56 protein-coding genes (1 of these 56 cut by a window edge) are annotated in these 55,852 nt (G+C 64.0%); 23 read left to right on the forward strand and 33 right to left on the reverse strand.

Annotated elements, in window-relative coordinates:
* The 4 genes from AC1DW9_RS28725 to AC1DW9_RS28740 form a co-directional block, all read left to right on the forward strand.
* On the forward strand, positions 1 to 268 hold a 268-nt coding region (locus tag AC1DW9_RS28725; RefSeq protein WP_476855248.1), incomplete at its 5' end, for a hypothetical protein.
* Positions 265 to 720, forward strand: a complete 456-nt coding sequence (locus AC1DW9_RS28730) for a hypothetical protein (RefSeq protein WP_476855249.1) — start codon at positions 265 to 267, stop codon at positions 718 to 720. The genes AC1DW9_RS28725 and AC1DW9_RS28730, both read left to right, overlap by 4 nt.
* 15 nt (positions 721 to 735) lie before the next feature.
* A complete protein-coding gene (locus tag AC1DW9_RS28735) occupies positions 736 to 1,626 on the forward strand; it encodes a DUF2950 domain-containing protein (protein WP_476776644.1) in 891 nt (296 codons plus the stop codon).
* Positions 1,627 to 1,806: 180 nt separating this feature from the next.
* Positions 1,807 to 2,124, forward strand: a complete 318-nt coding sequence (locus tag AC1DW9_RS28740; RefSeq protein ID WP_441491078.1) for a hypothetical protein — start codon at positions 1,807 to 1,809, stop codon at positions 2,122 to 2,124.
* Between the two features lie 189 nt (positions 2,125 to 2,313).
* On the opposite strand, the gene AC1DW9_RS28745 is transcribed toward AC1DW9_RS28740, so the two are convergent.
* Positions 2,314 to 2,982, reverse strand: a complete 669-nt coding sequence (locus AC1DW9_RS28745; protein ID WP_476855250.1) for a hypothetical protein — start codon at positions 2,980 to 2,982, stop codon at positions 2,314 to 2,316.
* 236 nt (positions 2,983 to 3,218) lie between these two features.
* Here AC1DW9_RS28745 and AC1DW9_RS28750 point away from each other — a divergent pair, with 236 nt between their 5' ends.
* Both AC1DW9_RS28750 and AC1DW9_RS28755 read left to right on the forward strand, forming a co-directional pair.
* Complete coding sequence (locus tag AC1DW9_RS28750) at positions 3,219 to 3,728, forward strand: hypothetical protein (protein WP_476776642.1); 510 nt, start codon at positions 3,219 to 3,221, stop codon at positions 3,726 to 3,728.
* Positions 3,729 to 4,313 (forward strand): helix-turn-helix transcriptional regulator, encoded by a 585-nt coding sequence (locus AC1DW9_RS28755; protein ID WP_476776641.1) that lies wholly within the window; start codon positions 3,729 to 3,731, stop codon positions 4,311 to 4,313. It begins immediately after the preceding gene.
* Positions 4,314 to 4,517: 204 nt separating this feature from the next.
* Here the strand turns inward: AC1DW9_RS28755 and AC1DW9_RS28760 are convergent, their stop codons facing one another.
* Complete coding sequence (locus AC1DW9_RS28760) at positions 4,518 to 5,846, reverse strand: MFS transporter (RefSeq protein ID WP_476776640.1); 1,329 nt, start codon at positions 5,844 to 5,846, stop codon at positions 4,518 to 4,520.
* Positions 5,847 to 5,897: 51 nt separating this feature from the next.
* Positions 5,898 to 6,560: a flavin reductase family protein gene (locus AC1DW9_RS28765; RefSeq protein ID WP_441508687.1), complete on the reverse strand. Its 663-nt coding sequence runs from the start codon at positions 6,558 to 6,560 to the stop codon at positions 5,898 to 5,900.
* Positions 6,561 to 6,713: 153 nt separating this feature from the next.
* On the opposite strand from AC1DW9_RS28765, the gene AC1DW9_RS28770 reads away from it, so the two are divergent.
* Entirely contained in the window at positions 6,714 to 7,355 is a 642-nt protein-coding gene (locus tag AC1DW9_RS28770) for a GntR family transcriptional regulator (protein WP_476776639.1), read from the forward strand.
* Positions 7,356 to 7,526: 171 nt separating this feature from the next.
* Here AC1DW9_RS28770 and AC1DW9_RS28775 read toward each other — a convergent pair whose 3' ends face one another.
* The 4 genes from AC1DW9_RS28775 to AC1DW9_RS28790 all read right to left on the reverse strand — a co-directional run bounded on the left by AC1DW9_RS28775 (position 7,527) and on the right by AC1DW9_RS28790 (position 10,624).
* Positions 7,527 to 7,856: a hypothetical protein gene (locus tag AC1DW9_RS28775; RefSeq protein WP_441493100.1), complete on the reverse strand. Its 330-nt coding sequence runs from the start codon at positions 7,854 to 7,856 to the stop codon at positions 7,527 to 7,529.
* Positions 7,857 to 8,087: 231 nt separating this feature from the next.
* A complete protein-coding gene (locus tag AC1DW9_RS28780; protein ID WP_441493101.1) occupies positions 8,088 to 9,251 on the reverse strand; it encodes a helix-turn-helix transcriptional regulator in 1,164 nt (387 codons plus the stop codon).
* An 848-nt stretch (positions 9,252 to 10,099) separates the two neighbouring features.
* Positions 10,100 to 10,231, reverse strand: coding sequence for a hypothetical protein (locus AC1DW9_RS28785; protein ID WP_441493102.1), 132 nt, complete (start codon positions 10,229 to 10,231; stop codon positions 10,100 to 10,102).
* Positions 10,232 to 10,243: 12 nt separating this feature from the next.
* Positions 10,244 to 10,624 (reverse strand): phasin family protein, encoded by a 381-nt coding sequence (locus tag AC1DW9_RS28790; protein ID WP_441493103.1) that lies wholly within the window; start codon positions 10,622 to 10,624, stop codon positions 10,244 to 10,246.
* A 944-nt stretch (positions 10,625 to 11,568) separates the two neighbouring features.
* Here AC1DW9_RS28790 and AC1DW9_RS28795 point away from each other — a divergent pair.
* Complete coding sequence (locus tag AC1DW9_RS28795; RefSeq protein WP_476770304.1) at positions 11,569 to 12,201, forward strand: DedA family protein; 633 nt, start codon at positions 11,569 to 11,571, stop codon at positions 12,199 to 12,201.
* Between the two features lie 64 nt (positions 12,202 to 12,265).
* On the opposite strand, the gene AC1DW9_RS28800 is transcribed toward AC1DW9_RS28795, so the two are convergent.
* The 7 genes from AC1DW9_RS28800 to AC1DW9_RS28830 all read right to left on the reverse strand — a co-directional run bounded on the left by AC1DW9_RS28800 (position 12,266) and on the right by AC1DW9_RS28830 (position 20,287).
* Complete coding sequence (locus AC1DW9_RS28800; protein ID WP_476776638.1) at positions 12,266 to 14,332, reverse strand: alkyl/aryl-sulfatase; 2,067 nt, start codon at positions 14,330 to 14,332, stop codon at positions 12,266 to 12,268.
* A 249-nt stretch (positions 14,333 to 14,581) separates the two neighbouring features.
* Positions 14,582 to 15,397 carry a hypothetical protein gene (locus tag AC1DW9_RS28805; RefSeq protein WP_441508699.1) on the reverse strand — a complete coding sequence of 272 codons (816 nt, stop codon included), beginning with the start codon at positions 15,395 to 15,397 and terminating at the stop codon, positions 14,582 to 14,584.
* Positions 15,398 to 15,599: 202 nt separating this feature from the next.
* Positions 15,600 to 16,598: an HAD family hydrolase gene (locus AC1DW9_RS28810; RefSeq protein ID WP_476776648.1), complete on the reverse strand. Its 999-nt coding sequence runs from the start codon at positions 16,596 to 16,598 to the stop codon at positions 15,600 to 15,602.
* A 74-nt stretch (positions 16,599 to 16,672) separates the two neighbouring features.
* Positions 16,673 to 17,068 (reverse strand): hypothetical protein, encoded by a 396-nt coding sequence (locus AC1DW9_RS28815; RefSeq protein ID WP_441493107.1) that lies wholly within the window; start codon positions 17,066 to 17,068, stop codon positions 16,673 to 16,675.
* A gap of 144 nt (positions 17,069 to 17,212) precedes the next feature.
* Entirely contained in the window at positions 17,213 to 17,434 is a 222-nt protein-coding gene (locus AC1DW9_RS28820) for a hypothetical protein (protein ID WP_441493108.1), read from the reverse strand.
* A 98-nt stretch (positions 17,435 to 17,532) separates the two neighbouring features.
* Positions 17,533 to 19,278, reverse strand: a complete 1,746-nt coding sequence (locus tag AC1DW9_RS28825; RefSeq protein ID WP_441508701.1) for an arylsulfatase — start codon at positions 19,276 to 19,278, stop codon at positions 17,533 to 17,535.
* 85 nt (positions 19,279 to 19,363) lie between these two features.
* Positions 19,364 to 20,287: a formylglycine-generating enzyme family protein gene (locus AC1DW9_RS28830; protein WP_476776637.1), complete on the reverse strand. Its 924-nt coding sequence runs from the start codon at positions 20,285 to 20,287 to the stop codon at positions 19,364 to 19,366.
* A 433-nt stretch (positions 20,288 to 20,720) separates the two neighbouring features.
* Here AC1DW9_RS28830 and AC1DW9_RS28835 point away from each other — a divergent pair, with 433 nt between their 5' ends.
* The 6 genes from AC1DW9_RS28835 (at position 20,721) to AC1DW9_RS28860 (ending at position 28,136) form a co-directional block, all read left to right on the forward strand.
* A complete protein-coding gene (locus tag AC1DW9_RS28835) occupies positions 20,721 to 22,940 on the forward strand; it encodes a sensor histidine kinase (protein ID WP_476776636.1) in 2,220 nt (739 codons plus the stop codon).
* Between the two features lie 7 nt (positions 22,941 to 22,947).
* Entirely contained in the window at positions 22,948 to 23,553 is a 606-nt protein-coding gene (locus AC1DW9_RS28840) for a response regulator transcription factor (RefSeq protein WP_441508696.1), read from the forward strand.
* Positions 23,554 to 23,653: 100 nt separating this feature from the next.
* Positions 23,654 to 24,010, forward strand: a complete 357-nt coding sequence (locus AC1DW9_RS28845) for a response regulator transcription factor (protein WP_441508697.1) — start codon at positions 23,654 to 23,656, stop codon at positions 24,008 to 24,010.
* Between the two features lie 40 nt (positions 24,011 to 24,050).
* Positions 24,051 to 25,829 carry an ABC transporter ATP-binding protein gene (locus AC1DW9_RS28850; RefSeq protein ID WP_476776635.1) on the forward strand — a complete coding sequence of 593 codons (1,779 nt, stop codon included), beginning with the start codon at positions 24,051 to 24,053 and terminating at the stop codon, positions 25,827 to 25,829.
* A 42-nt stretch (positions 25,830 to 25,871) separates the two neighbouring features.
* Complete coding sequence (locus tag AC1DW9_RS28855) at positions 25,872 to 26,864, forward strand: phospholipase D-like domain-containing protein (protein ID WP_441493114.1); 993 nt, start codon at positions 25,872 to 25,874, stop codon at positions 26,862 to 26,864.
* Between the two features lie 432 nt (positions 26,865 to 27,296).
* Positions 27,297 to 28,136, forward strand: coding sequence for a hypothetical protein (locus AC1DW9_RS28860; RefSeq protein ID WP_476776634.1), 840 nt, complete (start codon positions 27,297 to 27,299; stop codon positions 28,134 to 28,136).
* Between the two features lie 202 nt (positions 28,137 to 28,338).
* On the opposite strand, the gene AC1DW9_RS28865 is transcribed toward AC1DW9_RS28860, so the two are convergent.
* The 14 genes from AC1DW9_RS28865 to AC1DW9_RS28930 form a co-directional block, all read right to left on the reverse strand.
* Positions 28,339 to 29,151, reverse strand: coding sequence for a c-type cytochrome (locus AC1DW9_RS28865; protein WP_476776633.1), 813 nt, complete (start codon positions 29,149 to 29,151; stop codon positions 28,339 to 28,341).
* The gene (locus AC1DW9_RS28870; RefSeq protein ID WP_476776632.1) at positions 29,148 to 30,767 is read right to left on the reverse strand and encodes a cbb3-type cytochrome c oxidase subunit I; all 1,620 of its coding nucleotides are present in this window, start codon (positions 30,765 to 30,767) and stop codon (positions 29,148 to 29,150) included. The genes AC1DW9_RS28865 and AC1DW9_RS28870 overlap by 4 nt, the downstream gene beginning before the upstream one ends.
* The gene (locus AC1DW9_RS28875) at positions 30,757 to 31,293 is read right to left on the reverse strand and encodes a cupredoxin domain-containing protein (protein WP_441493118.1); all 537 of its coding nucleotides are present in this window, start codon (positions 31,291 to 31,293) and stop codon (positions 30,757 to 30,759) included. Before AC1DW9_RS28875 ends, AC1DW9_RS28870 begins: the two co-directional genes overlap by 11 nt.
* On the reverse strand, positions 31,286 to 31,510 hold the full coding sequence (locus tag AC1DW9_RS28880) for a hypothetical protein (protein ID WP_441493119.1): 225 nt from the start codon (positions 31,508 to 31,510) through the stop codon (positions 31,286 to 31,288). Before AC1DW9_RS28880 ends, AC1DW9_RS28875 begins: the two co-directional genes overlap by 8 nt.
* A gap of 4 nt (positions 31,511 to 31,514) precedes the next feature.
* Entirely contained in the window at positions 31,515 to 33,746 is a 2,232-nt protein-coding gene (locus AC1DW9_RS28885) for a xanthine dehydrogenase family protein molybdopterin-binding subunit (RefSeq protein ID WP_476776631.1), read from the reverse strand.
* A complete protein-coding gene (locus tag AC1DW9_RS28890) occupies positions 33,743 to 34,213 on the reverse strand; it encodes a (2Fe-2S)-binding protein (protein ID WP_441493121.1) in 471 nt (156 codons plus the stop codon). The genes AC1DW9_RS28885 and AC1DW9_RS28890 overlap by 4 nt, the downstream gene beginning before the upstream one ends.
* A gap of 51 nt (positions 34,214 to 34,264) precedes the next feature.
* Positions 34,265 to 34,477 (reverse strand): twin-arginine translocation signal domain-containing protein, encoded by a 213-nt coding sequence (locus AC1DW9_RS28895; protein WP_476768651.1) that lies wholly within the window; start codon positions 34,475 to 34,477, stop codon positions 34,265 to 34,267.
* On the reverse strand, positions 34,474 to 35,631 hold the full coding sequence (locus AC1DW9_RS28900) for a hypothetical protein (RefSeq protein ID WP_476768652.1): 1,158 nt from the start codon (positions 35,629 to 35,631) through the stop codon (positions 34,474 to 34,476). The genes AC1DW9_RS28895 and AC1DW9_RS28900 overlap by 4 nt, the downstream gene beginning before the upstream one ends.
* A 10-nt stretch (positions 35,632 to 35,641) precedes the next feature.
* The gene (locus tag AC1DW9_RS28905; RefSeq protein ID WP_476776630.1) at positions 35,642 to 37,141 is read right to left on the reverse strand and encodes a DUF4331 family protein; all 1,500 of its coding nucleotides are present in this window, start codon (positions 37,139 to 37,141) and stop codon (positions 35,642 to 35,644) included.
* 79 nt (positions 37,142 to 37,220) lie between these two features.
* Positions 37,221 to 38,981, reverse strand: coding sequence for a di-heme-cytochrome C peroxidase (locus AC1DW9_RS28910; protein WP_441508427.1), 1,761 nt, complete (start codon positions 38,979 to 38,981; stop codon positions 37,221 to 37,223).
* 62 nt (positions 38,982 to 39,043) lie between these two features.
* Positions 39,044 to 39,595, reverse strand: coding sequence for a HupE/UreJ family protein (locus AC1DW9_RS28915; protein WP_476776647.1), 552 nt, complete (start codon positions 39,593 to 39,595; stop codon positions 39,044 to 39,046).
* Between the two features lie 225 nt (positions 39,596 to 39,820).
* A complete protein-coding gene (locus AC1DW9_RS28920) occupies positions 39,821 to 40,885 on the reverse strand; it encodes an extracellular catalytic domain type 1 short-chain-length polyhydroxyalkanoate depolymerase (RefSeq protein ID WP_441508426.1) in 1,065 nt (354 codons plus the stop codon).
* Between the two features lie 50 nt (positions 40,886 to 40,935).
* A complete protein-coding gene (locus tag AC1DW9_RS28925; protein ID WP_441508425.1) occupies positions 40,936 to 41,328 on the reverse strand; it encodes a CopG family transcriptional regulator in 393 nt (130 codons plus the stop codon).
* Between the two features lie 143 nt (positions 41,329 to 41,471).
* Positions 41,472 to 41,975 (reverse strand): YciE/YciF ferroxidase family protein, encoded by a 504-nt coding sequence (locus AC1DW9_RS28930; protein WP_441493127.1) that lies wholly within the window; start codon positions 41,973 to 41,975, stop codon positions 41,472 to 41,474.
* Between the two features lie 156 nt (positions 41,976 to 42,131).
* Between AC1DW9_RS28930 and AC1DW9_RS28935 the strand changes: the two genes are divergently transcribed.
* From AC1DW9_RS28935 to AC1DW9_RS28945, 3 genes are all read left to right on the forward strand, one after another.
* Positions 42,132 to 42,431: a PepSY domain-containing protein gene (locus AC1DW9_RS28935; protein ID WP_441493128.1), complete on the forward strand. Its 300-nt coding sequence runs from the start codon at positions 42,132 to 42,134 to the stop codon at positions 42,429 to 42,431.
* An 89-nt stretch (positions 42,432 to 42,520) separates the two neighbouring features.
* Positions 42,521 to 43,057, forward strand: coding sequence for a hypothetical protein (locus tag AC1DW9_RS28940; protein WP_441493129.1), 537 nt, complete (start codon positions 42,521 to 42,523; stop codon positions 43,055 to 43,057).
* Positions 43,058 to 43,180: 123 nt separating this feature from the next.
* On the forward strand, positions 43,181 to 43,666 hold the full coding sequence (locus tag AC1DW9_RS28945; RefSeq protein WP_441508424.1) for a pyridoxamine 5'-phosphate oxidase family protein: 486 nt from the start codon (positions 43,181 to 43,183) through the stop codon (positions 43,664 to 43,666).
* A 120-nt stretch (positions 43,667 to 43,786) separates the two neighbouring features.
* Here AC1DW9_RS28945 and AC1DW9_RS28950 read toward each other — a convergent pair whose 3' ends face one another.
* From AC1DW9_RS28950 to AC1DW9_RS28960, 3 genes are all read right to left on the reverse strand, one after another.
* A complete protein-coding gene (locus AC1DW9_RS28950) occupies positions 43,787 to 45,223 on the reverse strand; it encodes an NAD(P)/FAD-dependent oxidoreductase (protein WP_441508423.1) in 1,437 nt (478 codons plus the stop codon).
* A gap of 85 nt (positions 45,224 to 45,308) precedes the next feature.
* Positions 45,309 to 45,653, reverse strand: a complete 345-nt coding sequence (locus tag AC1DW9_RS28955; protein ID WP_069881941.1) for a RidA family protein — start codon at positions 45,651 to 45,653, stop codon at positions 45,309 to 45,311.
* Between the two features lie 67 nt (positions 45,654 to 45,720).
* Complete coding sequence (locus AC1DW9_RS28960; RefSeq protein ID WP_441508422.1) at positions 45,721 to 46,341, reverse strand: helix-turn-helix domain-containing protein; 621 nt, start codon at positions 46,339 to 46,341, stop codon at positions 45,721 to 45,723.
* 303 nt (positions 46,342 to 46,644) lie between these two features.
* On the opposite strand from AC1DW9_RS28960, the gene AC1DW9_RS28965 reads away from it, so the two are divergent.
* The 3 genes from AC1DW9_RS28965 (at position 46,645) to AC1DW9_RS28975 (ending at position 50,285) form a co-directional block, all read left to right on the forward strand.
* Positions 46,645 to 48,330, forward strand: coding sequence for a peptide ABC transporter substrate-binding protein (locus tag AC1DW9_RS28965; protein WP_441508421.1), 1,686 nt, complete (start codon positions 46,645 to 46,647; stop codon positions 48,328 to 48,330).
* An 88-nt stretch (positions 48,331 to 48,418) separates the two neighbouring features.
* Positions 48,419 to 49,372, forward strand: coding sequence for an ABC transporter permease (locus AC1DW9_RS28970; protein WP_441493134.1), 954 nt, complete (start codon positions 48,419 to 48,421; stop codon positions 49,370 to 49,372).
* Between the two features lie 37 nt (positions 49,373 to 49,409).
* Positions 49,410 to 50,285: an ABC transporter permease gene (locus tag AC1DW9_RS28975; RefSeq protein WP_441508420.1), complete on the forward strand. Its 876-nt coding sequence runs from the start codon at positions 49,410 to 49,412 to the stop codon at positions 50,283 to 50,285.
* Positions 50,286 to 50,532: 247 nt separating this feature from the next.
* On the opposite strand, the gene AC1DW9_RS28980 is transcribed toward AC1DW9_RS28975, so the two are convergent.
* Together AC1DW9_RS28980 and AC1DW9_RS28985 are read right to left on the reverse strand one after the other, a co-directional pair.
* On the reverse strand, positions 50,533 to 51,189 hold the full coding sequence (locus tag AC1DW9_RS28980) for a MarC family protein (RefSeq protein WP_441493136.1): 657 nt from the start codon (positions 51,187 to 51,189) through the stop codon (positions 50,533 to 50,535).
* A gap of 135 nt (positions 51,190 to 51,324) precedes the next feature.
* The gene (locus tag AC1DW9_RS28985; RefSeq protein ID WP_441493137.1) at positions 51,325 to 52,218 is read right to left on the reverse strand and encodes a hypothetical protein; all 894 of its coding nucleotides are present in this window, start codon (positions 52,216 to 52,218) and stop codon (positions 51,325 to 51,327) included.
* A 625-nt stretch (positions 52,219 to 52,843) separates the two neighbouring features.
* Between AC1DW9_RS28985 and AC1DW9_RS28990 the strand changes: the two genes are divergently transcribed.
* From AC1DW9_RS28990 to AC1DW9_RS29000, 3 genes are all read left to right on the forward strand, one after another.
* A complete protein-coding gene (locus AC1DW9_RS28990) occupies positions 52,844 to 54,106 on the forward strand; it encodes an ABC transporter substrate-binding protein (RefSeq protein WP_441508418.1) in 1,263 nt (420 codons plus the stop codon).
* A gap of 69 nt (positions 54,107 to 54,175) precedes the next feature.
* Positions 54,176 to 55,144, forward strand: coding sequence for a YVTN family beta-propeller repeat protein (locus AC1DW9_RS28995; protein ID WP_476776629.1), 969 nt, complete (start codon positions 54,176 to 54,178; stop codon positions 55,142 to 55,144).
* Between the two features lie 139 nt (positions 55,145 to 55,283).
* Positions 55,284 to 55,852, forward strand: the 5' portion of a protein-coding gene (locus AC1DW9_RS29000; protein WP_441508435.1) for an ABC transporter ATP-binding protein. 184 nt of this gene lie beyond the right edge of the window; only the first 569 of its 753 coding nucleotides appear in the window; it begins with the start codon at positions 55,284 to 55,286; the stop codon falls past the right edge of the window.

Genomic DNA, 55,852 nt, shown 5'->3' on the forward strand with positions numbered 1-55,852 from the left:
CCAGGCCGCCCAGGCGGTGTTGGCGGACCGGGAGGCCCAGGCGGCGTTGGCCGGCCAGGCGCCCCGGGTGGCGTTGGCGGCATTGGCGGCCCCGGGCCGGCTGGTGGCGTCGGCGGTCCCGGAGGGCCCGGCGGCATCGGTGGCGTCGGCGGTCCAGGGGGCCCAGGCGGCGTTGGCGGCATCGGTGGCCCAGGAGGCCCGGGCGGCGTCGGTGGAGCATTGGGCGGTGCGGCGGCAGGCGCGATCGGCGGCGCGGCGGCTGGGATGATCGGCCAGCGTCCGTCCCAGCAACCCGCCCGTCCCGATGCGCGGCCCGGCCAGGATCGCCCCCAGGGCGGGGCCGGACAGGGGCGACCGCAGGCCGACGCAGGCCGACCCGCGACGCGACCATCGGGCCCCGAGCGGCCCTCGGCCCGGCCTCCGACGGCACAGGCGCGCCCTGCGGCGCCGCAGGGCGCGAGACCTCGCCCGACACCAAGCCGGACCGCCTTTGACGGCATCGATTCCGGACGCGGCGCGGCGGCCTATGGCAATCGCGGCGCAGCCAGCCGCGGGCAGATCAGCATGCCGGCGGGCCGCGGCGGTGGAGGCGGACAGATCGGCGGCGGAGGTCGCGGCGGCGGCGCTCACATCGGCGGCGGCGGCCGTGGCGGCGGTGGACATATCGGCGGCGGCGGTGGCCGCGGGGGCGGTGGTGGCGGTCGCGGTGGACGGCGCTGATTGGGGGACATGATCATGGCACATCACGCTCGGTTTTCAGTCCCGGTCTCGCTCGCTGTCCTGATGATGGCGGGCCCTGCCGCAGCCCAGCAGAGCTTCCCCTCACCCGATGCGGCGTCCGCTGCGCTGGTCGAGGCGGCGCGGGCGCGCGAGCCTGGCGTGCTCGATCGGATCTTCGGGCCGGGGGCCCGCGACGTGCTGAGCACGGGCGATGCCACGCTGGACCGCGAGCGACTCGACCGGTTCAACGAAGCTGCGGCGGAATCCGTCACGCTGACACCGCGCGGCGACGCCGCTCGGATCTTGACGCTAGGGAAGCGAAAATTCGAGTTCCCGATCCCGATCGTGCGGCGCGGCGAGGCCTGGATGTTCGATGTCGCGGCCGGTCGGGACGAGATCCTCAACCGCACCATCGGCGAGAACGAACTGCGCGCCATCGAGGCCTGCCAAGCCTATATCGGCGCCCAGCGCGAGTATTTCCGCACGGACCATGATGGCGACCAGGTGCGCGCATATGCCCAGAACCTGATCTCGACGCCCGGCACGCAGAACGGGCTGTACTGGCCGAGAACCGGGCAGGCCGATGTCAGCCCACTCGAGGGCGCCCTGAGCGAGGCCCTGCTGGATCGCGGAAACCGGACCTATGCCGGCTATCGCTTTCGCATCCTCAAGGCACAAGGACCCTGGGCACCTGGCGGCGCGCATTCCTATGTCGTCAACGGCAACATGATCGCTGGCTTCGGCCTCGTGGCCTGGCCGGCCGAATGGGGCAAGACCGGCGTCATGACCTTCATCTGCGGACATAACGGGGTCGTGCTGCAGAAAAATCTCGGCCCGAAGACCAGCGCGATGGCGGAACGCCTGCTGCGCTACGACCCCGACAGCAGCTGGGCCCCGGTCGAATAGGCGGGGGTGCGCCGGCAGCATGGCCGATATTGGCGAACGAACCAGCCGCGGCCGGTGGCCGCTGCATCGTCTCGACAACTCCAAGTAACCGGGGAGAAAGTGAGGGCCTGTTCCGCTGCTGTAACGATGAAGCCCCCGTGGTTCGCACCGGCCTCGCGCCGCGCACATCCAGGATTCGTCATGCATCGCTCGGTTGAACTGCCTGCCTTGATCCTGGCCGTGGCCTGGCTGGTCGTCCTCATTCGATCGCGAGGGCTCGCGCTGGCCGTCCAGCTGCTGATTGGCCTGATTTACCCGTTCCTGTGGTTCGCCTATGGGCTGATCGACGCGCCCCTGCCCATTCTCGTGCCATACGTCCTTGCGGCAGGGGCGGTGGTCTACACGCTTCGGGGCGATAGGGGCCCGCTCGTCTTGAAGTCGTCCTACGTGATGTCTGCGACACTCGGGGTGCTCACGGTCGCTCTCCTCGAATACTGGCAGCACCTGCCAGCAGGCTAGTGGACGTCACCGCGAGACGACTTGCGGTAGCGCCTGCGCCTTTGGCCCCCGAGTGGATTGCGCGCGCTGGAGCGGTTCCCGCGAGCCATGGAGTTCCCGTTCTGCCACCGGTGCCGTGGCCCCGAGAATGAACAGCCTGGTGCCGAGGTTCCGATCCCTCCTGCCGTGCCGTCGTTCCCGGGCACCGGATCAACTGGAGAGACGAGGGCGCCCCTTGAAATTGGCGATCAGCTCGGCGAGCGGGATCAGCCGATGCGAAACCATACCGCCAACTGGGGCGGAAGGGCTCGTGAATATCGCAAAGCCAGTGGCCTGAACAACCGGGGCAAGCTCCGGCAGCGAGAAGGCCATCTTCATCAGCTCGAACGTCTCGCCGGCATCGGCGACGCGCCCAATATGCAGCCGCACGGCTTCCGCCGTCTCTTGGGGCGATGCGCGAAGCAATTGCCCAAAGGCATCCGCCGCGGCCCAGACAGCGGCGTAGAATGCCAGCGTGTTGTCGAACATGCGGCGGGCATCGCCATGACCAGACGCGGCGCTGATTTCAGCGGCGGAGTGGAGCATGCTGATGAAGGCTTCCAGCCGGCCAGCAATCTTGGTCGCCTTCGACCGACGGGAAAACTCGTTGAACATCGTCGCGTCCATCGTTTGGGCTGAGGACGCGATCATCCGCGCAGGCGAAATCGGACAGACCGCAGCGTAAATTTTCATTGTCGAAGCTGCGCTAACACAGCGCTTCGCGCTGCAATTTGCGCCTTCACGCCAATAAATTGCTATTCTCGGCCAAGTGCCGACAGCGCTTGCCCACCAGCATCGCAAGGTCAGCCGCAAGCGTTCTGCCCGCGAACCTGCAGGCATGTCCGGCGGCCATGCGAATACCTGAATCAGCAGAGTCCCTTACGCGCGATATCTCAACGTCCACAATAAGGTGAGAACCGCTCTCGCGACCAAATTATGGGTCTTCCCTGCCAAGGTTTCGTCCTGTCGGGCCGCGATCTGTCTGACCATCATCTGCGTCCACAACAGGTCTCGGCCAAGACGATTGAGGAATGGCCCGCACTGTTCCACTCTCGTTGACGGGGGGATGGGCGGCGATGCTGGATGCGAACGAATTTGGGGATGCGGTCGCCATGCTCTACGAGGCCGCCGCCGTTCCGGAGGTCTGGCCGACGGCGATCGCGCGGTTGGCGGAGATCGCCGGCTGTACCGGGGGGCTACTCTGCGTGCATTCCCGACAGGGCACGAAATGGGTCGCGTCGAGGGAGTTTTCGCCGGTCCTCCAGCGCTTCCTGGATCAGGGCTGGATGGACCGGAACGCCCGCATGGCCGGTCTTCTGGCGCATGGCGGGACCGGGTTCGTGACCGATCACGACCTCTTCACAGAAGACGAGCTGGCCGAGACCGCGCTCTACCGCGATTTCCTGCGGCCCGAGGGCTATGGCTGGGGCACGGCAACGAATGTGCGTTCGTCCTCGGGCGAGACCATCGTCTTCACACTGGAGCGCAAATTCGAGCTGGGTCCGGTCTCCCGTCGCGAGACAGAACTGCTCGACAGCGTCCGCCCGCACCTCGCGCGGGCCGCGGTTCTGGCCTCGAAGCTGTAGATGCAACGCGCTCAGGTCAGCCTCGATTCCTTCGGGAAGGCCGGTTCTCCGGCTGCCCTGGTCGGCACCGGCGGCGCGCTCTGCGCGGCCAATCCGGGCTTCGAGGCGCTGATCGGGCAGATCGTCGTCAGGGCAAGGGACAAGATCGCGCTTGAGGATCCCCGTGCGAACGCGCTGCTGCAAAAGGCGCTGGCCGATCTCGGGCAGGACCGGGTTGGCGATACCCGCTCGATCCCGGTGCCCTGCCGGGGGGATCGCCCCGCGTTCATCGTCCATGTGCTGCCGGTTCGCCGCCAGGCGCGGGATATCTTCTCGCGCGCCCAGGCCCTGCTCGTCATCACGACAACGGCCCGAAGCCTGCGGATCGAAGCCTTGCTGCTGTGTGAGCTCTACGATCTGACCCGGGCGGAGGCAGCCATCGCCGGCGGGCTCCTGGAGGGCAGCACGGTCGAGCAGCTCGCACTGTCGCGCGGGGTCGGCCGGGAGACGGTTCGCGGCCAGGTCAAGGCAGTGCTCGCGAAAACCGGCAGCCGCTCGCGGGCCGACTTCATCAGGCGGCTGGCTCCGTTGACGCTGTCGGCCTGAGCAGCGGGCCAAGGCGGGCATCACCAAGCCGGGCGGCGCCGGGCTTTCGGTCGGGCCGCCCTGCCCCCGCCTCCTGAGTTGGGAGTGAGCAACAGCCTGTCGGAGGCCGGGATGGCTTGGTCGGAGACGGTGCAGAGGGCCGCGCGATCGGCGGCCCTCCTCTTGTTCACCTTGAGCTTCCGGCCAGGGCCGATATCCCCGGGATCATTCTCGCGGGCTGTTGGCCAGGCGTCCGGTGTCCGGCCGGTCCAGATCGAGATGCCGGGTTTCCGGGATCAGGAAGCCGGTCAGCAAGGTGATCGCGGACACGACCATGAGATAGACGAGGAACAGCGAATGCTGGCCCTGCTGGGCGAGATAGGTGTTCACATAGGGCGCGGTGCCGCCAAAGATCGCGGTCGCCAATGAGAGCGGCCCGCTCACCCCGGTCGCCCGGATCTCGGTGGGAAACACCTCGGCCCAGACCGCCGTGTTCACCCCGAACAGGCAGGCCAGGATCAGCAGCGCCGCGATCATCGCCGAGAGCAGTCCGCTGAACTGGTTGGTGATCATGCCGTCCAGGGTGAAGGTCAGGGCGATGAAGCCAAGCCCGAACAGGATGATGAAGGGCCGCCGTCCGAACCGGTCGGCGAGCCAGCCGACCAGCGGGATCGCGGCGAAGAAGACCGCTTGCGCGATGAGGCTCGCCGTCAGTGCAGACTTTGCGTCGAGGCCACGGCTGATCTGGGCGAAGGTCGGGCTGTAGATCAGCCAGGTGTAGAACATGATCGAGCCGCCGGCGGAGAGGCCGAAGACCACGGCGACGCCGCGCCAGTTCCGTGCAAGCGGGGCCAGGCCCGTCGTCTTGGCGGCCTGCTTCTGCTTCTTCTCGAAGCTGGCCGTTTCCGTGAGCTTGCGCCTGAGGTACAGGCCGTAGAGCCCGAGCAGCCCCCCCATCGCGAAGGGGATGCGCCAGCCCCAGCCTTCCAGGGCCGCCCGTTCGAGATTGGCATTGAGCAGGAGACCGGTGCAGGTCGCGATCATCGTGCCGAGCACGACGCTCATCCACGACGTGCTGCCATAGAGCGCGCGCCGGTGCGACGGTGCGCGCTCGACGAGATAGGTCACCGATGTGCCCATCTCGCCGCCATGGGCGATGCCCTGGGCGAGGCGTGCAACCAGCAGGACGACGGAGGCAAACAGGCCGGCCGAGGCATAAGTCGGGGCGCAGGCGATGACCACGCTGCCGCCGGCCGTCACCAGCATGGCGAGCGTCAGGCTGCGCTTGCGGCCGACGCGGTCGGCGTAGAGCCCGAAGATCAGGCCACCCAGCGGCCTGGTCAGGAAACCGGCCGCGAATACGGCCAGAGCCGCCAGCAACGCGGCCGATTTATCGTTCGACGGAAAGAACTGAAGCGCGAAATAGGGAGCGAAGATCGTATAGATCGCCCAATCGAACCATTCCAGCGTATTTCCGAAATTGACTGCGATCAGATCCTTGATGCGACGTGAAGTCGGGGCGCGATCCGCCAGGGATAGCTCGGCCGTTGACATGGAATTCCCCTCTTATTGCTTGGTTCTTCGGTTCAAAAATCGGTGAAACCGTCAGCGCAAGGTGGAGCGCCCTTCCAGCCCTTGCCGCGCGTCTCCGTCCGCGCCCGGAACCCGCATCTCGAAGATGTCCTTGACCACCGTGTAGTCAAAATAGCCGAGGCGAGCGATCGGCTTGATCTTCTCGATGTCGAGCTTTCCGCTCGGCAAGATGACGGCGTCATCGATATGGATCTTCTCGACCTGGGCGAAGACGATATCGATGGAGCCGACGGGAGAATTGCCTTTGATCCGGTGAGTGCTGACATATCTGCACTCGAACTTGACCGGGCTTTCCCTGACCATCGGAATGCGGGCGTTATCGGCGTATTCCCGGGTGACGTTCAGGCGATCGAATTCGCTCTCATGCGCGGGCAAGGCCATCGCGCTGATGTTCACGGCCTCGCGCAGGTCGAAGGTCGCCATGTTCCAGACGAACCAGCCCGTCTCCTCGGCATTGAGGACCGTGTCCTTGCGGCGACCGTCTGGATACTGGTTCGCCGAGAACATCACCATCGGCGGGTCGAAGGTGAGGTTCTGCCACTGGCTGTAGGGCGCGATGTTCTCGACGCCGGCTGCGCTGACGCTCGACAGCCAGCCGATCGGCCGCGGCACCGTGCAGCTCTTGAAGGGCGAAAACGGCAAGGGACTGGGCTCGAGATGGGGGGCGTATTTCAAGGATCATTCCTCCGGCGGCGTCATTGAACATCGATAATATGCAACCGATATATCGGATGAATAATGGTTTGGAAAGCCGGCGCGGATGAGGTAGGCGGAATCGAACGCCGCTGCGGATCTGCGCAGCGAGACAGCACGGCGCGGAAGGGTGAGATGAACCAGTCGGAAGAAGCCGTCGCCGTGCTGCAACGCCTGATCGTCCGGGGCGAATTGAAGCCCGGCTCGATGGTCTCGGAACGTCATCTGATGGAGTTGACCGGGCTCGGCCGGACGCCGGTGCGGGAGGCGATCCAGCGCCTCGCCCTCAGCTACATGGTGCGGATCCACCCCAACAAAGGCATCGAAATCCCCGGCATCTCGATCGAGGATCAACTCAGCGGCCTGGAGGTGCGGCGCGCCAACGAGCTGCTCGCGGTGGAGCTTGCCTGCGCCCGCGCAACGCAGAAGGACATTGCTGCGATTGAAAAGCTGGCGGCCGTGCTTGATGGCGAATTCACGCTGCACGACTATTCAGAAACGGTCGGGCAGACTCACGCGCTGATCATCGAGGCGGCGCATAATCCCTATCTCGCGGCCCTGATGACGCCGCTGCAGTCCCTGTCGCGGCGCTTCTGGGTCATGCATGTGCGCGACGAGCAGCAGGAGATCGCGCGCGGCAAGCGGCTCCACCAGCAGATCCTCAAGGGCATCGCCAGCAGGGATGTGGCCGCAGCCAGCGCGGCGTCGCTGACGCTCAACGCCTACCTCGTGGAATTCGCCCTGGCCGTCGTCGGACGGATGGCAACGCCACGATAGGCCCGGCGAACCAAGGGAAGGCCGGCGAGGGTCAAGACGGTCATGGCCAGACAGAATGTCCGTGCGCCGCGCTCCACCGTCCGCGCGGAGCGAGAGCGTGAATTCCCAACTCGGCTTACGGCGTTGGCGTCCATACGCCGGTTCGGTGCAGTCGGGATGAGGAGCGGAGTTCTAGCGCTTTGCCGTCGTGATCGGTCCCAGTGCGAGAATGCTGTCATAGAGCGCGAGCGCTTCGTCGACGCGACCGGCATAGCAGACCGAGCGCGCGCGGAGCTGCGTCTCAGCTGCGTCATGCAGCCGCTCCGACGGCAGGATCGCGGCCTCGCCATGATCCTCGATCAGGGTGATGGTCGTGATCTCCTTCGCGGCGCATTCGCGGGCAAACCCTGGCTGGCCCTGCGCCATTGCACCCGGCACCATCACCAGGTGGACGCCCAGGACAGATGCGGCAAAGACACGGCAAATTCCGGTGATCGGGCCAGCGGCTCTCGAAGCAGCCATCACGTCTCTCCTCGTCCTGCGTGCAGGGAGCAACCATCCGAAGCTGTGGGAGGCTGCCAACTCCGGCCCGGTTTCGGACCGATGCACAATGCTAGGCAAACGCTTCGCATCCGCATCATCGAAACCGATGAGGCCAGCGACCGGATCATGGCCGAGAGCGGATAGGGCTCATATTCCTGTCCCCGCACCGAAGTGCGGGCCGAGGAGGCGTACAAGCCCGCCCGAACGTGTTCAGGCTCTTAGAGCAGGCCCCTGCGAGGCACGAACCGGCGGCGTCGAGTTGTGCAGCAACTGCAGGAGCTTGCCCTGTCGGGAGGTGCCGGTCTTGGCGAAGATATGCTGCAGATGGGTGCGAAGGGTCGGCTCGCTTATGCCCAACATATCGGCCGCTTCCTTGCCGCCCAATCCCTCGGCCAGCGCCAGCAGCACGCGCAGTTCGCCACCGGTGAGCCCATGCAGCCTGGCAAAGGCCTCGCCCGGCATCAGCGGCGCCTGGGCAGGGTCCTGCATGAACACGGCGCAGGATGCGGCAAAGGGGGCAACCGTGCTGCGGCGCTGCCCGGACGCGACTGGAAGGAAGGTTGCGACATAGCCGGTGCCCCCGGCATCCGGCAGGGCCAGCGAATGCGTGTTCGTGTCAATCGCGATGTCGTCGCGCCCGGCCTGGTCGATGGCCCGCGAGAGGCTGGCGCGCGCCGCCGGATCCGTGGGGGAAAGCCGGTTGTTCACGAGCCGGATCGAGCCACCGGTTCTGACCTGGCGCTCGGCGGCCGCATTCATATAGACGACGCGGCCATCGCGGGCGGTGAGGTAAACACCTGCAGCAAGCGCATCGAGCGTCCGTTCCAGCATCTCCGATTTCAGCACCCTGATATCCAGCGCATCGGAGATGGCGAGCGCGCGGCAGACATGCGGCGCGAGCAGCTTGAAGAGGTCGATATCAAACTTCTGATAATACTCGATCTTTTCGCCGCGAGAGGCGTGCAGCGAGGCCATGCGGCCACCGGTCCGCAGGGCCGGAAACCAGATGATGTCCTGCACGCCGAAGGGCTTCAGCACATCGCTGAAGAACCTGCTCTCGACCAGTTCGGAGTGATTCATCGAGAGCGCGCTGACATCGCCGAGATTCGCGACGACATCGGCAGCGGCCATAGGACTTTTCGCATAATGCGTTCCGAGCTGCACCAGGAACTCCGGCGGATACCCGAAGACGAAGAGCTGGTCGTTCAGCACCTGCCGGAGATCGTGGACGCAGATTCCACCTGCCGTGCTTTCGCAGAGGGCGGCAATGCTTCGGCAGGTGTCGGGCCAATGTTGGGGGTCGAGCGCACAATCATAGATTCTACCGATTGTGTCGGATAACGCCTGGGCCGAGGCTCCGTCGAGATCAGCCATGTGCAATCCCCAGCCCGTCAGTTGCCGCGAGTACCTGCTGTTATTGTCGTCAGTGGGAAAATGCTGCACCACACTGAAGAATGACGCAACCGGATTGACTCGAAATACTCGATCCCTGTGCTTTCTTCCAAGTAATATGACGCAAGGTTAATCATCGCTTCCGTCGCTCGTTCCTGTCGCTCCAGCGCGCGGAATGAAAGTTCGCAGTTTCGGCGAAACCCTGCACCAGCACTCAGGATCCGACGCGCGGCGCGAGATCCAATGCGGTGTCAGACCGTTTCATGCTAGCGCGCCCGGATGAGGTCAGCGGCAGGCGGAGCAGCAAGCAGGCTCATTGGTTCCGACGATGTGCCAGCTTCAGTCGGATGCGTAGCATCGCGCCTCACCACGCTCCGACATCGCCACTCCAGGAGGCTACCATGCTCGCTTCGGCTCCTGCGCTCCCGCTGGCTACAGACTGCCCCCTCGAAATCCCCCGGCTGCAGCCTGTCCCGCCGCCGGTCCACCAGCCTTCTGACCTCTGCGGCACTGCGGCAACCACGAAGGCGGGGCCTGCCGCGGCCCCGCTGCAGGTCACGCCGGAGCTCATGGAATTCTACCGGAACCGCGCTCATGATCTACGGGCCGAGGCGATCCGGAACGCGGAAAGCAGTGTCTGGTCCTTCCTCACGAGGATCGTTGGGCCGCGCTGACGGCACGTGGCGATGAGGTCCGGGATCCATCGCGAGCCGATGGGCCGCCCCTTGCGGCCCTCCGGGGAGCCGGAACCTGTCCGCTGCAGACCTGGCTCGCGAGCGTGGCGGCACCCCCTGCCCTAGATTGGCGCCGCCTTCGGCGGCGGAACATGATCACGCCCTGCGCCAGGCGAGCCACGCGCTCCAGAGCAGGCTCGAGAAGAAGCCTTCGGGCCGCTCGAAGCCGGCGCGATCGAGCAGTTCATGACAATCGGCCCTTGGCTCACCGCATGCGAAATCGCGCATCGGGCACCCTGCTCACGCAGCCTTGCGCGAGACTCTGCCCTGCAGGGACAGCGGCTGCGATGATGGGCCGATGACGTCTTCGGTCAGCCTGCCGCATTCCACCATGATCCCCTCGCCGAGATCGGCGAGCGCCATGCTGTCGTCGATCAGCTTTTCGGACAGGCTCATCGCGGCCTCGATCTGGCCGGCCTGGAACGCCATGAGGCCGTCCGCGTCCTTGATCTCGGCGGCTGCGCTCAGCCGCGCGAAGCCCAGGTCCATGCAGCTCCGCAGCATCCTCATCTGCAGCACGCCAAGCTTCTGGGCGGCGTCCAGGGCGAGCCTGTTCGTCTCGACTGCGACAGTCAGAGAATTTTGCAATGGGTCCATCAGGGTGTTCGAGAGCTCAGGCATGGTCGCGTCTCCCTTGCTGTGATGGTGGGACGACAGCGCCTGGAAGGTGGCCGCGCTCGGGCCGCTTTCGGGCCGTCTTAGCCAAGATCGGATCGTCCCATCGCGGCGACCGTGAACAGCGCGGCCGATATCCGCGAACGAACCAACCGCGGCCCGCCGCAGTCTGGGATGAGGCTGCGCCGCATGCCGGGATGATGCCCGCGTTGTGCTCGTGGATGATGGCGGTTTCCTGACGGGAGAGTTCGTCGCCCCGCGCAAGCCGCGGGACCGCGTTGCCCGTTGACGAAGTCGTGACCCCGGCCAGGAGCCCGGCAGCCTCAACGCCGCTTGCGCCGCGCAGGGGCAGGTTCAAGATGAGATAGAGGCTTGGCTGGCTCCGTCACCGGAATGCAGGTCCGCGACGGGTTCGCTACGTGAGTTCCGTCGTTGTGTCTGAGGGAGCGTCGCATGCTTGTGAGACATCACGTCAGGGCTGTCTGGCTGCGTATCGGGGTCGTGCTGGCACTCGCTGCACTCTTTGTCGCCCCGATGGCGTTCAAATAGCAGCGCGAGACGGCGCCGAGCCGGGGAGCGGGATCCGGCCGCCCGGTTTGCGCCCGCGACAGCCGGCGGCTCAAGTCACACGCTCGCAGGGCAGGCTAAAACGTGAGTCCGCCGAAGAGCTTGCGCGCAATGACTCAACGTCCACAATAAGATGAAGAGGGCCCCGCGACCGGACTGCGAACAGTCCTGGCCCGGCGACCGGCCAGGCAATCATGTGCTCCGGGCAGCCTGGCGCCCGACGATCCATGGGAGGGTTTCGCGCCGGTCGACCGTGGAGCCTTCCGCCGCGACCAGTCGATTTACAGGCCGGGCGCTCCGCCCATAATCACCGCAGATGTGCCGATCTGTCTTCGGGCAGGATACGATATCGGCTCCGATGATCCAGCGAGGCGACGCGCGGAATGGAACATCTGTTTTCGGCCGTCGAGCCCTATATTCACGAATATGGCGCTGTCGCCATCTTCGTGATCCTGTTTCTGGAGTCGCTCGGGGCACCTTTGCCGGGAGAATCCGCGCTGATCTTCGCCGGCGTACTCGCGTCCCGCGGCGAGCTGTCCTTGTCCGCCGTCCTCTTCAACGCCTGGGTGGGAGCTGTCCTCGGCGACAATGTCGGCTACCTGATCGGCCGGACCTTCGGCCGAGCCGTCATCCTCAAGCATGGATCGCGGATCGGATTGACACCTGAGCGCTTCAATCACGTCGAAGCGGTCTTTGCACGTTATGGTCCAGCGACGGTGGCCGCGGCGCGGTTCGTCAACATCCTTCGGCAGCTCAATGGCATCGCCGCCGGCACGACCGGAATGGATTGGCGGCGCTTCCTGCTTTTCAACGCGCTCGGCGGCGCGCTGTGGGTTGCCGTCTGGGGTGCCGGCGCCTTCTATTTCGGCACGCATATGTCCGGGATCGCGACCTACATCCCGCGATGGGGTCATGTTGGGATAAGGGTGCTCCCGCTCGTCCTGGCAGCCATCGGCGCGATCGTGCTCCTCGTCTGGCTTTGGCGCAGCCGCAAGCAACAAGGCTCGCCGCAATAGAGGTCCGAAAAGAAAACCGAGGAGCTTTCGCGCTCCGGGATGACTGAGCCCTTCCTTGGTTTAGTCAGGGCCCCTCGTAATAGGTCGCGTCGTCCTGCAGGATTTCGGGCCTTGGCGAAGTTCCGGTCTCCTTCTTCGTGCCCGGCAGGACTTCGAACCAATTGTCGAACTTGACCATTGTCGAACCGAGCTGCGCGAGCACGGCGGGATTTCCTGCCATCCTGGCCCTTCCGGCCGAGACCTTGTCGGCCAGCTTCGCCGTGCCGATCATCACGTCCTCCAGCTCGCGGCGGTCGATCGTGATCGTCAGATCTGCATCCGCGGCCTGATAGCCGGCGATCGTCGTCAGCGTCGCATTGCTCATCTCGACCACAAACCGCTCGCCATTGTCCGGCGTCGAGATATTGATCTTGAACTTCATGCCGTCGGCCTTGCGGCTGTCCATCTGGACCCCGAGGTAATTCAGGAACAGCTCGGTGGTGGTGCCGCGTACGAAGTCGGGGCTGCCCGCCTTTGCCGCCTTCACCGCGATGACGCCATCGCGCAGTTCCTTGGCGCCGGACAGGAAGCTGTTCCGCAGGCTCGGGCTCTCGAACTGGTAGCCCATCTGCTCGAACGTGTCGGCGAGGAGGTTCTTTGCGTCCTGGTTGCCCGGTTCCGCGTAGACCAGCTTGTTGATAATCTCGGTTGCGTGGCGGTATTTGCCCTGGTCGTAGAGCTCGCGGCCCTTCGCCATCACCTTTGAGGCGCCGCCCATCATCTCCACGTAAAGCGGCGCGGAGTCTTCCGGCGACAGCGGGACGAGTGTTGCCGGGTTCAGATCCCAGAATCCAAGGTAACGCTGGATCACGGCTCGGCTGTTATGCAGGTAGGAGCCGTGATAGCCGCGGTCGTACCATTGCTGCAGCAGGCTTTTGGGCGGCTCATAGACATTGTGGATCTGGTTGATCGTCACCCCGGAATTCGCCAGATGCAGGACCTGGTTGTTCAGGTTTGCATACATGTCGCGTTGCCCGCGCATCACCTCGCCAATCCGCGCCTTTCCCCATCGCGGCCAGCTATGCGATGCGAACATCACCTCCGCCTGATCGCCAAACCGGTACAGCGCGTCGTTGATATATTGCGACCACGCGAGCGCATCGCGCACCGGCGCGCCCCGCAAGGTGAGGACATTGTGCTGTCCGGCGACGATGTTCTCGGCGGCCCAGAATGCCTTGAGGTCCGGAAACCAGGTGTTCATCTCCGCCGGCGCTTCCGTGCCGGGTGTGTTCTGAAAGACCATCCGCACGCCGTCGATGGTCAGTTCCTCGATGGGCAACTCAATGCTCCGGGTCGGGGGCAGGATGCCAACATCCCCGCTGGCGACACCCTTGCCGATCGATGAATCCACATGGCCGTAGGGGCTCTGGGACAGGACGTCGCCGTAGGTATAGCTCTTGCGGCGGGTCATCGCGTTGCCGGCGTAGAGATTCTCGGAGATGGCCTCGTTGATGAAGCCCTTGGGCGCAAGGATCTGGACCTTCCCTGCGGCCAGAGCGGCATCGTCCACGACACCGCGGATCCCGCCGAAATGGTCACCGTGGGAATGGGAGATGATCACCGCCACGACAGGGCGTTCGCCGAGCCTCTCGTTGATGAATTTCAGCGCGGCCCGTGACGTTTCCTTGACCGTCAGGGGGTCGATCACGATCCAGCCCGTATTCCCTCGGATGAAGGAGACGTTGGCGAGGTCGAAGCCACGGACCTGATAGATGCCAGGCACAACTTCAAACAGGCCATACTCCATGTTGAGCAGGGCCTGGCGCTGCAGTGACGGATGGATGCTGTCAAAGTCCTTCCCGTTCAGGAGGAAGTTCCAGTTATCAATGTTCCAGGCCACGTCGCCCTTGTCATTCATGATCTTGCGATAGGGCGGCGAGGCGATGAAGCCGCGCTTCGCTTCCTGGAAGTCCTGCTTGTCGGCAAGGGGCAATATCCGCCTCTGCTGTTCCTGCGCTTCGATCGTGAATCGCGAAGGCATGTTCCCCTTCGGATGGAAATGCTGCTGCTCCTGCGCGACCGAGGCATCACCAAATGCTCCCGCGACGACTGCGCCAAGCACAAGCGCCAGAATTCTCAACGAGCCGCTCATTTTCTAGCCCTTTGTATTGGCCGAATGAAGCATCAGACGCGGGGGACGAGATTTCGACGAGGCGGGTCTACGGCGTGCCGGCAGGATGAGAGCTTGCTCCTCGGCGCGGCGGCCGGATGCGGCCCGCACCTGCTTTGCCGGCATCACTTGACACGCCGGGTCGATCTCTGGCCGAGGACCGTCTCGACGCGAAGGGAACGACCCTGAGCAGTTTGCGCTTGCCCCACCGGCCCGGCGCACCACGGGGATCTAGTAGCAGGCCGGATAGGGATAGTACCCGCACTGACCATAGCCGTAGCCATATGGCCGCGTCGCAGCGAGTCCGGCAGCCGCACCCAGCGCCGCCCCACTGGCATACCAAGCGCCATTATAGACCGGCGCATGCCAGTAGGCGCCGCCAACCCGGGCTCGATCATAGGCGCCCCAGCGGTCATAACCCACACGATCATCCCCCAGTCGCGCATCGCCGCCAAACCGATCGCCTCCGCCAAAGCCACCCAAGTCGCGCCCGCCAAAATCGCCGCCTCCGAGGCGGCCGCCGAACCCGCCGCCGCCGAAGCCTCCGAAGCGGTCGATGAACAACGCCGCCGGCCCGCTCGCCCCGGTGAGGCTCCCCTCGAGGATTGAGACCTCAAAGGTCAGGTTGCCCGCATCGAGTTTCGGCGATCGCAACGTCACCACGGCATCGCTGACTTTCGAACCATCCCCGCCCAGGACCGATATGGTGGCGTTCGGCGGATCCTTGGCGAAATTGTCCTTTCCTTCGTCCCACTGCATGATGAACTGCCTGGTGGCGACATGGCCGGCGGCGCGCACGGGGCGATCAGCGAAAACGATCGAATTCGCCGAAACACCCGTCAAAGTCAGGGTGTTTCCCTCCAGCTTTGCGCCTGTCGAGTTGATGACGGCGAGCGAGGGAACTGGCCCCGTGGGTGTGGCTACACCGATCGTCTTTTGCAGGGGGATGTTCGGCCGAGGCTCGGTGCCTTGCGCCTGAGCCTCACCCCGCACCGATCCAAGCCCAGCAAGCAGAAAAATGACGCAGGTGAAGTGTTTCGTGAGCATTTGGAGCCTCCCTTGTGGGTGTGCACGCCTTCCGCCGGCGCGCGTGCAAAAAGCCCAGATCGCTCGGCGCAATGCGCTTTCACGGCGTGTCAGAATGAATGAGATGTCCCCTTTCACATTGCGTGCAGCCAGACGGAAACCCTGCACCCGTTTGGCGCCTCGGGACATGCTCCCTGCCCCGCGCGGCCGCCGAATGCCGTCCTCACTCCGCGAACGGAAAGATCTTCTTCCAGTCCCGCTTCATGTCGACCACCGTCCATTTGTTCACGGCCGCCGCGTCGAGTGCGATGTCGAGCTTTCCGAAATGCGATTGGCGGTCATAGGCATATTCTCGTTCGGCATCGGTATGGTGGACGATCAGGCCAAAGCGCGGCCCGCCCGACAGGGTCGTCCATTGCAGCATTTCGAGATCCCCGTCGGAGTTCCCGAACGCCGCAATCGGCCGGCGGCCGATCTGCTGATTGATACCCACGGGCTTGCCGGCCTTGTCGTCGATGAAGTTGATCTGAGGCAGGCGGAAGATCACCGGCCTGCCATCGCGCATCTCGAACCGCGTCTTGATCGAGGAGCCCAGGACCTGCTCCGGCGGGATGCCGTAGACCCGCTCCGTCCATGGTCGCATGAACTCCACACCGCCTCCCGACACGATATAGGTCTTGAAGCCATTGGCCCGGAGATGGGCGAGCAATTCCAGCATCGGCTGGTAGACCAGCTCGGTATAGGGGCGCTTGAAGCGCGGATGGCGCGCCGTCGCCAGCCAGTCCGTGGTTATCTTCGCAAACTCCTCCGAGGTCATGCCGGCATGGGTGGCGCCGATGAGCTGCATCAGCCCCTGTTCGCCGGTTGCCGCCAAGGCCCGCATGTCGCCAGCGAGGACCGCCTTGAACGGCTGTTTCGTCTTCCAGCCGGGGTTCTGCGGCGCCAGCGCCTTGACCCGGTCGAGCACGAAGGCGAGCTGGACATACATCGGCTGCTCCACCCACAACGTGCCGTCATTGTCGAACACCGCGATACGCTCGGCGGGCGCCACGAAATCGGCTCCGCCCTGGGTCGTAACCCGCGTGACGAAATCGATGATCGATGCCTTGGTCGGGCCCTCGTTCCAGGACGGCAACGGGTCCGTTTGGGCGGAGGCCGAAGTGACTGTGAAACTTAAGGGAATGGTGAGAGCCGGCAGAGCCGCCAGGCCGTTGAGCAACATGCGTCGGTCGATGTCGGCGGAAGAACCGATCAGCTTCATCCTTGCCTCCCTTCAATGCCGGCGAGAAACAGAACTTAGTACATGAATGGTCCCGGTCCACCCCAGGGGCCGAAATCGAAGGCGTTCTGGTTCATCACTGCCGTCATCTGCTGCTCGTTGGCCAATTTCTGCGCGAAGACCATCTGGCGGAACTGGGCGTAAGCCGCCTGGTTGCCGAAATAGACGCATTGGCAGACGATCGGATCGGCGTAGACGTAGATGATCTGTGAATTCTTGACCTGCTGGACGAATTTGTTGGGCGGCAGCTTCTTCATCGCCGCGACGCGCTCCGCCGTGTTTGCGGGCTGCGGGGTGAAGCCGGCGGCCGAGAGCAGATCCTCCTTGTGCTGCACGGTCTGGGAGGTGGACTGGCAACCGGCCAGGGCGAGCCCGGCGGAGAGCGCAAGGGCAGTGAAGGCGTAGGATGGCATGACGTCCTCCGGATAGTTTGGGGGAATGCGGGGTCGAATGGACTCGGGGTCCTTTCAACGGGGCTTCGCGGACCCAGGTGTGACGAGGGAAGGTTCAGCCGGAAAGGCTTGGGCCGGATCGGAAGACCCGGCCCAGGACGGGCCTCAGTTTCCGGCCGCAGCGCCGAGCAGATAATCCTTCTGCAATTGCCGCGTGCTTGACGGATAGAGCGTCTGGCATTCACGCCAATAGCCGGACTTGGGCGCCCGGTTGTTGGGATCGGCGCAGATCGCGGCGAGTTGCTGCGCTCGTGATTGCGAGCTCTGGCAGCCTGACAAAATCAATCCGATCGATAACGCAATGCCGGTCATGACATAGGTCTTCATGACGTCCTCCCTTGAAAGAGGTTCTGGTGCTCGCCAGCCTGATGGAAGGGAGCAGGCGCCCCCGAGCAGGACGCCTGCCTGGTTGCTTTCGCCAGCGCTCAGTCGGACCGGCCTTTCGAGTTCTTGATCTGGTCCATGACCTGATCGAGGTTGTAGCTCGCCGGGTCCTGCATCGGCGGGAAGTCCTTGTAGGAGAGGAGTTCCTTCATCCACAGCGCCTGGCCGATCGGCAACATGTTCCAATCATAGAGATAGGCGGTGGAGGGGGAGCCGATTGAGCCGCCCATACCCAGGAGCGTCTTGTATTGCGAACCGATCGTGGTCTCGAAGGGGTCGCGCTTGATATTGACGACCTGGGCCCAGTGGTAGGGCATCACGCCGGAGATGAAGCCGGCCGGCGAGTCCGAGACCATGGCAAAGTAGATCTTCCAGTTCTTGTAGCGGACCGCCGACGGGTCCTTGCCGGAATAGTAGAAGAACGTATCGCGCGCCGATTTCTCCGACCGTCCGAGCAGGTATTCGGCCTGGTCGACGCCATCGAGTTTGGTCTTGACGATGCCAGGATAGCTGCCGGCCATGATGCGCTGGTTCAGCGCATCGCCCTTGTCCCCGCCCGCGAGGTTGACGAGGGTCGGCAGCCAGTCGAGCGACGCGAAGATGTCGTTCTTGATGGTACCCGGCCGGATGCCGCCGGCCGGCCAGCGCACGAGCGCCGGCGCCCGCATGCCGCCTTCCCAGGTGCTCAGCTTGCCGCCCTTGAAGGGAGTGACGCCACCATCCGGGAAGGAGATCGTCTCTGCGCCATTATCGGTGGTGAAGACGATGATCGTGTTGTCGAGCTGGCCCATGTCCTGCAGCTTCTTCAGCACGACGCCGATATTGTCGTCCATCTGCTTCATGCCGGCTTCGTTCAAGCCCCAGTCCTTGCCACCGGGCTCGCCGATCATGGCCTCGTATTTCGGCGACAGAACCGTCGTGACATGCATGCGTGCCGGGTTGTACCAGGCGAAGAACGGCTTGTTAGTCCGGCGGGGGTCGTTGCGCTCGAGGAAGTCGACGACCTTGGCGGAGATTTCCTCGTCCACCGTCTTCGAGCGTTCCAGCGTCAGCGGCCCTTCGTCCCGGCAGGTCTGGTTGGCCGCCGTGCCGTTGGAGGATGTGCAGAACAGCACCGGACGGGGCGGCGTCAGGCAGGTCGTTACCCTTGGATCCACCGCGCCGGGAACCGGGGGAAGGCCCGGAATTGTGGTGTTGATGCATGGCGGAGCCACGGTCTGCTGGGTCGGGGTCCTGTTGATGTCGGGGAAACTCACGCCCTGCATCGCATCGAGGTGATAGAGATAGCCCCAGAATTCCTGGAAGCCATGCGCGGTCGGCAACGCGTCGGTGTGGTCGCCGAGATGGTTCTTGCCGAACTCGCCGGTGTTGTAGCCGAGATCGATCAGGAATTTCGCAAGTGCCGGGGTTCCGGGCCGAAGATAGGACGGGCTGCCCGGCAGTTGGGGCGGGATCATGCCGGTGCGCAGCGGATGCATGCCTGTGAAGAAGGCATTGCGCCCCGCCGTGCAACTCTGCTCGGCATAGTAATGCGTGAAGAGCGCACCTTCCTGGCCGATCCGGTCGATATTGGGCGTCTCCCCGACCATCAGGCCGCGGTGGTAGATGCTCGGCTGCATGATGCCGATATCGTCGCCCATGATGAACAGGATGTTCGGTCGGGACTGCGCCTGCGCGGGCGCGGGGGCCGGAGCCTGGGCAACGGCCGGCGTCACGGCGCTCGCACAAATGAGCGCGGTAGCTCCCAGGAGCGCCGTTCGCGTGGTCTCGCGCGCACTGGCAAGCATTCGATTGAGCTTCGATCGATGATCAGCGGGCTCGTTGGGCGATGGTCCGGCGAGAATGTCATGCTTCACGGCATATCCTCCTCTTTTAGATCTTCGAGACTCCGCGCCGGACGCAGCGGAAGCCGATATGGCTAGCCGAGGTGTCGACGAGCTGGGGGTGGCGTGCCGCCGGGCGGTAGCGGCGGCAGTAATTGGGCGCACACAGGTGTGAGCCGCCCTTCAGGACCTTGCGCGGGATCCTGAGTTCCGGATGGCATGGGTCGTAGCTCTGGTCCTCGCGCCCGCCGCGCGGGTTTTCCGGGATGCAGCAGGCTTTTGGCGCATCGGCGGCGTGCCTCGCCACGTAGAAATCGCTCGTCCATTCCCAGACATTGCCGATCATGTCGTAGAGGCCGTAGCCGTTGGGCGGGAAGGCGGTAACCGGCGAGGTGCGCGTAAACCCGTCCTGCGCGAGGTTCTCTCGTGGGAAGTCGCCCTGCCAGGTATTGGCCATGTGCTGGCCGCCGGGCGTGAACTCGGCCCCCCAGGCGAACTCCGCGCCGTCGAGGCCGCCGCGGGCCGCGAATTCCCATTCAGCCTCGGTCGGCAGGTCGATCCCGGCCCAGTGCGCATAGGCCAGCGCATCGGAGAATGCCACGTGCACCACGGGATGGTTGTCGAGCCCGTGAATGCTGCTCCTCGGGCCGTAGGGATGCCGCCAGTCAGCGCCCTTCAAGTAAGTCCACCACTCGCCCCAGAAGCGCAGGTCAGCGGGATGGTCGGGGGGCGAGAAGACGAGAGAACCAGCATAGAGCATCTCTGGCCGGGCCGCCGGGTAGTCCTTTGGATCCGGACACCGCTCCGCGAACGTGACGTGTCCGGTGGCGCGAACGAAGTCGCGGAACTGGCGGTTCGTGATGGGCGTCCGGTCCATCCAGAAGCTGTTCACGGTCACCCGGTGGACCGGAGCCTCTTCAGGGTAGTGGCGATCCGACCCCATGAGGAACGTGCCGCCGGGTATGACGAGCATATCTCGCGGAGGCGCAGTACCCGCACTCAACGCGCGATTCAGAGGATCGCTGGGGGCCGCGGGCGGTCGTTCCGTGATTTCAAGACTTCGCATGAAACACTCTCTGAGTGCTCGGCTCTCAGGCAGGCTGTACCGATAAATCGGGGGTCGCTCTACTGGACCATGGCCCAGTATCGAGGCTTGCCGGGCTCTCCGGCCTCCGGGATTTCCCGAGGCTCCGCGGTCAAGGTTCAACCGCGGACACCATGCCTGTGCCGAAAAGGACTGGGCGCCCACGAGCTTCGACCCCGGCAAAAATGCATCTCGACAGGGTAGAGATGACGCTGAATAATGCCGCCTTCCAGAACTTCGAGACCTTCCACGTGCCGCTGCGGTAGGAAAGATGGAAGTTCGGTTACAACTTCGAGCAGATGCAGCGCGAGGTGTTGGAGCGTTGGGCCTGCTCCTTCTGGTGCTCGCCTTCCCTTGGCTGGCTCCTGCTGCGCGGTCGCAGCGGAAACCAGCGCGCATCCTCTTTCTGCATGCGTTCAACTATACATTTCCGGCCACGGCGGCCATCAGCGAGGCCGCGCGCAATCGGTTCTCGGAACGCGCTCCTCACAAGATCGAGATCGATGCCGAGTTCCTTGACCTCGCGCGCAGCTCCGACCCCGCGCATGAGGATCGGATGGCGTCGTTCCTGCGTGACAAGTACGCGCGTTCACCCCCGGACGTCATCGTCACCCTGGGGAGCCTGGCACTGCCCTTCATCATCAAGCATCGCGCCACGATCGCGCCCGCCGTACCCGTCGTGTTTACGAGCATCTCGTCGGCAACCTATGCCGTCTCACGGCCGCCTCCCGATGTCACCGGGATCATCACGGAGTTCAATCTGGAAAAGACGCTCGCATTGGCGAAGGCGCTGCAACCCAACTCAGGGCGCGTCGTGATGATTGCTGGGAGCGCCGAAGTGGATCGCCGTTGGCAAACCCAAGCGCGGGCGACGATGCAGGCTCACGCCGAATTGGAAGCCACGTACCTATTTGGACTGCCTTTTGACACTCTCGTTGCAGAGTTGGAACGTGTTCCCGCGGACGCGATCGTTATCGTCCTGACGGTATTCGCGGACGGCACGGGCAAGAGTTTTGTTCCAGCCGAAGTCGCGAGTGCGCTGGCCGCGCTTTCTCCTGCTCCCGTCTATTCACCTTACGATACCTATCTTGGCAGTGGCACGGTTGGCGGCTTCATAGAGACGTTCGAGTCTGTCGGCATAGCCGCAGCCGACCTCGCACTTGAAATCATTGCAGGCGCTGACCCGGCCGCGCTCCCGCCACGAACAAATCCCGGACAGAGCTACCGCGTCGATGCCAGGGCGATGCAGCGTTGGAATCTGCGGGAAAGCAATCTTCCGGCCGATGCTGCGGTGTTGTTCAAGAAGCCGACGATCTGGGACCAGCATCACAATCTGGTGCTTGCGGCTCTCGGCATCTCTGCATTGCAGATGGCCGTTGCCGGTGCCCTGCTGCTCCAGAGGCGCAGAAGACAGCGTGCCGAAGCCCTGCTCAAGGAGAGCGAGGAGCGGATGACCTTCACAGCGGCGTCCGTGAACCTGGCCCTCTGGCAATTCCATCGCGAGACCAACGAACTCTGGTCAACGGAGCACGCGCGGGCCCTGTTCGGTCTTGGGGAGGATACGCCTCTCACCCGCGATGCGCTCCTTGCCGCAATCCATTCCGAAGATCGCACGGGAGCAATCAACTCGCTGACCAAGGCGGCAAACAGCGACCAGTCGGCCGTCGCTGACGTTCGCGTCATGCGAGATGGGGAGCCGCGCTGGATACGGATTCGCGCGCGGTTTCATCCCGACCCCGCGGGCGATCCGAAGCAGCTCAGCGGAATCTTCATCGACGTTACCGACCAGAAAATGGCCGAGATCGAAACGGCCCTGCAGCGCCAGGAGGTGGCGCACCTGATGCGGGTTTCGGTACTGGGCGAACTGTCGGGCGCGATCGCCCATGAGATCAATCAGCCGCTCACCGCAATCCAATCCAATGCGGAAACGGGGCTCGATTTGCTTGCCGCGGCTTCGCCAGACCTGGCCGAGCTCCGCGATGTGCTGCAGGATATCGTCGACGATAATCGCCGGGCCAGCGAGGTCATCCAGCGCTTGCGTAACCTGCTCAAGAAGGGCGAGACCACAGCTGTTTCCGTCGATGTGAACGAGCTCGTTACCTCGACGCTTTCATTGCTCCATAATGAACTTGTCAGTCGCAGGATCAGTGTAAGCCTCGAACTGGCGGGCGAATTGCCCGCGACGGTCGCAGACCCCGTCCAGCTGCAGCAGGTCCTGCTCAACCTCCTGGTCAACGCCATGGACGCGATGGCTTCCACCCCCACGCCCGAACGAAACATCGCCGTTTCGACGTTGCGTACGCCGACGAGGATGATCGAAGTCCGCGTCAAGGATTGCGGACCCGGGATTCAGCCRGAAGCTGTAAGCCACGTATTCGAGCCCTTTTACACGACCAAGCCAAACGGCCTTGGCCTCGGACTGGCGATCTGCTCAACTGTTGTCGAGGCCTATGGTGGCGAGGTCGAACTTGCGAACGACGAGGCGGGTGGAGCGGTCGCGAGCCTCTTGCTGCCAGCCAAATCGCCGATCTCAGCCGAGTGAGCGCCCGATGTTTACAGTCTTCCTCGTTGATGACGACACATCAGTGATCAAGGCCTTGTCCCGCCTCCTTGGCGTAAGGCGATACACGATTGCGGCTTTCACATCCTCGCAGGAGTTTCTCGCCGAACATGACGCTTCCATTCCAGGCTGCGCCGTCATTGACGTCTGCATGCCAGGCCTCGACGGCCTTGAACTTCAGCAGGCACTGACCGCCAAAGCGACCAGTCGGCCGGTCATCTTTCTCACCGGCAAGGGCGACATTCCGACCACAGTGCGTGCCATGAAAGCGGGCGCCGTTGATTTCCTGACCAAGCCGGTCCGCGCCCAGGATCTGGTGGCCGCCATAGAACGCGCGAGGGAAGCGGATTCTCGTGCCCGGCAGGTGCAAGCCGAGCTGAACTCGGTCGAGAGCAGAATTGCAACCTTGACGCCCCGCGAGCGTGAGGTTCTGACACATGTGGTTGCCGGAAAGCTGAACAAGCAGATCGCATACCAGCTCGGCACCGTCGAAAAGACGATCAAATTCCACCGTGGGTCGATCATGAAGAAGCTCGGCGTTCGTATGGTCGCCGACCTGGTGCGCCTGACAGAGAAGGCCGGCATTTCCGCGTAGTCGCCCCGCGATGCGTACTGGCCCAACGGTCAGGTCGACAACGGGAAAAAACCGCCTCACGTTCCGCCCCATGGGGCAGGATTCTTCCTGGATCGCTATCGTGGACGACGATCCGTCCGTGCTGAAGTCCCTGAGTCGGACGCTGAGGGTTCGCGCCTATGAGACGAAGATCTTCAGCTCGGCCCGCGAATTTCTGGAGGTCTTGCCCACGGGGACGCCTGCCTGCCTGATCCTTGACTTGCAAATGCCTGGGATGACCGGCCTCGAGCTGCACCATCAATTGGTCAAGGCTGGCGTCCATATTCCGACCATCATCATTACGGCCCATGGTGACGGGATGCGCGAGCCGTCTCACCCCTCGGACATCGTCGCCGTTCTTTCGAAGCCGTTGCGGAATGCGAACCTATTCGACGCGCTCGCGATTGCACTCGGATCAGCTGGAAAAATGATGCTGTGAGTGTGCCGAGCCGAGACTGATCCCGTGCAGGAGTTGGCGAATGACACGCCTGGTTCTGGACCTCCTCCGCCCTTATCGTGGCTGGCTGCTCATCGCCTTTGGCGCAATGCTGGTCGAAATTGCCGCCAGCCTCGCCGCGCCCTGGCCGCTGAAGCTGGTCCTGGACGATGCGCTCGGCAACCATCACCTGCCTGAATGGCTCGCATGGCTGCATCAGTACGGTTTCAGCCGCAACACGACCGGTGTCGCGCTCTTTGCGGGCGTTGCCACTCTGCTCATCGCCATCATCGGCGGGATAGCGACCTACCTGGACAATTACTACTCCACCAGCATTGGCCAGTGGATTGCCAATGATCTACGCATCCGCATCTATGAGCACCTGCACCGTCTGTCGCTGCGATACTATCAGAATGCCAAGATCGGCACACTGATCTCCACCATCACCTCCGATGTCTCGACCCTGCAGAGCTTCGCCTCGTCGTCGACGCTGAGTATCGTCGTCGACCTTCTCACGATCGTCTTCATGGTCGGGCTGATGTTCTGGCTCGACTGGGACTTCACGCTGATCGCAATCGCCGTCATTCCCTTCCTCCTGGTCTTCATCATGCGCTTCAAGCGGGCGGTGAAAGAGGCGACGCGCCTGGTGCGCGTCAGGCAGAGCGAAGTCCTGGCAGTGGTGGAACAGGGCCTGGGCTCGGTCCGGGCGGTCAAGGCGTTCGGGCGGCAGGATCTCGAACTCGCGCATCTGCAGGATGTCAGCCAGGCGACAGTCGATGCGGCGCTGAAGGCACGGCGGGTCAAGTCCCTGCTCTCGCCGGTGGTCAGCATCGTGGTCGCGTTCTGCACCGCCATCGTTCTCTGGAAGGGAACGGCGCTGATCATCGCAGGCACCATGACAGCCGGGTCACTGACGGTCTATCTCGCCTATCTCTCGAAATTCTTCAAACCCGTTCAGGATCTTGCGAGCGCCACGACGGCCATCGCGCAGACGACCGTGGCGCTGGAACGCATCCAGACGATCCTCGCAGCCGACGAGATCGTCTTCGAACGCGCCGATGCGGTTGATCCGGGGCGCGTCAAGGGCGCGATCACCTTCGAGCATGTCGCGTTCGGCTACGAGGCCGATGTGCTCGTGCTGCGCGATGTTTCCTTCTCGATCGCGCCTGGGCAGGTCGTTGGCATCGTCGGGCCCACGGGCTCAGGCAAATCCACCGTGCTCAGCCTGCTGCCACGCTTCTATGACGTGAAGAGCGGGCGCGTCCTGATCGACGGCACGGATGTCAGCACGTTCAAACTCGCCGCCCTGCGCGCCCAGATCGGTTTCGTGCTGCAGGAGACGGTGCTGTTTCGCGGGACGATCCGGGAGAACATCGCCTATGGGCGGCCAGGTGCGACAGACGAGGAGATCGTGGCGGCCGCCAGGATCGCCAATGCCGACGAGTTCATCGCCCGCATGCCGCATGGCTATGATTCCATGGTCGGGGAGCGCGGCGATACGCTGTCGGGCGGCCAGCGCCAGCGCATCGGCATCGCCCGGGCCGTCGTTCGTGACAGCCCGATCATGATCCTCGACGAGCCGACAGCGGCGCTCGATACCGAGTCCGAGCACCTGGTGATCGAGGGGCTGCGGCGGCTGATGGCGGGCCGCACCGTCATCATGATCGCCCATCGCCTCAGCACGATTCGAAATGCCGACAAGATCATCGTGCTGAAAGACGGGATCGTTGCGGAAGAGGGCTCGAATGACGAGCTGATTGCCCGCGGCGGGATCTATGCCGAACTCAACCGCGCCCAATTCGAAACGACCGCGGCCACGTGAGGTCGCCCCGTCCCTTCCTGCGCAAATCAAGGAGTGCCGGCCATGTCGCACAAGCTGATTGTCCTTCCCGACGACACCCCCGATGCCATCCTCGCACCGATCAACGCCGCCACGCGGGTGCTCAATATCAGGATGTTCCTGTTCACGGACCCGACCCTGCTTGGCGCTGTGCTCGCAGCGAAGCAACGCGGCGTCCAGGTGCGCGTCATGCTCAACCCGGCGCGCCGCGACGGCGCGAGCGAGAACGAGGAGACGCGCCAGGTGCTCGACGCTGCCGGCATAGAGGTGCGCGACAGCAGCCCGGCCTTTGCTCTCACCCACCAGAAGTCGATGGTGATCGACGATACGATCGGCTTCGTCGAGTCGCTGAACTGGGAGACGCGGGATCTCACCGAGACGCGTGATTATGCCGTCACCACCACCGACAAGCTGGAAGTCGCGGAGATGGTGCGCTGCTTCGAAGCGGACTGGGTACAGACGGAGTTCGAGCCCGATCCTGCATCGAAGCTGATCTGGTGCCCCAATAACGGCCGAGAACGGATCGCGGCCTTCATTGACGACGCCAAGCAAACCTTATGGCTGCAGAATGAGCGTTACCAGGACACGGTGATCATCGAGCGCCTCGTCCGGGCGCTGAACCGCGGTGTTGAGGTCCACATCATGGCGCGGCAGCCGCACAAGCTGAAGAGCGACAAGCTGGTGGAAGGCGTCGGCGGCCTGCGGATCATGGAAGATGTGGGAGCCAAGATCCATCGGCTGAAGAATCTGAAGCTGCACGGCAAGATGCTCCTGGCCGACGAGAAACGCGCGATCGTCGGCTCGATCAACCTGACCCCCGGCAGCTTCGATGCACGGCGCGAGCTCGCCATCGAAACCGACGCCCGCCACCTTGTCGAGCGCCTGGTCGAAGTCTCGCATCACGACTGGAAGCATTCGCACCGGCTGGACCTGTCGGACGAAGGGTTGCTGGCCGATCTGCAGAAGCATGGCGTCGATGGCGCCAGCAAACTCGCGATCGCGAACAAAGGTTCGTAGCTGGGATGGGCTGCGACAGGCCCAGATTTCTCAGGTACAGCCATCCGCCCAATGAGCAAGCCAAGCCACGCCGACGGATGCGACGCTCAGTGCAAAGTGGTCACCCCGTGCATTTGCAGGGCTTCAACTACGCCGTCGAAAATCAGGCCGCCCCCGATCGCGGAGACGAAGAACCCGACAATACACGTGATCGCGTCGATCCCCATCGGCCCGATTCTTTGCGTGAGCTTCTCCCATCGAACTGTCTCGCAATCCCAATGCATCGAATACTGGCGCAGACACAGCGGAACCTCCGCCACAACATTGTCGACATGTATCACACAAGCAACACACGGTGATGATTGCGCATTGCAAGCAATACCTAATCTGGCACTCAGCAGCGAACTCTGTTCCAATGGTCAAAGATGGTCTGGATGACAGACGGAGCACATCATGACTGGACGACGCACAGGCTGCGGACGATTCGGACTGAGGGTCGCGCTCGCCATCTCAATCGGCTTGGGGAGCTCTTTCGCCATCGCCCAGGAGGGCCCCGAAAAGAGCACCGACGATCTTGCCAAGGCGGCGCAAAACCCCGTTGCCGACATGATCAGCCTGCCGTTCCAGAACAATTCCAACTTCAATGTCGGCCCGCATAAGCAGCTGCAGAATGTCCTCAACATCCAGCCCGTGATCCCGATTACGCTGAACAAGGACTGGAACCTGATCACGCGCTGGATCACGCCGGTGATCTCGCAACCGGCCCTGACGGTGAATGGTGACCGCGAGTTCGGCCTCGGCGACATCAACCCGAGCTTCTTCTTCTCGCCGAAGCAGCCGACGCACGGCATCATCTGGGGCATCGGGCCGACCTTCGTATTCCCGACCGGCACCGACAAGACCCTCACCAGCGGCAAGTACTCGGCGGGCCCGGCCTTCGTTGCCCTGGCGATCGAAGGGCCCTGGGTCGTCGGCGTCCTCGCCAACAATGTCTGGTCCTTCGCGGGCAAGAGCAACCGCAGCGCGGTCAATGCGATGACGCTCCAGCCCTTCGTGAACTACAATTTCCACGGCGGCTGGTATCTGACCTCGTCTCCCATCATCACCGCCGACTGGGAAGCCGGCCACGGCGACCGCTGGACGGTGCCGATTGGAGGCGGTTTCGGGCGCGTGTTCAAGATCGGCCATCAGGCCATCAACGCGCAGCTTGCAGCCTATTACAATGTCGCAAAGCCCAGCGGCGGCGCCGACTGGCAACTCCGGGCCCAGGTGCAGTTCCTGTTTCCGAAATAGCCCGGCGAACACGCCGCATCGAACGTTCAACCCAGTACCGTTCTGGTTAGGGCTGCACCATGGCAGCCGCGACTGGTTCGGCCCATTCCTCACTCCCCCTCGCATGGTTTCGCGAGGCTAGCCCAGCAGGAACCGATACCCGCTTGCAATCAGCAGGCCGCGCGCCGGCAATCCTTTTTGATAAGGAAACGCTTCCCCGCGGTCATTGCTGGCCAAGGCCGGAATAATAGGCAGCAATCATCGCGATCTCTGCGCTCGTCAGTTGGCGAGCGATGGAGCGCATTTGCTCCCTGATGTCATTGCGGCGGCTCTCCGTCGCAAAGGCCTGCAGTTCCTGTTCGAGATAGGCACGCTGCTGGCCTCGCAGGCTCGGAGCGCCAATCGTCGAGCCGAGCGGTCCGTGACATGCCGCGCAGGGCGCCATGCCTCGTCGGGGATCGCCGACTTCAATCAGGTTCCGGACGTTGGAGGTCGCTGGATCGCTCTTTTCCGGACGCCCGGCAACGGGGAGCGGCAGCGACGCAAAGTGCTTCGCGAGATCGAAAACATCCTGCTCCGACAGGGATGAGACGAACACGCCCATCACCACCGGGTTGCGCTTGCCGCTCCGGTAATCCTCGAGCTGCTTGTAGATCGCCTCCGCGCTCTGACCGACGAGATTTGGGAAGGCCGCGTCAGTGCTGATGCCGTTCAGGCCGTGGCAGTTGTTGCAGTTGACCGCAAGCGCTGCACCGCGCGCGGCGTTACCTTGCGCAAGCTGCTGTCGCGTCGAGGCGGTCCAGGCAACCGTCGAAGCGGGCTGTGCGGTTATCGCGACGGGAGCCCGCGCACTTGCGTTGGGCAGGCCGACTGCACGGCAAATCACGCTCCAGAGATCGAGACCTTCGGCGTCCCTCTGGACGGATGGCAACCATATGAAGCCGATCAGCACCGCGACGATGAACAGCGCGACGGTGGCGCTGATCCATACGGCGAAGCGGGAATCGCGCGATGCTTGGCGCCCCCCGCTGCTCATCGTACCTGGCTCGAATAGGCAGGAACGCTCGTCCTGTTCAGGAAAAGAAACTGGGCCAGTGGATAGCCATAATTCGCGGCGGTCAGGGCCACGACCAGCAGCGTCCAGACCCCGAAACTGTTCAGGGATTTGGGCAGCCGGCGAGGAGGATTGACCGCAAGGGAAAATCTGAGCGGCGGGATCGTGGCTTTCGGGGCACGATGCGATGCGAGCAGCACGCCCACGAGCAGCATCGCCGAGACAACTAGGATGAAGCCGCCGATCGTCGACACGCTCACCCAGATCGCCTGCGGCGCGAGCGCCGAATTGGTGAAGTCGTAATAGGCCATGCGCCGCGGCTGTCCCATGACACCGACCAGATGCCAGGGTAGCGTGACGACCATCATGCCGACGAACCAGGTCCAGAGCTGCAGCCGGACGAGATGCGGCGATGCGAGCGGGCGACCGGTCAGGCGCGGCCAGAGTTCATAGGCAATCGCGAAATACATGATCACGATCGCCCCCCCGTAGATCAGGTGGAAATGCCCGGTGACCCATTGGGTGTTGTGGATCGTCAGGTTTAGCGCATAGCTCATGTTGATCAGGCCGCTGGCCCCACCCATGCCCAGCATGACCAGCGAAAGCACGGAAGCCAGCACCAGTGGGCGGTCCCATGGCAGAACGGCGATCCAGCCGAAAAGACCGCGCCCGCCCCGCAGGCGGCCCGCGATTTCGAGAGACGCGCAAATGGTGAAAATCGTGAGCAGCGTGGGGACCGCCACCATTCCCGTGAAGACGGCATGGAGAAACTTGAAGCCGGCACCGATCTGCGGATCGGCGAAGAGATGATGAAGGCCGATCGGCATCGCGAAGATCAGCAGTTGCAGGAAGGCGATCCGGCCCATCTTGTCGCTGTAGAGCCGGCCGCCGGCGGCCTGCGGCAGCAGCACGTAGAAGGCGATATAGGTGGGGATCAGCCAGAAGTAGACGATGGCATGCAAGGTCCAGGAGAACAGCAGACGCGCAAGGGCGGGGTCGATCGTGTCCGTCCAGCCGAAGGCATTGGGCAGGATCAGAAAGACGATCTCCGCCCCGACTCCCAATGACGTCCAGGCCCAGAGCAATGCGCCGGCCGTGGTGGCAAACATCGCCAGCGGAACCGGGAGATCCGGATAATCACGCTTCCAGCGCCTGAAATGCGAGATCATCAGGCCGACCCAGATCCATGAACCGATCACCGCAATCAGGATGCCCAGGTAGTAATACGGGCTGCCCAGCAGCGGTGGATAGAAGGTGTAGAGAACAGTCGCCTTGCCGGCCGCCACGGTCGCGATCGCCAGCACGCCCCCTGCGATCACCAGTCCGAGAGACGCCCAGGCAAGCCGCGCCCCGTGCATCGGCCGGCCGAACGACACCGCGCAGACCGCATAGCCAAAGCCCATCGCAACGAGCGTCGGGAAGACATAGGCGAGCGAGGTGCCGTGCGCCGTGACCGCCCGGTAGTAGAGTTCCGGGTCTATCCACCGATGCAGCGGGCTACGCACCAGCATCTGCCAGGCGCCGAGCGGAATCATGACGGCGAAGACCGTGAAGGCGGTCCAGAAATGGGCGAGCACGCGGCGGTTGCTACCCTGCACAGGACGCTCGCAATCTGCCGCCATAGGATCGGGCGAATTCGAGGCGATCGACGACCTTCACCCGCGCCCACATGCCCTGGTGCCCAACGCTGCAATATTCCTGGCAAGGCATCAGGTGTTCGCCGGGCCGCTCGAAGCGCGTACGCGCCTCGGAGACAAACCCGGGCACCACCATGCTGTTCACATTCGTGCCGGCGATCAGGAAGCCATGCACCACGTCGGGGCTGGTGACGCGGAAAACCACCCTGGTCTCGGTGGGAACGACGATGCAGGCCGGCACGAACGAATATTGCTCGGCGACGACGCGCACGACCACCGATTGATCCGCCACGACCTCGGTGCCCAGATTGGTCTCGACAAACTCCCCGGCGAGATGGAGGCGATCCGCATCGATCGTTTCGACATTCGACGGGGGTTGCACGGCCCAGTGCACGCCGTTGAACGTGATCACCGCAAGCACGAGGACCATGACCCCGGTGACGACCCAGGCCCATCTTCGTTCGGATTCGCCTGTCAGATCAGTCAACGGCGCCTCGCGGGAGATAGATGAACAGGAAGAAGGCGAACCAGATGACGAGGATGGCGGCCACCGCCAGGCCGGCAACGGCCATGGCGCCGCTCACGCCTTCTGCGGCGACCCTTCGGATTTCGTCGGGGCTGCCCACGATGGCGACGTTTTCACGCCGAAAAGCGGAGGAGACGTAGTCCTCTCCTTCGTGATCCTGTGCTTCCACGGTGCTCATCCCGCTATCTCGCTTTCGCCAGGCGCATCGCCGCCAGAACTTTGGCCGCTCTGAACGGCACCGATCGCAAGCGCACGCCGGTCGCGTCGAAGACCGCATTCGCTATGGCCGAGGGCACGACGGAAGTAGTCGGCTCGCCCGCTCCCCATGGCGCTTCGTTTGGCCGGTCGATCAGGTCGATCATGACCTGAGGGACGTTCGGAAAGGTCAGGATGGGGTAGCTACCCCAGTTGAGGCTCGTGACCGCACTGCGGCTGAAGGTGAGTTGCTCGACCAGCGTCCGGCTGATCGTCTGGACGACGTTGCCTTCGATCTGATTGCGCAGCCCGTCAGGGTTGATGATCTGGCCGCAGTCGTGAACGACGAAGACGCGATCGACCTTGATCCGGCCGTCCGACCAATCGACCGTCACATCGGCGACGATCCCGACATAGGTCCGGACCAGCTCGTATTTGGCGTAGGACACGCCCCGCCCCCGCACCAGCATGCCGCCATCGCGCGGCCGCGAGCCACGCGGCTCCCACTGCGCGAGGTTCCGCAGGCTCTCGAGCAGCTCGAGCCCGCGCGGGTCCTTGAGATTCCGGGTGCGGATATCGAACGGATCGACAGCCGTTGCGGCCGCGATCTCGTCGAGAAAGCTCTCATTGCCAAACGTGTTCTGCATGCGGGCAGGCGCGCGAATCCATGCCGCCGGGAGTGGCGTGTCGGCGAGCCAATGCGCGGTCAGCTTGCTGTTGGCCAAGGCATAGGGGATGCCGAGGCCCGGATTATACACCCCGGCTCCCGACCCGAATTTCGGCAGCTTCGCGAGAGTGGCCGCCAGGAGCGTCGCTCCGGAGCGCTGCATCGGTCGTTCGCTGAGGAAGATGTCCGATTGCCAGGTGGCAATTCGACCCTGGTCATCAAGACTGGCGCGGTAATCGAGCAGGACCGGCGGCCCCTTCGGATCCCAGCCATGTTCGTCGCTTCGCATCCATTGCAGCCGGACCGGCCGGCCGAGCAGCTTTGCAAGCAACGCGGCTTCGGACGAGCAATCATCGGCTCCGTTGCGGCCATAGCATCCTGCGCCTTCGACAAAGATGCAGCGCACGCGCTCCTGCGACAGTCCCAGCATGGTGGCGAGTTGCGACCGCAGGAGGTGGCTCGCCTGTGATGGTGTCCAGACCGTGAGAACACCATCCTTGAAGTCGGCCACCGCGCAGGACGGGCCGATCGAGCCATGCGTATTGAGGGCCAGGTCGTAGGTCGCTTCGATTATTCTACCGCTCGCCCTCTCGTCGCCGGTCGTATCGCCGGTGGCCTGCAGCACCTCGTTGCGGACGACTTTCGAGCTGCGAACATATTCGAACAGCCTGGCCTCGTCGGGCAGGCCCGCCCAGGCCGACCAGGTCGCGACGATCGCGGTCGATGCCCGGATGGCCGCCCATTCATTGCCGGCGACTACGGCCAGAAAGTCGCCCTTGCGGACCGTCCGCACATAGCCCGGGATCTTGCGGCAGGCGGCATCGTTCCAGGCTTCGAGCTTGGCGCCGAGCGCCGCTGGATGAACCATCCGCGCGTGCAGCATGCCAGGCAACGTGAAATCCTGGATGAAGGTAAACCTGCCAAGGACTTTCGCGGGAATATCAAGGCGAGGCACGGGCGTGCCGACGATCGTGTAATCTTTCGGGTCCTTCAGCGCCGCAGCGGGATCGACCTTGATCTTCAGTCTTCGTTCGCCGACCAACTGCGCATAGGAAAGGCTCTCGCCGCCTTGCCGGGGCGTGATCACGCCGTCACGCACCTCAAGCATGTCCTTGGCGACCTCGAGGCGAATTGCAGCCTGATCGAGCAATGCGGCGCGTGCGGTGGCCGCAGCACGGCGAATCTGCATGCCACCGTCCTGAATGGTCAGGCTGGCATAGGTGGGCCCCTGGTTGGGCGTGAGTTCGGTATCACCCTGGATCATCGTTACCCGGCCCATCGGGATGGACAGCTCCTCGGCCGCGATCTGGGCGATGGCGGTGATCGCACCGGTGCCGAGCTCGACCTTCCCGGATTTGATCGTGACGCGCCCGTCAGTATCGATTGCAATGAAACCGCCGACTTCGTCTGCGACGCCGACATTCGTCGGGGGTGGGGCCTGCGCCCATGACGGTGATCGCAGGGCTTCGAACGTTACGACGAGCGCTCCGCCATAGGTCAAGACTGCACGACGAGAGAGTGGCGCCCCGGAGATCTGCCCCCCCGCCCTCATGACATCTGCTCGGCGGCGCGCATCACGGCGCGCAGTATCCGGACATGTGTGCCGCATTTGCAGAGGTTACTCGCCAGTGCCAGTCGGGCCTGTTCCTCCGTCGGCCGCTTCGTGGTCGAAAGAAACGCGGCCGCCTGCATGATCATGCCGTTGATGCAGTAGCCACATTGGGCAGCCTGTTCGTCGATGAAGGCCTGCTGCACCGGATGCGGCTTTTCCGCCGTCCCCAGGCCTTCCAGGGTCACGATCTCGGCCCCGGCGACCGCCGAGACCGGCATGAGGCAGCTACGCAACGCTTCCCCGTAATAGTGCACGGTGCAAGCTCCGCACTGACCGAGCCCGCAGCCGTAGTGCAAGCCATGCAGGCCAAGCTGCTCGCGCAACGCGTAGAGCAACGGCATATTGGGATCGTCAATACTTAGGACACGTGCCTCGCCATTGACGGATAGCTTGATCGTGTCGGCCAAGGTGATTCTCCGCACATAGCTTTCCGTGTCGTCGTCAGAGCCCTCGTCTCATCATCGCCAGGCCGTTCGCCATCCATGACCGACGCGCAGCCACACCTGCTCCGCCGTGTCGCCGTCGTCCGGATTGCTCCAGCCGGCGATCATCAGGACAGGCGCGATTGCGGTCGCCGGCGCCGGAGAAGGTTGCGGCAAGGACAAGGCGATGGCGGGTGTGACGGCAGCCAGGCCTGCGCCCGCTACGAACCTGCGACGGTCGATCATCATGCGACGGCTCCATCGGTTTCGGCAGCACCGTGTCGTGCCAGCGACGACAGTCGGAACGCGGCCGTGGGGGCCCAGCGTCGACGCGCCGACGCGGCGATCGCGGCGGCGGCCTCGGTTTCGCCAGCGCCAATGGCGGTCTCATGAGCCTGCTCGAAGGCGCGTAGCGTCGGTCGGTTCTCGAGATTGATCCGCGACAGTTCGAAGGCTCTCCGAGCATCGCCACCGCTGCCGGCGTAGAACTCGGCGCCATGATCGGCAAAGGCCAGCAGATGCCTGGCGAGGAGCGCTTCGAAGCCTGAGCGTGCGGCGTCCAGATACGCGTCGGCCTCGCTGCGCCTCTCGTCGGAGACGGCCAGCGTATCGGCTAGGCGCCAGAGCACTTCGGGGTCGCCGCTTGCAATGGCGGGAACAAGAGTGGCTTCAGCTTCCCTCGTCCGGCCGTCACCGGCCTGGATTTCGGCCAGATGCACGCGGGCCTTCACATAGCAGGGCAAGCAGGCGACGGCCTTTCGGTACCAGCGCTCGGCGCGGGCCAAATCGGGTTCCGGCACGAGTTCGCCCCAGAGCACGCCGAGCTGGAAGCAGGCCCAGGCCACGGGGAATGGCGACACCTCGCGGTAGTCGCGGAGCGCCTGCCGGTAGATTTGGTCGGCGCCGGCAAAGTCCCCGAGATCGGCCAGCAGGGCGCCGAGCGCCACCTGATCCGGCAAGAGCCCGGATTGCTCCGCGATACGGCGCCGCTTCTCCAGCACCGCGTCCAGCGCGGTGCCGCAGGCCTGATCGATCGTCAGCAGTAGATTTTCCGCCGCTGAAGCCTCGCCGAGGCTCGCTTGCGCCACATGTCCCCGCGCCTCGGCAAAACGGTGCAGGGCTGACGCGACCTGGGCCCGGATCAATGCGGTCCGTGGCGACGAGGGGTCGAGCCGCGCCAGCAGATCGGCCAGCGTTTCCATGCGGTCGAATGCGGACAAGTCGCCCAGGAGTTGCGCCGTCAGTTGCTCATGTTCGAGTACGGTTTCGGAGACGCCCGTTCGTTGCGGATCCTGATCGAAACGCGTCCAGGAACGCAGGCGCGCGCTATTGAGATTAATCGCGGCGATCTCGCCGTCGGTGGTCTGAAAGACCACGTTGTCGGACTCTGCTTGCGCAATCATACCCCTGTCCTCAAAAGCGCGACTTGAGGCTATCGAGCCCGGTCTTGAACAGCGTCGACACGATCGTCTTGACGATAATCGTGCCTTGGCCGTTCGGAACGAATTGTGCGCGCCACTCGACGGTGCTGCCTGAGCCACTCGGCTTGACCGAGAGCATTCCCGTGTAATTCGCCACCGGCAGCCCTGCGATATTTGTATAGCGGTAGAATCTGGCCGTGCTGTCGCTTGCGTCGAGACGTTCGATGATCTGCTTGCCTTCCGTCGTCTGGATCGTGCGCAATTGGCCAACACCCGTGCCCGTCAGCACGATCTGGGCGACCAGCGGGTGCCAGGTGCCGCCGAATGGTCCGATCAAGTCCCAGATCCGGTCGGGTGGAGCACTGAGCTCGACGGTTTCCATGATGGTCTGCAAGTCGGTGTTGGGTGTGGCGAAGTAGGGGAAATTCCTGGTGCCGGGCTTCGTTGCCTTGGTCGTACCGCCCTGGAGGTGGGTGCGGTCGCGATTCACCAGCCAGGTCAGAAGCACATCGATGACATCGGCATCGACGGTGCGTCCGCCGCCGGTCTGATAGGGTTTTCCGTTCAGCGTGCTTCTTTCGATTTCGAAATGGCTCGTATCGGTGATCGGCTTCGCCACGTCGAACAGCATGAAGTCGTCGAGAAACATGCTGGCGTTGGATGCCAGCGCGGCCGGGGTCCAATCCTGCCTGCCGTCGCGCATATCCCAGTTGGCCAGGCTGTCCTTCAGGCGCTGAAGGAACAGGGGCTTGAGCGTTTCGTCGATCGCAAACGGTGTCTGCTGGTTCCAGAGATCGCGCAGATCGTCCACGCCGGCCAGCCCACCATTGTTGAGCCGGACATTGGTCTGTTCGGGACGGCCGACCCAATCGAGGCGTGGCGGTTCGTGCCCAACAAGAGCGCCGGCATGCGGCAACGGCACCGTCTCGGCGATCACTCCAAAAAGAGACCCCCTGTCGGGATCGAGCACACGTTGCGTATCAAATTCGATAGCGATGCAGAGCACGTTGTCGTTGTACAGGAGGTTCTCGAACTTCCTCATGCCATCGCCCCCGAGCAGCCACGCGAGGATGAATGGATCAGACCGCACCCCCGCATAGACCCTGAAGACGCCATCGGGCGTGGACGCACCGCGCTCGTCGTTGACGACGAAACGAAGCGTCTGACCATCAGGCAGGGTGCAGGTGCCACGCTGGATCGGAGGCTGTCCGGCCGCGCCATGTTCCAGCGCGTCGAACCGACAGGAGAACCGGATTTCCGGGTCGCTCGTCTCGAATTTCGTTGCCTCGCCAACCCCGGCTACCTTCGCGCGACGAACCACGATTGCGAAGCCGACAGCATTGGAGAAGATCGCGTCCGCACCACAGGTCGGAAAGGCATTGGCGGCCAGCACCGTACGAGCCGGGTTTTCGGGGCTCGTGAACGCGAACAGGTCAGTGAGATCGGCCGAGGGGTCGCCGATCTGCCTCGGCCCATCGATATGATCGGACATCGCCCGGCTCCCGTTTACGCTGTCAAAACCTCGCGACCGCCCGGCCTGATGCCGGACGATTCCCCACGCGCCCCGAAGGTCACGGCCTCGGGGGAAGGCTGGCTTGCGCTGGGCCTCCGAACGGCGTCACGCGGCCGGGCTCCTCCGGAATGGATTTCAGGTACTCGACAAGCGCCCAGCGCTCCTGTTCCGCCAGCAAGGGGCCGATGATGCCGTTTCCGCGCGGCCCGTTCTGGAACGAGTGACCAGCGTTCGAATTCCCCAACAGTGACGTATCCACGAGGAAGGTCCCGGACGTCGCGGTGGTATCGAGGCCCACCTTGACGGGATCGAAGTCGCCGCCGAGGTAGAATTTCTTGGTGCGTTCTGCCGCCGGTATCAGCATCTCGTAGAGGTTGGGCACCGACCCGTTGTGCAGGAATGGCGGTGTAGCCCAGACCCCGTCCCGCGGAGCAGCCTTGTAGACATGTTCCGCCGGGCGTGGCGTAGGAAGCTCGCGATAACCGCGCAGGTCCAATAGCTGGGCTTCGGTGAGCTTGAGCTTTGCAATCGCCAGGCCGCGCACCTCGTCACCAATCAGTGCGTTCAACAGCATCGGCGGCAAGAACGGTTGGCCGCGGAATTCGGGGGGCAGGAATTTGCTCAATTCGCCGGTAAACGCCAGTGGCTTCGGCGCCTCGATCTGGGCCCTGTCGGTGCCTACATATGTCTGTGGAGTCAGTCCAACGAGGACGAATTGCTTCCCGTGTTTGTTCGGTTCGGTCCAGCGATAAGGCCAGGCATTATGGCAGCTCGCGCAAAGCTCCACGAACAAGCCCTTGCCCACCTTCGCTTTGTCACGGTCGATCCTGCCGAACACCTCTTCCGGCCAACTTGGCGGCGCCAGTCGTTCCAGTTGCTTCTCGACCCGCCCAAGATCGAGGATGGCTGCGTTGGACTGAAACAGTCCTTCGGCGGGAGATTTGGAGCTCAGGTCAACCGGCAGGTAGACGCCCAGCGTTTCTCCAAAATTGCGACCGATCGGATTCTGGGCGAACGCGCCCCACTGTGTCCATAATCCCTGCGGAGCGTTCCATAGGAACGGCGGTTTGACCGGTGCAATTGCCATCGCCCAGTTCTCGGGGATTCCCGGTAGTGTCGCGGTCGTGCGATTGATGATCAGCGAGAGCGCGTCCATGCGGCCGGGACCCCATGGGTGCGAAGTGCGGGACGTTCGGGTGGCATACTGATTCACCCGCTCCGCTTCGCTCTCAACCCGTTTGCGCAGCTTGTCCTTCCCGTCAGGGGCAGTGGCTCCGAGCCGCCCCGCCAAACGGTCGAATTTCGCCGCATCGGTCAAAGTCGCCTGCACCGCATCGTTCAGGCTCTGAATCATCCTCTGTATATCGAACGCGGTCGCGATGCCGCCATCAATGCGAATGGCCTTGTCCTTGTAGTTCAGCTGCCCCTGATGGCAGGCGGCGCAGGTCAGACCAGCATAATCACCAGCCGGCCAACCCTTTACGGTTTCAGAAACAGCGGTCTTGGTGACGCCGATCGGCAAGCCATCCCTGTTATTGGCGCTCGCGGATTGGGGGGTAAGTCCGTGGGCCTTGTTGTTCGCGTCGGATCGAAACAAATCCTGGCTGTTGGCGACTTCCAGGTTCAGATAAAGATCGTACGTAATAATCGCGGAACCCTGCGAGAAATTATAATACCACTCGCGATCTTCCTGCGACCAAGCTTGGTTGAGATAAACGACGGACGGGCTCGTCGCAGGCGGAGCAGCCTGCTGTGCGCTTGCCGATACTGCCAGACATGATCCAACGGCGAGCAGCGACGCGTAGTTTGCCTTTTTCATGCGAGCGCTCCTGAGGACTGGCTTGAGTGATCCGGCTGGGTGCCACCGCGCCTCGATGAGCGTCACACCGTGCCGGTCAGAAAGGCGATCCCGGTGCACGCGATGGCGGCGCCTGCGGCGCAGACGGGGACCGAGCCCCAGTTCCAGCGCGTCAGCAGGCCCATCCCGATGCCAGCGAGATGAAGCAGGCCTGTCGCGACAACGAAGCCGACGAAGAACGTTACCGCCTCCGCGGCGTCCGGCACCTCACGACCATGCGCATAGCCATGGAAGACGGCGAACGCCCCGACGAGACCGGCGGCGATCCAGAGCGGCGCGCGCACGGCGAAGGCGACCATCAGGCCAAGCACAAGCGCAGATGCTGCTATTCCGCTTTCGAAACCAGGCAGAGGAAGGCCAAGGACAGCGATCCCCCCCCCCAGAACCATGACGAGGGGAAAGACGATCGGCAGGACCCAGATGGCCCGACCACTGAGGTAAGCGCCCCAAAGACCAACCGCGAGCATCGTTGCGACGTGGTCGAGTCCGGTCAGGGGGTGATGAAAGCCCTCGGCAAATCCAGCGAAGGCGCTCGCCTCCGTGTGCGCCAAGGCTGGCACGGCCAAGCCGATCACAAAAATGAGCGAAGACAAAACAAGACGGCGCAAAGCACATGCTCCTCAACCGGACGGAAGGGTAGGCTTGGACTTGCCTTGGCTAAGCCCGGCCAAACTAAGGGGGCGTCCCGAGGATTGTCGACCTGTCCCTTGGGCCAGTAGCAAGCACGATCGTTACCCCAGCGACTTTGACATCAGGCTCCTTTTCCCGCCCCCCCCAGCATGCGAGGAGAGACGATCCCGTCAGGTCTCCAGGAAGAACCGGATCATCTCGCGCGAGGCATCGGGGCCCGACACATCGGTGAAGCTTCCCGCCCCATCCCCGCCCGACCACGCATGACCGGCTCCCTGGACCAGCCAGTATTCCGTGGTGGCCGGACCATGGGTGGGTCCGACCAGCGTGCGGGTGACATGCCGGCCGTTGACGACGGCATCGGTCGTCAACTCCCCCAGCGCGCCATTGCGGGCGCTAGCCCGAGCAAACAGCGTCTCGCCATTCGAGGGGTGAACGGTGGCATCGGCCGTACCGTGGAAGATGATCTGCCGGGCGCCGCTTCCCGTCCCCCGGGATATCGGCTTCGCATTGCCCTTCATCGCCGCAAAGGCCGACATGACGTCGCTTGCGGCGCCATGGGGAAGGCCGGAATGGATGCCGGCGGCGGCAAAGATATCGGGATAGGTCGAGGACAGCACATCGGCCATCGCGCCGCCCGCAGACAGGCCGGCGACAAAGACGCGCGCGCGATCGATGCCAAACTCGGCAGCGAGTTCCTGGGCCAGGCCCGCGAGAGCCGCGGGCTCTCCCGCCCCCCGCCGCTGATGACGCGGATCGAACCAGTTCCAGCAGCCCTGGGCATTGGCCGAACGCGGTTGGTGGGGATAGGCGACGATGATGCCGAATTCGTCGGCGAGCCGGTTCATCCGGGTTCCCCGCGCAAAATCATCGGGATCCTGCGTGCAGCCATGCAGCATCACGACGAGCGCGAGTTCGCGCCCGGCATGATCCGCCGGCACGTAGAGCTTGTAGGCCAGAGCTCCGGCGGCGCTGCGAAAGCTGCAGGAACGAAAGCGCCCGTCCTCCTCTGCCGGGCCAGGCTGGCGACGCGCCGTGCCGGGCTGATCGGCGACGCGCGCCTGTACAGTCCGAAGCGATTGCAAGACGTCACCGAGGCGGCGCGGGACGATCGACCCGGCCGTCCCCGTCTCGTCGCCGCCGGGTTCTTGCGGGGGCTGAACAGGCCGCCCGGCGAGCGCCTGCTGAATGGCCGCAGTCGCGCCTGCAACATCGGCGCCTCTCAGACGTGTCATGGCTTCGCCCACAGCGGAGCGGATGCGGATGTTCATGTCGCTGTGCCTTTTCATGCCAGTCGGTCGGCCAGGGCGGCCTTGATTTCGGGGGCGGCATGGAGCGCGCCGAGCACGGTCAGTGAGGCAATCGTCTCCCGCGCGAGGTCCGGCGAGACATCCGCTTCGATGACGGCGAGGCCGAGGACGCGGATCTCGAGGCGTTCGCCGGCGGCCTTGGCCGCTTCGAGATCGCGCCTCGTGAAGACGCGCAGGCCCAGCTCGAGAGAGAGCCGCGTCGTCGCCTGCGCGGCGACATCGGCATGGGTCGCGAGTTGGTTTCGCACCGCAGTGCGAATGAAGTCCGAGCGGTTCGAATAGAACCCGTCCCGGACGAGCAGGTCGATGCGCCCGAGATCGACGAAGCCGAGATTGAGCGTGAGCTTTTCGCTATCGGGCATTTTCATCTGGTCATCCATATACCATCCATAGGGATGGTATATGGATGGAATTGGCCGAAGCACAAGGGCATCGGGCGCCCCCTGTGCGAGATCGAGCCAAAGAAACGGCCCCGGCAGCCTTGGCCGCCGGGGCCGGATCGGCCGTTCGCTCAGGCCGCCTTGGCAACCGCTGCGGAATTGGCGGGCCCGCCAAGCTGCGTCAGGGCCTTGTCGGTCCTGGTCTCCTCGGCAAGGGTCGCGTCGAGCAGCTTGACGGCATCCTTGTGGCCGAGCTGCTGCGCCCATGCCTTCAGAGTGCCGTAGCGCGCCATCTCGTAATGCTCGACTGCCTGCGCGGAGGCGACGAGACCCGCATCCAGAGCCGGGCTGTCAGCATAGTCCTCCATCACGGCTTTGCCCTCCTCGAGAATGCCGAGGATGGCATCGCAGGTCTTGGCGCGCGGCGCCTTGCCGATCAGATCGAAGACCTCGCTCAGGCGTTCAACCTGGCCTTCCGTCTCGGCCCTGTGCGTCTCGAACGCCTTCTTGAGCTCGGGCGAAGTGGCGACCTTGGCCATCTTCGGCAACGCCTTCAGGATCTGCTTTTCCGCGTAATAGACGTCCTTGAGCATGTCGTGAAACAGCTCATCGAGTGGCTTCGGTGTTGTGGCCATCGGGTGTCCTCTAGCGATTTCAGGATAGCGCTGGCGAAACCGACGACGCAGCCATGTGTTCCACCCATCAGAAGTATTTATTTGCGGAACTCTCTGCCGGGGGTGCCGGTTGATACGACATCAGGACGTACAATCGCGAACCTGCGGAGAATTACCATGAAAAAGCTTCTCATCGCCTCTTTGATCGCCTCGACGACTGCTTTCGGAGCGCTTGCGCAGACCTCGACGACGTCGCCAATGCCGGCACCAAAGGCAGAGGCGGACAAGAACGCCCCGTTGCCGGGCGCAAACAGCTTCACCGAAGGCCAGGCCAAGAGCCGCCTTGAAGCCAATGGCTATTCGAACGTGACAGGCCTGAAGAAGGACGCAAACGGCGTCTGGAAGGGCACGGCCATGAATGCCGGCGCCAAGGTCGACGTCTCCGTCGACTATCGCGGCAACATCGTCCGCCACTGAGCGCCAGATCACTGAGCGCAGATCACTCGCCGCCGGCTCGCCCGGCGCCAGATCGCGCCTCCCGCTTTCTCAAAGCAAGAGAGTTGAACATGACCCGCACCATCACCCGTTCCTATGACAGCTATGAAACCGCTCTCTCGGTCGTCGAGCAACTCGAGGCCGCAGGCGTTCCCAGTCGCGATGTCAGCCTCGTCGGCCGACACAGCAAACCCGAGGAGAGCAATGCAGCCGAGGGCGCCGGGATCGGCGCCGGCGTCGGCGGCGCGGCCGGTCTGCTCGCCGGCCTCGGCATGCTCGCCATCCCGGGCATTGGCCCGGTGGTGGCAGCCGGCTGGCTCGCCTCAACCGCGGCCGGGGCGGTCGCCGGCGCGGCGGCCGGCGGGATCGTCGGGTCCTTTACCAGCGCCGGCGTCGACAAGGACGAGGCCGAATACCATGCCGAGACGGTGCGCCGCGGCGGCACGGTGATTGCGGTCAGGGCCGAGCCCGAGCACGAAGCCACCGTCGTCGCGATCATGGACGGAGCGACGCCGATCGATCGCTCCACCCGCGAGGCCGAATACCGCGCCGCCGGCTGGAGTCGCTTCGACGAGAACGGCACCGCCTATCGTCCGCCGGTCGTCTGAGGGCGGAACCGGAAACCCCGCGGCCTCGCCGCGGGGTTTTTCCGCGCATCCGCCGCCAGCGGGGACCACCCCGAACATGGCCATCACGCGGCCGTTCAACGCAAGGGAAGCAGGAGGAATGCCATGCCGACGCCAAGCGAACTGGAAGCAAAATTCTGGAAGGCCCTGAAGTCCGACATGACCGTCATGCTCGGCCTGGCCGGTTCCGAGCAGGGCCATACCCGCCCGATGACTGCGCAGCTCGAGGCCGATCATGGGCCCATCTGGTTCTTCGCCTCCCGCGACACCGAGCTGGTCAAGGCGCTGTCGGGCAGCAAGCCCGCGGCCTTCAGCCTGGTCTCGAAGGGCCATGACCTGTTCGTCTCGGTCGAGGGCGATCTCATGATCGACATGGACCGCCAGGTCATCGACCGGCTCTGGAACAGCTTCATCGCGGCCTGGTTCGAAGGCGGCAAGGATGACCCCAATCTCGCCCTGCTGCGCTTCGACCCGAGCAGCGCCGAGATCTGGGAGAACGCCAACAACCTGGTTGCCGGCATCAAGATGCTGCTCGGCGTCGACCCCAAGGACGACTACCGGGACAAGGTCGCCAAGGTCCGGCTGGGCTAAAGCATCGGCCCCAAAAGCCGATGCGGACACAAAAACCTAAAGCATCGGCCCGAAGGGTGGATTGCGGTTTTCGGGAAAGCCGATGCAAACACAAAGGGTTAGATCATCGGAGCGCGGCTCTCAGCGCGTTCCGATGCGCAGGCCGAAGAGTTTTGGGATCGCCGCTGCGGCGCTCATCGCGGAGCCAGCACGCTCGCCCCTTTCCTCGGCCTCCTCGCATCCAATGATGCCCCATCGCACCAGCCGGCCGCCGACGGCGCGGAACGGCTCGGGCGGAAGCGAGGGAAGGCTGCGGGTGCACAGCGGCAGGCTCGCCCAGTCGTCCCTGGCATTGAGGACCAGCGAGGCCAGGCATTGCCCGCCGATATAGGTCGGGTTCACGCCATGGCCGGAATAGCCGCAGCCATAATGGACGCGCGTGCCCGGCACGGTGCGGAAGAAGGGCAGCCGATCGGACGAGACGTCGATGCCGCCGCCCCAGATCTTGGCGATGCCGACATCGGCGAAGCCCGGCAGCAGCCTGCGCAGCCCCTTCTCGGCCCGAGCGGCCGAGGCGAGGTCGGTGGTCAGGCGCGGATCGCGGGCATTGCCGCCGAAGCTGATCGGGCCGGAGCCCGAGCCCATCAGGATGCGCCCGTCGACCGTCTTGCGGAAATAGTGGACGAACATCCTGAGATCCGCGAGCCCTTCATCGCGGGTCCAGCCCATTGCGGCGAGCTTCTCGGGCGCCGGATCGGTCATCAGCGCAAAGGAGGAGAACACGCTGACATGCGGCTTCACCTCCGGGCGCTTCGCCAGCTCGGTATTGGTGGCGAGCACGACCTCCCGGGCGATGATCTCGCCATCCGGGGTTCGCACGCGGCTCGGCGTGCCGGCATCGAGCGCGACCATCGGGGTGTTCTCGAAGACGGAAACGCCGGCATCGATCACGGCCCGCCGCAGTTCGCGCGCCAATCTGGCAGGCTGAACGGTTGCGCCCTCGGCCAGGTAGACGCCGCCGCGGAACACCGGCGAGCGGCAATAGGCTGCCACCTCGTCGGGCGAGAGCTCATGGGCCATATCCGGCACGCCAAGACGCCGCGCGGTCTCGACATACCCCTTGATCTTGGCATCCTGCGCCGGCGAGGCCGAGACGCGGATGCTGGCGCCGTCGCGCCACCAGACATCGCGACCGGGCGCCGTCGCGAAGGCGCGGATCGCGTCCTGGGCGCGGGCTCCGGAACGGGCGACCGCCAGCGCGCCGTCTGAGCCGATATTTACTTCCATCCCGGCAAGCGAGCCCCAATAGCCCGAAACCTTGCCGCCGTTCTTGCCGCTTGCCCCCGAGCCGCAGCGCGAGGCCTCGATCAGCGCGACCGAGAGCTGTGGCGCCCGCTCCTTCAAGGCCAGCGCCGTCCACAGCCCGGTGAAGCCCCCACCGACGATCGCCACATCGACCGTGATGCTGCCCGACAGCGGCGCTGAATCCGGCCGGCCTGCTTCAGCGCTCATGGCCTCGATGAACCACCAGGACGGGTCGCCGGGGACGACGCTCGGAAGGGCAGATGACTGAGGCATGGCGGACCGCTTGCGCTGGAGGACGCGAGGATTTGGGGACACGCGAAAAAAGTCCGCCGCGATCACGCGCGGCGGACGTTGAGGCTCAGACGAGGGCCTGGACCTGGATCTCGACGAGAATGTCGTCCGCAGCCAGGCGCGACTCGACGGTCGCCCGTGCCGGCGGCTGCTTCGGGTCGACCCAGGCTTCCCAGGCCGCGTTCATCTCGCTGAAGGTGCTGATGTCCTTCAGCCAGATGTTGCCGACGACGATGCGGGTCTTGTCCGTGCCGGCCATCGCCAGATAGGCGTCGATCTGGGCGAGGATATCGGCGGTCTGCTCCTTGACGCCGCCGCTGCGGTCCTTGGCGGTGAGGCCCGACAGGAAGGCAAATCCATTGGCGACCAGCACCTTGCTGAGACGGCCGGTGACTTCGTGACGCGTGATCATGTTTCCTCTGGGTCTGCTGGAATGGCAGGCGAAGGCGGCCTTGCCGGCCCCGCCTGATACGATCGCCCTACAGGTGCGATTCCCGGATATTGATGATCCAGATCAGCTTCGCCTCGCTCGCGGAGCGGTTGACGACCTGATGCGGAATGGTGCTGGGGAACTGGAAGCTGTCCCCCTCCCCGATTTCGAAGACCTCGTCGCCGATGCTGAGCTCGACCCGACCGGAGAGGACATAGCCGCCCTTGTCGCCGGGCCCGCTCAGGAAGCTGCCGCTCTCGGCGCCCGGCGGTACGGTGAGGATCATGAAGCGCAGCTCGTTGTTGTCGCGCGGCGACAACAACTCCTTGGTCAGTTGATTGGTGCCGACGACGATGCGCGGGCGATTGGCCTGGCGCCGGACATATTGCGACTCGCGGGCCGGTTCGGCCGCGTCGCTTTCCAGGAACGACCAGAGCGTGACGCCAAGCGCGGCGCGCAGCTTCTGCAGCGTACTGACCGACGGGTTGGAGGCGCCGCGTTCGATCTGGCTGATGCTGCCGGAGGAAACGCCCGCCTTCGCCGCCAACTCCAGGATCGTCAGCCCACGCTCGGCCCGCAGGGCTCGCAGCCGCTGCCCGATCCTCATGGCCTCGAGCTGCTCGTCGCTGTCGATGTCGGCGTTCTCGGCGGGCAGCACTGTATCCGGCATGGGGTCCCAGGGAAGCGATTGAAGGCCCGCAAACGATATGATGATGAAAATGCCCGCGCAACTATTTTGATGAAATTCCGATGATTTATAAAATTACCCTTTAAATACAACGCATTGCTTGTAATACCGGCCAAATTCCACAGACCGGAGCGCCCTCAGACCTTGACGCACGATATCATATGATGAAGATTTTTAGCCGAATGACGCCCATTATGAAAATGGGTTGCCGCTTGTGTTCATTATTATGATGATGCCTTTCAGCGCATTCGCTGAAAGCGGTTGCCTTGGGAGAGGGGAAGCACGATGCGAGACAGTCACGATCCACGGCGGTTTTCGAACTGGAACCTGAACCGGCGCGATCTCTTCGGCCTCGGCGCCGGCGCGCTTGCCGCGAGTTTCGGCTTTGCCGCACGAGCTCAGACGGCGACTAAGCCCACCGCCCCGCCGCCGGCCAAGCCGACCGGCGTCGTCGTGGTCGGGCTCTCGCAGGAACCGGTTTCCTTCAACCCGCTGATGCCGGGCGTCGAGGTCGACGAAGTCGTCTGGACCAGCGTTTTCAACTCGCTCTGGGTCGCCGAGCCCGATGGCACGCTGCGCCCGGATCTCGCTCTCGCGGTGCCGAGCGAGGCGAATGGCGGCATCTCGGAAGGCGGCCTCGCCTGGACCGTGAAGCTCCGCGACAACGTGAAATGGCATGACGGCACGGCCTTCACCGCCGAGGACGTCAAATACTCGCTGGAACTGATCAACACCGCCGGCTTCAAGGCGCGCACGCGCGTCGGCCATGCCTTCGTCAGGGATATCGTGGTCAAGGGCCCGCACGAGATCTCGTGGCGGATGGAGAAGGCCTACGCCCCCTATCTCGCGATGCTGGCGAACACGCATATCGTTCCCAAGCACATCCTGGGCAAGGCGGCGGACCCGAATACGGCGCCGTTCAACAATGCTCCCGTCGGCACCGGCCCGTTCCGCTGGGGCACGCGACAGCCCGGCGACAACATCACGCTCGTCGCCAATGAGAGCTATCACGGCGACGGCCCTTATCTCGAGAAGGCGGTTCTCAAATACATCCCGGACCTGACGGCGCTCTATGCCCAGTTCCGCACCGGCCAGGTCGACCTGGTCATCATCTCGGGCATTCCCGCGAATTTCTACCAGGAGGCGATCAAGCTTCCCGGCCGCAAGGTCGCGGTCGCGCCGAGCGGCAATCTCGAGATCATCATGCCGAATCTCGGCAACAAGGTCTTTGCCGAGAAGGCCGTGCGGCACGCGCTCTATGCGGCGATGGACAAGCAGGCGATCATCGACGCGATCTATTATGGCGTGCCGAAGCCGACGGAATCCTTCGCGCCGCGCGAATCCTGGGCGTTCAACCCCGCCCTCCCCGTCCAGCAGCGCGATCTTGCCCGGGCCAACAAGCTGCTCGACGATGCCGGCTGGAAACGTTCCGGCTCGGGCACGCGAATGAAGAACGGCGTGCCGCTCGAGTTTGCGGTCTCGACGACGACCGGCAACCAGCTGCGCGAGCAATGCCAGCAGCTGATCCAGCAGGATTGGCAGCAGGTCGGCGCCAAGATGACGATCAACAACATGCCGGCAGCGGTGATCTGGGGCGAGTTCTACGTGCGCTCCAAATTCGAGTCGCTGCTGGTCGGTACGACCTTCCGCACCGGCGTCGACCCCGACCCGGCCTCGCGCTTCGCCTCCGATGCGATTCCGGTGAAGGGTGGCAGCGGCGGCAACTACATGCAGTGGGAAAATGCCGAGGCCGATGCGCTGATGAAGGAAGGCCAGGAAACCTTCGATCAGGAGAAGCGCAAGGCGATCTATTTCAGGCTGCAGGAGATCGTCCGCGAGGAGCTGCCGATCCTGCCGATCTTCCAATACGCGCCGATCGAGGGCGTGAAGGAAGGCCTGATCGGCTATCGCCCCAATATCAACCAGCGCCAGAACGCCTGGAACATGGGCAGCTGGTACTGGGCCAAGTGATTGGCACCGAGCGAAGTGATTGGCACCGGGTGAAGTGATTGAACGGGCGAAGTGACATGAAGCGCGGAGCGGCCGGGAGAACGGCGCCATGATCGGATTCCTCCTGCGCCGCCTCGGCCAGTCGCTGCTGTTGCTGCTCATCGTCTCGGTGATCGGCTTCGCCATCCTGCACCTGGCGCCAGGCGGGCCGCTCTCGCAATTCGCCGCCGGTGGCGACATGACCCAGGCCGATCTCGACCGCATCGCGGAACAGCTCGGCCTGAACCGACCCCTCCCCGTGCAATATGCGGAATGGCTCTGGCGCATGCTGAGCGGCGACTGGGGCCGCTCCTATCGCGACCAGCAGCCGGTGCTGCACGTCATCGCCTCCCATATCGGGGCGACGCTGGAGCTGATGCTGACCTCGACGCTGCTCGCCATGCTGCTCGGCGCCTGGGTCGGCATCCTCGGCGCGATCAAGCGCTATTCGATCTTCGACTCGCTGGCGACGATCGGCGCGATGATCGCGCTCTCGATCCCGACCTTCTGGTTCGGGCTCGTCATCATCTATGTCTTCTCGGTCGGCCTCGGCTGGCTGCCCGCCGGCAACCGCTACACGGTGGGCGACGGCTCCTTCCTGAACCAGCTGCATCACCTGATCGGCCCCTGCATCGTGCTGGCGCTGGTCTCGACGGCAGTCTGGAGCCGCTACATGCGCTCCTCGATGCTCGACGTGATCAACCAGGATTACGTGCGCACCGCCCGCGCCAAGGGCGTGCCGGAGCGGACCATCCTGCTGCGGCATGTGCTGCGCAACGCGCTGCTGCCGATGATCACCATCACCGGACTGCATGTGCCGACGCTGCTGTCGGGCGCGCTCGTCACTGAGACCGTCTTCACCTGGCCGGGCATGGGCCGGCTCTTCCTCGATTCGATCAGCTACCGCGACTATCCCGTGGTGATGGGCATCCTGATGTTCTCCGCCATGCTGGTGCTGCTCGGCAGCCTGATCGCCGACCTGCTCTACGGCGTCGCCGATCCGCGCATCGCCGGAAGCCACTGATGAGCCGGATGTCACCGATGAGCGAGAGGCGCCCTTCATGAGCATGGCCGAACCGATGCTTGCGCCCGCCCCGGGCTTCTGGAACAGCCCGGGCATGCGGCGCTTCCGGCGCCACAGGCTTGCGGTCTTCGGGGCTGCGACCATCACCCTGCTGACGCTCGCCTGCATCGTCGGGCCGTGGCTGCTGCCCTATACCGACACCTTCATCGACATCCGCTCCCGCTTCGCGGCGCCCTTCTCGGGCCCGCATGTGCTCGGCACCGACCCGCTCGGGCGCGACATCCTCGCGCGGCTCCTGATGGCGGGCCGCATCTCCCTCGCCGTCGGCTTTTCCGCCATGGCGATCGCGATGGCGATCGGCGTCGTGGTCGGGCTGGTCGCGGGCTTCTACGAGGGGGCCCTGGGCGCCGCGCTGATGCGCTTTGTCGACGCGATGCTGTGCTTCCCCTCGATCTTCCTGCTGCTGGCGGTCTCGGCGCTGATCCAGCCCTCCGTGCCCTCGATCGTGCTGCTGATCGCGATGACCTCCTGGATGGAGGTCGCCCGCGTCGTCGAGGCGCAGATCCGCTCGCTCAAGACGAGGGAATTCGTACAGGCCTCGGTCTCCTTCGGGGCCAGCAGCAAGCGCACCATGTTCCGCGTCCTGCTGCCCAATGCGGTCGCGCCGATCGTGGTTGCGGCCACGCTCAATGTTGCGCACGCGATCCTGGCCGAAAGCTACATCTCGTTCCTCGGCTTCGGCATCCAGCCGCCGACGCCGAGCTGGGGCAACATGCTCGAAAGCGCGCAGAGCTACCTGACCAGCGCACCCTGGCTGGCAATCATCCCCGGCGCCGCGATCACGCTCGCCGTGACCTCCTTCAACTTCATCGGAGATGGACTACGCGACGCACTCGATGCGCGGCAGGCTTGAGACGCCCATCAGACGGCCGCTCGAAAGCGCGGAGCGCGAGCCAGGGCTGCGCCGGCTTAACGCCGCGCCCGACATCGCCGGTCTCGCCGCCCATGTCCGCCGCCGCCTGCCGAAGCTGGCGCCCGCTTGAAGCCGGCCGCGGCCTGTTCCGAGCCTGCCCTCGCAGCGCGGGCAAAAGCCGCCCTGCCCAATAACAGATTTTGCCCCTCCATTTTTCGCAGGCACGCTTCCCGGACGGAGACGTCGCTCAGTGCAAAGTGGTCATGCCATGCATTTCCAGAGCTTCGACCACGCCGTCGAAAATCAGGCCGCCCCCGATCGCGGAAACAAAGAACCCGACAATGCGCGTGATCGCGTCGATCCCCATCGGGCCGATTCTTTGCGTGAGCTTCTCGGCATAGATCAGGCAGATATAGGTGGTGAACATCGTTGCCAGGATTGCCGCAGAAATGGCGATGAACGAGAGGATTTCCTTGGATGAATCCTTGATCGTCGCGGTCATCCCGATGATCGTGGCGATGCCGCCGGGACCGAACATGATCGGCATCGCCAGCGGCACGAAAGCGATGTTCGCTTCGCCGGTATCGGCGCCCGAGAGACCCAGATCGTCGCCAGATTTCTTCGGCATGAACAGCTCGAAGCCGATCTTCATCAGGATGATGCCGCCGACGACCCGCACCATGCTGAGCGGAACGCCGAAAATCCGGAGCAGGAGCGTTCCGAAAATGAAGAAGAAGAAGCAAAGCAGCAGCGCGTAGACCGAGGCTTTCAGGGCGACCGTGCGGTGCGTTGCGTTATCCTTGCCGGACAACAGCTTGAGGTAGACCGGCAGGACCTCGAACGGATTGATGATGGCAAGCAAGGTCGTGAAGGTGCCCACGAAGAGAGAAAGCTCGGTCCTCATCCGCATCTCCCCTTCCGATTGCGTGTGCGCGCAGGCCTCTCTTGTCAGGAAATTGCTCCCGGTCGGCGTCCCTGCCGCGCGTTGTCACCTCGAGAACGTCGGCCCGCCGCCAGGAACCGGTATCCTGGCCTTGCTTCAGAACCGCAGGCTGAGCCCGACGACCGGGCCATGCATCAACATATCGAAAGCATAACGCCGACGTCCCTCTCCCTGGGCATAGTCGGCGTAGAGCGCCCGATAACCGAGGATGCCCGAATAGGTGATGCCGTTCTTCTCCGCGAAATCGAAGCTGTAACCTGCAATGCCCTGCCACGAGAATTTGCTGCCGCCACCACCAAGGTCGCCACGCAGGAAGATTTCGTGGCCCGGCGCGACGCCGATCCGCATGCGCGCGCCGGCAAAACCGTCAACCCAATCCACCGAGCCGGAACGGGCGATCGCGACATTGCGCCCGAAGCTGAGATCGCCGACATCGACGGTCGCGCCCGCATCGAAGGAGATATCGGCGCGCTGATACCAGTAGCGCGCGCCCGCCAGGACGTCGAAGCCGACTGATCCGTAGCGCGCGAACTCGTAAGCGGCCCCAGCTTCAAGGATGGCCATCGAGGTCTTGGCATCGCCGGACGCGCCGATCGCGCCCGAGATATCCGGCGTAACGCTCCGCGTCCTGACGTTACCGCGATCGATGCTGACCTTGAGCCCGGCGAAATTGCCGAGGAGGGAGAACCGGCCGTTGCGGGCCTCGATATCCGCCATCAGGGCAAACAGCGTGCCCCCATCTCCGAGTGTGGCATCGACGATATCGATGAAACTGGCATCAACCTTCGCGGTTCGCCCCTTCACGGTCTGGTTTCCGTTGAGCGAAATGAGCCAGCCATAGGGCGTGAATCGGTAGGTCCATGCCGAAGTCATCACGGGCGGCACGGGCGTGGTCGGGGGCGGCAGATCGGCGGCCTGCGCCACGACGCTGCCGAGCCCGAGCACCATCGACAAGGTGAAGCCGCAGGCCCTCGCGTGGTTGAGTGTCATCGCAATCCCCTTTTCTTGCGATTCATGCTGCGAATTCCACACCCAGCATCCGTCGAAGACTGATCCCGCTCAATGCGCAACTTGCTTCCCACCGCAAAGCAGCGATGGGTGTGACATATTTACTTATCCCACACGCCCAAATTCGGCTTCACAATCACCAGCTTGACGACATGGACCTGGCGTTGCTGCCTTCACGGTCCGCGGCAAGAATGGCCTATCGGATTCGCGCCGCGTTTCCTGAGAGAATCCTCATTACGATCGCCCTAGGATCGAATCGAATACTGTCGCCGGCACAGAGGAACCTCGCGACAACCCTTGCGATAGGTATCCCGCAGCCAACGTCGGCTCGGATTTACGGCCCGCTTTTTCGGCTTGGAGCGAAAAGCAAACTACGTGAATCCCGTGAGCGTTTACGGAGTCGCCTTCGAATGTCCTCTCAGCGCGCGCTCCGAACCCATGCAGTGGCTCAGGCGCAGGTCGGCACTCCACACCCTTGTGGAACGGCCAGGCATCGGCTTGCCGAGCCGTGCCCCGGTTGACGTCGATTGCGGCTGGGCGCAGCTTTGGAGGGCGTGGGCGACGCGCACGGCTGTAGCTGGCCTTCGCCCATCGGGGAGTGCCGCGCATGGAGGATTGCGAGGCCCATCGCCATGACCTTCGCCTGAAGGCCGGGATGCTGCGCCTTGCGGCCATCTTTCTGGTCTTCAGCGTGATGCTGCTCGCCGGTGGGCCGATCAAGGCGCTTGCGCAATCAGCGCCCCCGACGGAGGCCAGGACGATCGGCATCCTGCTCGTCCGGGAGATCCAGGAGCGCCCTCTCCCGCTGTCGCTGCTCGACATTCCGCCGCCCGACGACGGTATCGCCGGCGCGCGGCTCGCCATTGCAGACAACACCAATACGGGGCGTTTTCTCGGCCAGGAGTTTCGCCTGGACATCATCGAGAGCGCCAAGGCCGATGAACTGCTCGTCGAAGCCGAAAGCCGCGTCGCCGCGGGGCAACATTTTCTGGTGCTCGACGTGCGCGCCCAGACCGTTCTCAGGCTCGCCGACGCGCTGAAGGGAAAGGATGTGCTGCTGTTCAACGCCGGCGCGCCGGACGAAAACCTGCGCGAGGAGGATTGCCGCGCCAATGTCCTGCATACCGCCCCGTCACGCGCGATGCTCGCCGATGCGCTGGCGCAGTATCTCGTCTGGAAACAGTGGCGGCGCTGGTTCCTGGTTCTCGGAACGCGGCCAGAGGACGAGGCCTTCGCCGGGGCGGTGCGACGCGCGGCAAAGCGCTTCGGCGGCCGCATTGTCGAGGAGCGGGTTTTCTCCGACGAAGGCGGCTCGCGGCGCGCCGATGGCGGTCACGAACAGATTCAGCTGCAGATCCCGGTCTTCACGCAGAATGCGGCGGCCCATGACGTCGTGGTCGTGGCCGACGAGGCCGGGCTGTTCGGCGAGTACTTCCCATTTCGGACCTGGGAGGCGCGACCGGTGGTGGGGACACAGGGGCTGACGGCGACAAGCTGGCATCCCGCGCTCGAACAATGGGGAGCGACCCAGTTCCAGAACCGCTTCAGGCGATCGGCGAACCGGACGATGCGCCCGCTCGACTATGATGCCTGGCTCGCGATCCGCAGCATCGGCGAGGCGGCAGCGCGCCGTCGCTCGACCGCGTTTGCCGAGATCGCGGCCTATCTGCGCTCCGCAGAGTTCGACGTGGCAGGCTTCAAGGGCCAGAAACTGACATTCAGGGACTGGAACGGCCAGTTGCGCGAACCGATCCTGATCGCGACGCCGAAGCTCCCGGTCTCGGTTTCGCCGCAGCCGGGCTTTCTGCACCAGTTCTCGACGCTGGATACGCTCGGGCTCGACCGGCCGGAAACGAAATGCAGATTGTAGGAGAGTAAGTCAGAGCCTGAAGCCAATCGCGTCCTGGTTTTTCGACATCATCATCGGAAACGGAACACCATGCGGCTCACATCATTTCTTTCGGCGGGCGCGCTTTTACTGCTCGGATCCACAGCCAACGCCTACACGGTGTTCGTCTCCAATGAAAAGGACAACACCGTCAGCGTCATCGACAGCACGACGCTGGAAGTGACCAAGACCATCAAGGTCGGTCAACGTCCGCGCGGGGTCGTGCTGGCCCGGAACGGCGAGTGGCTGCTGATCTGCGCGAGCGACGACAATGTCGTGCAGGTCTTCGACACCAAGACCCTGGAATTCGTCAAGAATCTGCCCTCGGGTCCTGACCCGGAGCTCTTCACCCTGCATCCGAAAGGCAACCCGCTCTATATCGCCAACGAGGACGACAATATCGTCACCGTCGTCGATATCGAGAAGGGCTCGGTCCTGTCGGAAATCCCCGTCGGTGTCGAGCCCGAGGGCATGGGCATCAGCCCTGACGGGACCATTCTCGTCAACACCTCCGAAACGACGAACATGGCGCATTTCATCGACACGGGAAGCAATAAGACGACCGACCATGTCCTGGTCGACGCCCGCCCGCGCTATGCGCAGTTCACGCCGGACGGATCGCAGGTCTGGGTCAGCTCCGAGATCGGCGGCACGGTCAGCGTCATCGACGTCAAGACGCGCAAGCCCGTCGGCAAGGTGTCGTTCCAGATCAATGGCGTCAACGCCGACGCCATCCAGCCCGTCGGCATCCGGATCACCAGGGATGGCAAAACAGCCTTCGTCGCGCTCGGGCCGGCCAACCGCGTCGCCGTCGTCGATACCGCAACCCTGAAAGTGGAGCGCTATCTCCTGGTCGGGCAGCGCGTCTGGCAGCTCGCCTTCACGCCCGACGAGAAGCTGCTCTTCACGACGAACGGCCCATCGAACGACGTCTCGATCATCGATGTCGAGAAACTGCGTGTCACCAAGTCAGTGAAGGTAGGACGCTACCCCTGGGGTGTCGCCATCGCCCCATTTTGATCAGCGCGCGCCTCGGCACGCAGAAGGCCAAGAGTCGTTCGGAGGAGAGCATGAAGGCTTGCATCGTTGCTCCATCTTTGGCTAACGCGGCGCGGATCATCGTCACGTGAACGCAGCATTCGACGATCGGCGGGTCGGCATGGCGCTCTCGGTCGCCGGGGTCAGCCATGCCTTCGGCGAGCGGCGTGCCCTCGTCGATGTGTCGCTGGAGGTTCCGGCCGGTTCGTTCACCGTTCTGCTCGGCCTCAACGGCGCGGGTAAATCGACGCTGTTTGCGCTGATCACGCGGCTCTATGACAATGTCAGCGGCGAGATCCGGGTCTTCGGCAATGATGTGCGTCGCGCCCCGTCGGCAGCGCTGCGGCAGATCGGCGTGGTGTTCCAGAGCCGCTCGCTCGATGCCGACCTGAGCCTGCTGCAAAACCTCGCCTATCATGCGGCGCTGCATGGTTTCGGTCTCGCCGCGGCGCGGGCGCGCGCCATGGAACTGCTCGACATCATCGGGCTCTCCGACAAGGCACGCGACAAGGTGCGTGCGCTGTCGGGCGGCCAGGCGCGCAGGGTCGAGATCGCGCGTGCCCTGCTGCACGAGCCGCGTTGCCTTCTGCTCGATGAAGCCACCGTCGGCCTCGATATCGGAGCGCGCGAGGGCATCATCGCCCTGGTGCGCGATCTCGTCGCCAGCCAGGGGCTCGGCGTCCTGTGGGC

It is taken from the genome of Allobosea sp. P4_E12 (genome assembly GCF_056401655.1).

Coding starts and splice junctions, on each gene's coding strand:
- AC1DW9_RS28730 (WP_476855249.1), top strand. CDS start 265: ATGATCGGCCAGCGTCCGTCCCAGCAACCCGCCCGTCCCGATGCGCGG.
- AC1DW9_RS28735 (WP_476776644.1), top strand. CDS start 736: ATGGCACATCACGCTCGGTTTTCAGTCCCGGTCTCGCTCGCTGTCCTG.
- AC1DW9_RS28740 (WP_441491078.1), top strand. CDS start 1,807: ATGCATCGCTCGGTTGAACTGCCTGCCTTGATCCTGGCCGTGGCCTGG.
- AC1DW9_RS28745 (WP_476855250.1), bottom strand. CDS start 2,982: ATGCCTGCAGGTTCGCGGGCAGAACGCTTGCGGCTGACCTTGCGATGC.
- AC1DW9_RS28750 (WP_476776642.1), top strand. CDS start 3,219: ATGCTGGATGCGAACGAATTTGGGGATGCGGTCGCCATGCTCTACGAG.
- AC1DW9_RS28755 (WP_476776641.1), top strand. CDS start 3,729: ATGCAACGCGCTCAGGTCAGCCTCGATTCCTTCGGGAAGGCCGGTTCT.
- AC1DW9_RS28760 (WP_476776640.1), bottom strand. CDS start 5,846: ATGTCAACGGCCGAGCTATCCCTGGCGGATCGCGCCCCGACTTCACGT.
- AC1DW9_RS28770 (WP_476776639.1), top strand. CDS start 6,714: ATGAACCAGTCGGAAGAAGCCGTCGCCGTGCTGCAACGCCTGATCGTC.
- AC1DW9_RS28775 (WP_441493100.1), bottom strand. CDS start 7,856: ATGGCTGCTTCGAGAGCCGCTGGCCCGATCACCGGAATTTGCCGTGTC.
- AC1DW9_RS28780 (WP_441493101.1), bottom strand. CDS start 9,251: ATGGCTGATCTCGACGGAGCCTCGGCCCAGGCGTTATCCGACACAATC.
- AC1DW9_RS28785 (WP_441493102.1), bottom strand. CDS start 10,231: ATGCGCGATTTCGCATGCGGTGAGCCAAGGGCCGATTGTCATGAACTG.
- AC1DW9_RS28790 (WP_441493103.1), bottom strand. CDS start 10,624: ATGCCTGAGCTCTCGAACACCCTGATGGACCCATTGCAAAATTCTCTG.
- AC1DW9_RS28795 (WP_476770304.1), top strand. CDS start 11,569: ATGGAACATCTGTTTTCGGCCGTCGAGCCCTATATTCACGAATATGGC.
- AC1DW9_RS28800 (WP_476776638.1), bottom strand. CDS start 14,332: ATGAGCGGCTCGTTGAGAATTCTGGCGCTTGTGCTTGGCGCAGTCGTC.
- AC1DW9_RS28805 (WP_441508699.1), bottom strand. CDS start 15,397: ATGCTCACGAAACACTTCACCTGCGTCATTTTTCTGCTTGCTGGGCTT.
- AC1DW9_RS28810 (WP_476776648.1), bottom strand. CDS start 16,598: ATGTTGCTCAACGGCCTGGCGGCTCTGCCGGCTCTCACCATTCCCTTA.
- AC1DW9_RS28815 (WP_441493107.1), bottom strand. CDS start 17,068: ATGCCATCCTACGCCTTCACTGCCCTTGCGCTCTCCGCCGGGCTCGCC.
- AC1DW9_RS28820 (WP_441493108.1), bottom strand. CDS start 17,434: ATGAAGACCTATGTCATGACCGGCATTGCGTTATCGATCGGATTGATT.
- AC1DW9_RS28825 (WP_441508701.1), bottom strand. CDS start 19,278: ATGCTTGCCAGTGCGCGCGAGACCACGCGAACGGCGCTCCTGGGAGCT.
- AC1DW9_RS28830 (WP_476776637.1), bottom strand. CDS start 20,287: ATGCTCGTCATACCCGGCGGCACGTTCCTCATGGGGTCGGATCGCCAC.
- AC1DW9_RS28840 (WP_441508696.1), top strand. CDS start 22,948: ATGTTTACAGTCTTCCTCGTTGATGACGACACATCAGTGATCAAGGCC.
- AC1DW9_RS28850 (WP_476776635.1), top strand. CDS start 24,051: ATGACACGCCTGGTTCTGGACCTCCTCCGCCCTTATCGTGGCTGGCTG.
- AC1DW9_RS28855 (WP_441493114.1), top strand. CDS start 25,872: ATGTCGCACAAGCTGATTGTCCTTCCCGACGACACCCCCGATGCCATC.
- AC1DW9_RS28860 (WP_476776634.1), top strand. CDS start 27,297: ATGACTGGACGACGCACAGGCTGCGGACGATTCGGACTGAGGGTCGCG.
- AC1DW9_RS28865 (WP_476776633.1), bottom strand. CDS start 29,151: ATGAGCAGCGGGGGGCGCCAAGCATCGCGCGATTCCCGCTTCGCCGTA.
- AC1DW9_RS28880 (WP_441493119.1), bottom strand. CDS start 31,510: ATGAGCACCGTGGAAGCACAGGATCACGAAGGAGAGGACTACGTCTCC.
- AC1DW9_RS28885 (WP_476776631.1), bottom strand. CDS start 33,746: ATGAGGGCGGGGGGGCAGATCTCCGGGGCGCCACTCTCTCGTCGTGCA.
- AC1DW9_RS28895 (WP_476768651.1), bottom strand. CDS start 34,477: ATGATGATCGACCGTCGCAGGTTCGTAGCGGGCGCAGGCCTGGCTGCC.
- AC1DW9_RS28900 (WP_476768652.1), bottom strand. CDS start 35,631: ATGATTGCGCAAGCAGAGTCCGACAACGTGGTCTTTCAGACCACCGAC.
- AC1DW9_RS28905 (WP_476776630.1), bottom strand. CDS start 37,141: ATGTCCGATCATATCGATGGGCCGAGGCAGATCGGCGACCCCTCGGCC.
- AC1DW9_RS28910 (WP_441508427.1), bottom strand. CDS start 38,981: ATGAAAAAGGCAAACTACGCGTCGCTGCTCGCCGTTGGATCATGTCTG.
- AC1DW9_RS28920 (WP_441508426.1), bottom strand. CDS start 40,885: ATGACACGTCTGAGAGGCGCCGATGTTGCAGGCGCGACTGCGGCCATT.
- AC1DW9_RS28925 (WP_441508425.1), bottom strand. CDS start 41,328: ATGAAAATGCCCGATAGCGAAAAGCTCACGCTCAATCTCGGCTTCGTC.
- AC1DW9_RS28930 (WP_441493127.1), bottom strand. CDS start 41,975: ATGGCCACAACACCGAAGCCACTCGATGAGCTGTTTCACGACATGCTC.
- AC1DW9_RS28935 (WP_441493128.1), top strand. CDS start 42,132: ATGAAAAAGCTTCTCATCGCCTCTTTGATCGCCTCGACGACTGCTTTC.
- AC1DW9_RS28940 (WP_441493129.1), top strand. CDS start 42,521: ATGACCCGCACCATCACCCGTTCCTATGACAGCTATGAAACCGCTCTC.
- AC1DW9_RS28945 (WP_441508424.1), top strand. CDS start 43,181: ATGCCGACGCCAAGCGAACTGGAAGCAAAATTCTGGAAGGCCCTGAAG.
- AC1DW9_RS28950 (WP_441508423.1), bottom strand. CDS start 45,223: ATGCCTCAGTCATCTGCCCTTCCGAGCGTCGTCCCCGGCGACCCGTCC.
- AC1DW9_RS28955 (WP_069881941.1), bottom strand. CDS start 45,653: ATGATCACGCGTCACGAAGTCACCGGCCGTCTCAGCAAGGTGCTGGTC.
- AC1DW9_RS28960 (WP_441508422.1), bottom strand. CDS start 46,341: ATGCCGGATACAGTGCTGCCCGCCGAGAACGCCGACATCGACAGCGAC.
- AC1DW9_RS28965 (WP_441508421.1), top strand. CDS start 46,645: ATGCGAGACAGTCACGATCCACGGCGGTTTTCGAACTGGAACCTGAAC.
- AC1DW9_RS28970 (WP_441493134.1), top strand. CDS start 48,419: ATGATCGGATTCCTCCTGCGCCGCCTCGGCCAGTCGCTGCTGTTGCTG.
- AC1DW9_RS28975 (WP_441508420.1), top strand. CDS start 49,410: ATGAGCATGGCCGAACCGATGCTTGCGCCCGCCCCGGGCTTCTGGAAC.
- AC1DW9_RS28980 (WP_441493136.1), bottom strand. CDS start 51,189: ATGAGGACCGAGCTTTCTCTCTTCGTGGGCACCTTCACGACCTTGCTT.
- AC1DW9_RS28985 (WP_441493137.1), bottom strand. CDS start 52,218: ATGACACTCAACCACGCGAGGGCCTGCGGCTTCACCTTGTCGATGGTG.
- AC1DW9_RS28990 (WP_441508418.1), top strand. CDS start 52,844: ATGGAGGATTGCGAGGCCCATCGCCATGACCTTCGCCTGAAGGCCGGG.
- AC1DW9_RS28995 (WP_476776629.1), top strand. CDS start 54,176: ATGCGGCTCACATCATTTCTTTCGGCGGGCGCGCTTTTACTGCTCGGA.